The organism is Prauserella endophytica, from assembly GCF_005146945.1.
Taxonomy (GTDB): Bacteria; Actinomycetota; Actinomycetes; order Mycobacteriales; family Pseudonocardiaceae; genus Prauserella_A; species Prauserella_A endophytica.
Genome location: NZ_SWMS01000011.1, coordinates 57,469 through 112,505, shown reverse-complemented (window position 1 = coordinate 112,505; position 55,037 = coordinate 57,469). Strand labels below are relative to the sequence as shown.

The 55,037-nt window shown below is 71.3% G+C and carries 60 protein-coding genes (2 of these 60 only partly in view); 30 read left to right on the top strand and 30 right to left on the bottom strand.

Translation table 11 applies throughout. The features are described 5' to 3' along the window. The 3 genes in view from FCN18_RS20495 to FCN18_RS20485 are tightly spaced (at most 46 nt apart) and all read right to left on the bottom strand, a layout consistent with a single transcriptional unit that may run on beyond the window. Positions 1-212: the 5' end (the start) of a VOC family protein gene (locus FCN18_RS20495; RefSeq protein WP_137095867.1), read on the bottom strand. Its footprint begins 493 nt before the window's first position; the window shows 212 of its 705 coding nt (coding positions 1-212); it begins with the start codon at positions 210-212; its stop codon lies off the left edge, out of view. Then, a complete protein-coding gene (locus FCN18_RS20490; RefSeq protein ID WP_137095866.1) occupies positions 209-1,399 on the bottom strand; it encodes a C40 family peptidase in 1,191 nt (396 codons plus the stop codon). The genes FCN18_RS20495 and FCN18_RS20490 overlap by 4 nt, the downstream gene beginning before the upstream one ends. A gap of 46 nt (positions 1,400-1,445) precedes the next feature. Next, complete coding sequence (locus FCN18_RS20485) at positions 1,446-2,414, bottom strand: nucleoside hydrolase (RefSeq protein WP_137095865.1); 969 nt, start codon at positions 2,412-2,414, stop codon at positions 1,446-1,448. Positions 2,415-2,461: 47 nt separating this feature from the next. On the opposite strand from FCN18_RS20485, the gene FCN18_RS20480 reads away from it, so the two are divergent. Together FCN18_RS20480 and FCN18_RS20475 are read left to right on the top strand one after the other, a co-directional pair. After that, positions 2,462-3,217, top strand: coding sequence for an acyltransferase (locus FCN18_RS20480; protein ID WP_113641201.1), 756 nt, complete (start codon positions 2,462-2,464; stop codon positions 3,215-3,217). 217 nt (positions 3,218-3,434) lie between these two features. Next, entirely contained in the window at positions 3,435-4,625 is a 1,191-nt protein-coding gene (locus tag FCN18_RS20475) for a M14 family zinc carboxypeptidase (protein ID WP_137095930.1), read from the top strand. A gap of 77 nt (positions 4,626-4,702) precedes the next feature. Here FCN18_RS20475 and FCN18_RS20470 read toward each other — a convergent pair whose 3' ends face one another. Then, positions 4,703-6,133, bottom strand: a complete 1,431-nt coding sequence (locus FCN18_RS20470; protein WP_137095929.1) for a short-chain fatty acyl-CoA regulator family protein — start codon at positions 6,131-6,133, stop codon at positions 4,703-4,705. A gap of 225 nt (positions 6,134-6,358) precedes the next feature. On the opposite strand from FCN18_RS20470, the gene aceA reads away from it, so the two are divergent. Both aceA and aceB read left to right on the top strand, forming a co-directional pair. Further along, positions 6,359-7,636 carry an isocitrate lyase gene (gene aceA / locus FCN18_RS20465; protein ID WP_113641202.1) on the top strand — a complete coding sequence of 426 codons (1,278 nt, stop codon included), beginning with the start codon at positions 6,359-6,361 and terminating at the stop codon, positions 7,634-7,636. Between the two features lie 30 nt (positions 7,637-7,666). Beyond that, complete coding sequence (aceB, locus tag FCN18_RS20460; RefSeq protein WP_112272788.1) at positions 7,667-9,277, top strand: malate synthase A; 1,611 nt, start codon at positions 7,667-7,669, stop codon at positions 9,275-9,277. Between the two features lie 63 nt (positions 9,278-9,340). Here the strand turns inward: aceB and FCN18_RS20455 are convergent, their stop codons facing one another. Then, positions 9,341-9,790, bottom strand: a complete 450-nt coding sequence (locus FCN18_RS20455; RefSeq protein ID WP_369973553.1) for a MarR family winged helix-turn-helix transcriptional regulator — start codon at positions 9,788-9,790, stop codon at positions 9,341-9,343. A 46-nt stretch (positions 9,791-9,836) separates the two neighbouring features. Here FCN18_RS20455 and FCN18_RS20450 point away from each other — a divergent pair, with 46 nt between their 5' ends. Beyond that, complete coding sequence (locus tag FCN18_RS20450; protein WP_112272784.1) at positions 9,837-10,223, top strand: DUF5313 family protein; 387 nt, start codon at positions 9,837-9,839, stop codon at positions 10,221-10,223. 112 nt (positions 10,224-10,335) lie between these two features. On the opposite strand, the gene FCN18_RS20445 is transcribed toward FCN18_RS20450, so the two are convergent. Beyond that, complete coding sequence (locus FCN18_RS20445; protein WP_112273220.1) at positions 10,336-10,902, bottom strand: TetR/AcrR family transcriptional regulator; 567 nt, start codon at positions 10,900-10,902, stop codon at positions 10,336-10,338. A 92-nt stretch (positions 10,903-10,994) separates the two neighbouring features. Here FCN18_RS20445 and FCN18_RS20440 point away from each other — a divergent pair, with 92 nt between their 5' ends. Continuing rightward, entirely contained in the window at positions 10,995-11,450 is a 456-nt protein-coding gene (locus FCN18_RS20440) for a nuclear transport factor 2 family protein (RefSeq protein ID WP_112272782.1), read from the top strand. On the opposite strand, the gene FCN18_RS20435 is transcribed toward FCN18_RS20440, so the two are convergent. Next, on the bottom strand, positions 11,447-12,700 hold the full coding sequence (locus FCN18_RS20435; RefSeq protein WP_112272780.1) for a glycosyltransferase family 4 protein: 1,254 nt from the start codon (positions 12,698-12,700) through the stop codon (positions 11,447-11,449). The two genes, FCN18_RS20440 and FCN18_RS20435, sit on opposite strands and share 4 nt — an antisense overlap. 70 nt (positions 12,701-12,770) lie before the next feature. Here FCN18_RS20435 and FCN18_RS20430 point away from each other — a divergent pair, with 70 nt between their 5' ends. Then, entirely contained in the window at positions 12,771-14,537 is a 1,767-nt protein-coding gene (locus FCN18_RS20430; protein WP_137095864.1) for a glycoside hydrolase family 2 protein, read from the top strand. Here FCN18_RS20430 and FCN18_RS20425 read toward each other — a convergent pair. From FCN18_RS20425 to FCN18_RS20405, 5 genes are all read right to left on the bottom strand, one after another. Continuing rightward, positions 14,530-14,955 (bottom strand): hypothetical protein, encoded by a 426-nt coding sequence (locus tag FCN18_RS20425; protein ID WP_228714056.1) that lies wholly within the window; start codon positions 14,953-14,955, stop codon positions 14,530-14,532. The two genes, FCN18_RS20430 and FCN18_RS20425, sit on opposite strands and share 8 nt — an antisense overlap. Before the next feature lie 60 nt (positions 14,956-15,015). Continuing rightward, complete coding sequence (locus tag FCN18_RS20420; RefSeq protein WP_137095863.1) at positions 15,016-16,536, bottom strand: 1,4-alpha-glucan branching protein domain-containing protein; 1,521 nt, start codon at positions 16,534-16,536, stop codon at positions 15,016-15,018. Further along, positions 16,533-17,300, bottom strand: coding sequence for a class I SAM-dependent methyltransferase (locus tag FCN18_RS20415; protein WP_112272775.1), 768 nt, complete (start codon positions 17,298-17,300; stop codon positions 16,533-16,535). The genes FCN18_RS20420 and FCN18_RS20415 overlap by 4 nt, the downstream gene beginning before the upstream one ends. Before the next feature lie 22 nt (positions 17,301-17,322). Continuing rightward, positions 17,323-17,505 carry a hypothetical protein gene (locus FCN18_RS20410; RefSeq protein ID WP_112272773.1) on the bottom strand — a complete coding sequence of 61 codons (183 nt, stop codon included), beginning with the start codon at positions 17,503-17,505 and terminating at the stop codon, positions 17,323-17,325. A gap of 76 nt (positions 17,506-17,581) precedes the next feature. Then, positions 17,582-18,421 (bottom strand): DegV family protein, encoded by an 840-nt coding sequence (locus FCN18_RS20405; RefSeq protein ID WP_112272771.1) that lies wholly within the window; start codon positions 18,419-18,421, stop codon positions 17,582-17,584. 225 nt (positions 18,422-18,646) lie between these two features. Between FCN18_RS20405 and FCN18_RS20400 the strand changes: the two genes are divergently transcribed. From FCN18_RS20400 to FCN18_RS20385, 4 genes are all read left to right on the top strand, one after another. Continuing rightward, a complete protein-coding gene (locus tag FCN18_RS20400) occupies positions 18,647-19,429 on the top strand; it encodes an electron transfer flavoprotein subunit beta/FixA family protein (RefSeq protein WP_112272769.1) in 783 nt (260 codons plus the stop codon). Positions 19,430-19,449: 20 nt separating this feature from the next. Then, a complete protein-coding gene (locus tag FCN18_RS20395) occupies positions 19,450-20,409 on the top strand; it encodes an electron transfer flavoprotein subunit alpha/FixB family protein (protein ID WP_112272767.1) in 960 nt (319 codons plus the stop codon). Between the two features lie 188 nt (positions 20,410-20,597). Continuing rightward, positions 20,598-21,368: a GNAT family N-acetyltransferase gene (locus tag FCN18_RS20390; RefSeq protein WP_112272765.1), complete on the top strand. Its 771-nt coding sequence runs from the start codon at positions 20,598-20,600 to the stop codon at positions 21,366-21,368. Next, positions 21,365-22,255: a lysophospholipid acyltransferase family protein gene (locus FCN18_RS20385; protein WP_137095862.1), complete on the top strand. Its 891-nt coding sequence runs from the start codon at positions 21,365-21,367 to the stop codon at positions 22,253-22,255. The genes FCN18_RS20390 and FCN18_RS20385 overlap by 4 nt, the downstream gene beginning before the upstream one ends. Here FCN18_RS20385 and FCN18_RS20380 read toward each other — a convergent pair. Together FCN18_RS20380 and FCN18_RS20375 are read right to left on the bottom strand one after the other, a co-directional pair. Next, positions 22,207-22,644, bottom strand: coding sequence for a VOC family protein (locus tag FCN18_RS20380; protein ID WP_112272761.1), 438 nt, complete (start codon positions 22,642-22,644; stop codon positions 22,207-22,209). The genes FCN18_RS20385 and FCN18_RS20380 overlap by 49 nt on opposite strands. A 1-nt stretch (position 22,645) precedes the next feature. After that, entirely contained in the window at positions 22,646-23,221 is a 576-nt protein-coding gene (locus tag FCN18_RS20375; protein ID WP_112272758.1) for a DinB family protein, read from the bottom strand. A gap of 61 nt (positions 23,222-23,282) precedes the next feature. Between FCN18_RS20375 and FCN18_RS20370 the strand changes: the two genes are divergently transcribed. Beyond that, the gene (locus FCN18_RS20370) at positions 23,283-24,242 is read left to right on the top strand and encodes a helix-turn-helix transcriptional regulator (protein ID WP_137095861.1); all 960 of its coding nucleotides are present in this window, start codon (positions 23,283-23,285) and stop codon (positions 24,240-24,242) included. 19 nt (positions 24,243-24,261) lie between these two features. Here FCN18_RS20370 and FCN18_RS20365 read toward each other — a convergent pair whose 3' ends face one another. Beyond that, positions 24,262-25,422, bottom strand: a complete 1,161-nt coding sequence (locus FCN18_RS20365) for an erythromycin esterase family protein (protein ID WP_113641231.1) — start codon at positions 25,420-25,422, stop codon at positions 24,262-24,264. 81 nt (positions 25,423-25,503) lie between these two features. Here FCN18_RS20365 and FCN18_RS20360 point away from each other — a divergent pair, with 81 nt between their 5' ends. Continuing rightward, on the top strand, positions 25,504-26,217 hold the full coding sequence (locus FCN18_RS20360; RefSeq protein ID WP_112272754.1) for a TioE family transcriptional regulator: 714 nt from the start codon (positions 25,504-25,506) through the stop codon (positions 26,215-26,217). A 228-nt stretch (positions 26,218-26,445) separates the two neighbouring features. On the opposite strand, the gene FCN18_RS20355 is transcribed toward FCN18_RS20360, so the two are convergent. Then, complete coding sequence (locus FCN18_RS20355; RefSeq protein WP_112272752.1) at positions 26,446-27,051, bottom strand: creatininase family protein; 606 nt, start codon at positions 27,049-27,051, stop codon at positions 26,446-26,448. Positions 27,052-27,069: 18 nt separating this feature from the next. Here FCN18_RS20355 and FCN18_RS20350 point away from each other — a divergent pair, with 18 nt between their 5' ends. Then, positions 27,070-27,858 (top strand): tryptophan 2,3-dioxygenase, encoded by a 789-nt coding sequence (locus FCN18_RS20350; protein WP_112272750.1) that lies wholly within the window; start codon positions 27,070-27,072, stop codon positions 27,856-27,858. Here FCN18_RS20350 and FCN18_RS20345 read toward each other — a convergent pair. Further along, the gene (locus tag FCN18_RS20345) at positions 27,855-28,589 is read right to left on the bottom strand and encodes an alpha/beta fold hydrolase (RefSeq protein WP_137095860.1); all 735 of its coding nucleotides are present in this window, start codon (positions 28,587-28,589) and stop codon (positions 27,855-27,857) included. The two genes, FCN18_RS20350 and FCN18_RS20345, sit on opposite strands and share 4 nt — an antisense overlap. Positions 28,590-28,758: 169 nt before the next feature. Between FCN18_RS20345 and FCN18_RS20340 the strand changes: the two genes are divergently transcribed. Further along, a complete protein-coding gene (locus FCN18_RS20340) occupies positions 28,759-29,832 on the top strand; it encodes a Glu/Leu/Phe/Val dehydrogenase dimerization domain-containing protein (RefSeq protein WP_137095859.1) in 1,074 nt (357 codons plus the stop codon). Between the two features lie 134 nt (positions 29,833-29,966). Here FCN18_RS20340 and FCN18_RS20335 read toward each other — a convergent pair whose 3' ends face one another. Then, complete coding sequence (locus tag FCN18_RS20335) at positions 29,967-30,158, bottom strand: DUF5302 domain-containing protein (protein ID WP_112272737.1); 192 nt, start codon at positions 30,156-30,158, stop codon at positions 29,967-29,969. Between the two features lie 88 nt (positions 30,159-30,246). Next, positions 30,247-32,229, bottom strand: a complete 1,983-nt coding sequence (locus tag FCN18_RS20330) for a VanW family protein (RefSeq protein WP_137095858.1) — start codon at positions 32,227-32,229, stop codon at positions 30,247-30,249. 235 nt (positions 32,230-32,464) lie between these two features. Between FCN18_RS20330 and FCN18_RS20325 the strand changes: the two genes are divergently transcribed. The 6 genes from FCN18_RS20325 (at position 32,465) to priA (ending at position 36,926) form a co-directional block, all read left to right on the top strand. Then, positions 32,465-32,716 (top strand): hypothetical protein, encoded by a 252-nt coding sequence (locus FCN18_RS20325; protein WP_112272733.1) that lies wholly within the window; start codon positions 32,465-32,467, stop codon positions 32,714-32,716. 21 nt (positions 32,717-32,737) lie between these two features. Beyond that, positions 32,738-33,238 (top strand): metallophosphoesterase family protein, encoded by a 501-nt coding sequence (locus FCN18_RS20320; protein ID WP_112272731.1) that lies wholly within the window; start codon positions 32,738-32,740, stop codon positions 33,236-33,238. Positions 33,239-33,240: 2 nt separating this feature from the next. Further along, positions 33,241-34,248, top strand: a complete 1,008-nt coding sequence (locus FCN18_RS20315; protein ID WP_137095857.1) for a PHP domain-containing protein — start codon at positions 33,241-33,243, stop codon at positions 34,246-34,248. Positions 34,249-34,402: 154 nt separating this feature from the next. Beyond that, positions 34,403-35,515 carry an MFS transporter gene (locus FCN18_RS20310; RefSeq protein WP_112273214.1) on the top strand — a complete coding sequence of 371 codons (1,113 nt, stop codon included), beginning with the start codon at positions 34,403-34,405 and terminating at the stop codon, positions 35,513-35,515. Between the two features lie 9 nt (positions 35,516-35,524). After that, positions 35,525-36,154, top strand: a complete 630-nt coding sequence (hisH, locus tag FCN18_RS20305) for an imidazole glycerol phosphate synthase subunit HisH (protein ID WP_112272727.1) — start codon at positions 35,525-35,527, stop codon at positions 36,152-36,154. A 34-nt stretch (positions 36,155-36,188) separates the two neighbouring features. Then, the gene (gene priA / locus FCN18_RS20300; RefSeq protein WP_112272725.1) at positions 36,189-36,926 is read left to right on the top strand and encodes a bifunctional 1-(5-phosphoribosyl)-5-((5-phosphoribosylamino)methylideneamino)imidazole-4-carboxamide isomerase/phosphoribosylanthranilate isomerase PriA; all 738 of its coding nucleotides are present in this window, start codon (positions 36,189-36,191) and stop codon (positions 36,924-36,926) included. Between the two features lie 24 nt (positions 36,927-36,950). Here priA and FCN18_RS20295 read toward each other — a convergent pair whose 3' ends face one another. The 5 genes from FCN18_RS20295 to FCN18_RS20275 form a co-directional block, all read right to left on the bottom strand. Further along, positions 36,951-37,337: a PPOX class F420-dependent oxidoreductase gene (locus tag FCN18_RS20295; RefSeq protein WP_112272723.1), complete on the bottom strand. Its 387-nt coding sequence runs from the start codon at positions 37,335-37,337 to the stop codon at positions 36,951-36,953. 34 nt (positions 37,338-37,371) lie between these two features. Further along, complete coding sequence (locus FCN18_RS20290; protein WP_137095856.1) at positions 37,372-38,106, bottom strand: ABC transporter permease; 735 nt, start codon at positions 38,104-38,106, stop codon at positions 37,372-37,374. Beyond that, positions 38,103-38,822: an ABC transporter ATP-binding protein gene (locus FCN18_RS20285; protein WP_112272719.1), complete on the bottom strand. Its 720-nt coding sequence runs from the start codon at positions 38,820-38,822 to the stop codon at positions 38,103-38,105. Before FCN18_RS20285 ends, FCN18_RS20290 begins: the two co-directional genes overlap by 4 nt. Positions 38,823-38,937: 115 nt before the next feature. Continuing rightward, positions 38,938-40,677: a hypothetical protein gene (locus FCN18_RS20280; RefSeq protein WP_137095855.1), complete on the bottom strand. Its 1,740-nt coding sequence runs from the start codon at positions 40,675-40,677 to the stop codon at positions 38,938-38,940. A gap of 70 nt (positions 40,678-40,747) precedes the next feature. Beyond that, positions 40,748-41,347, bottom strand: a complete 600-nt coding sequence (locus tag FCN18_RS20275) for a TetR/AcrR family transcriptional regulator (RefSeq protein ID WP_112272715.1) — start codon at positions 41,345-41,347, stop codon at positions 40,748-40,750. Positions 41,348-41,466: 119 nt separating this feature from the next. Between FCN18_RS20275 and hisF the strand changes: the two genes are divergently transcribed. Continuing rightward, positions 41,467-42,240: an imidazole glycerol phosphate synthase subunit HisF gene (gene hisF / locus FCN18_RS20270; RefSeq protein ID WP_112272713.1), complete on the top strand. Its 774-nt coding sequence runs from the start codon at positions 41,467-41,469 to the stop codon at positions 42,238-42,240. After that, entirely contained in the window at positions 42,237-42,626 is a 390-nt protein-coding gene (hisI, locus tag FCN18_RS20265) for a phosphoribosyl-AMP cyclohydrolase (protein WP_137095854.1), read from the top strand. Before hisF ends, hisI begins: the two co-directional genes overlap by 4 nt. On the opposite strand, the gene FCN18_RS20260 is transcribed toward hisI, so the two are convergent. After that, positions 42,593-43,213 (bottom strand): TetR/AcrR family transcriptional regulator, encoded by a 621-nt coding sequence (locus FCN18_RS20260; RefSeq protein WP_228714055.1) that lies wholly within the window; start codon positions 43,211-43,213, stop codon positions 42,593-42,595. The two genes, hisI and FCN18_RS20260, sit on opposite strands and share 34 nt — an antisense overlap. A gap of 95 nt (positions 43,214-43,308) precedes the next feature. Between FCN18_RS20260 and FCN18_RS20255 the strand changes: the two genes are divergently transcribed. From FCN18_RS20255 to lgt, 6 genes are all read left to right on the top strand, one after another. Next, positions 43,309-44,865 carry an anthranilate synthase component I gene (locus FCN18_RS20255; RefSeq protein ID WP_112272707.1) on the top strand — a complete coding sequence of 519 codons (1,557 nt, stop codon included), beginning with the start codon at positions 43,309-43,311 and terminating at the stop codon, positions 44,863-44,865. Continuing rightward, entirely contained in the window at positions 44,858-45,433 is a 576-nt protein-coding gene (locus tag FCN18_RS20250; RefSeq protein WP_112272705.1) for a Trp biosynthesis-associated membrane protein, read from the top strand. The genes FCN18_RS20255 and FCN18_RS20250 overlap by 8 nt, the downstream gene beginning before the upstream one ends. A gap of 145 nt (positions 45,434-45,578) precedes the next feature. Then, positions 45,579-46,388 carry an indole-3-glycerol phosphate synthase TrpC gene (gene trpC / locus FCN18_RS20245; RefSeq protein WP_112272703.1) on the top strand — a complete coding sequence of 270 codons (810 nt, stop codon included), beginning with the start codon at positions 45,579-45,581 and terminating at the stop codon, positions 46,386-46,388. Next, positions 46,367-47,614 carry a tryptophan synthase subunit beta gene (gene trpB / locus FCN18_RS20240; protein ID WP_112272701.1) on the top strand — a complete coding sequence of 416 codons (1,248 nt, stop codon included), beginning with the start codon at positions 46,367-46,369 and terminating at the stop codon, positions 47,612-47,614. Before trpC ends, trpB begins: the two co-directional genes overlap by 22 nt. After that, positions 47,611-48,405 carry a tryptophan synthase subunit alpha gene (gene trpA, locus FCN18_RS20235; protein ID WP_112272699.1) on the top strand — a complete coding sequence of 265 codons (795 nt, stop codon included), beginning with the start codon at positions 47,611-47,613 and terminating at the stop codon, positions 48,403-48,405. The genes trpB and trpA overlap by 4 nt, the downstream gene beginning before the upstream one ends. Before the next feature lie 212 nt (positions 48,406-48,617). Then, entirely contained in the window at positions 48,618-49,658 is a 1,041-nt protein-coding gene (lgt, locus tag FCN18_RS20230; RefSeq protein ID WP_112272697.1) for a prolipoprotein diacylglyceryl transferase, read from the top strand. On the opposite strand, the gene FCN18_RS20225 is transcribed toward lgt, so the two are convergent. The 5 genes from FCN18_RS20225 to FCN18_RS20205 all read right to left on the bottom strand — a co-directional run bounded on the left by FCN18_RS20225 (position 49,602) and on the right by FCN18_RS20205 (position 54,481). Next, entirely contained in the window at positions 49,602-50,672 is a 1,071-nt protein-coding gene (locus FCN18_RS20225; protein ID WP_112272695.1) for an NAD(P)H-dependent amine dehydrogenase family protein, read from the bottom strand. The two genes, lgt and FCN18_RS20225, sit on opposite strands and share 57 nt — an antisense overlap. Next, positions 50,669-51,460 carry an SDR family oxidoreductase gene (locus FCN18_RS20220; protein ID WP_112272693.1) on the bottom strand — a complete coding sequence of 264 codons (792 nt, stop codon included), beginning with the start codon at positions 51,458-51,460 and terminating at the stop codon, positions 50,669-50,671. The genes FCN18_RS20225 and FCN18_RS20220 overlap by 4 nt, the downstream gene beginning before the upstream one ends. A gap of 283 nt (positions 51,461-51,743) precedes the next feature. After that, entirely contained in the window at positions 51,744-52,514 is a 771-nt protein-coding gene (locus tag FCN18_RS20215) for an ABC transporter ATP-binding protein (RefSeq protein ID WP_137095852.1), read from the bottom strand. Further along, positions 52,511-53,557 carry a FecCD family ABC transporter permease gene (locus FCN18_RS20210; RefSeq protein ID WP_112272689.1) on the bottom strand — a complete coding sequence of 349 codons (1,047 nt, stop codon included), beginning with the start codon at positions 53,555-53,557 and terminating at the stop codon, positions 52,511-52,513. The genes FCN18_RS20215 and FCN18_RS20210 overlap by 4 nt, the downstream gene beginning before the upstream one ends. A gap of 6 nt (positions 53,558-53,563) precedes the next feature. Next, positions 53,564-54,481 (bottom strand): ABC transporter substrate-binding protein, encoded by a 918-nt coding sequence (locus FCN18_RS20205; RefSeq protein ID WP_137095928.1) that lies wholly within the window; start codon positions 54,479-54,481, stop codon positions 53,564-53,566. Positions 54,482-54,995: 514 nt separating this feature from the next. On the opposite strand from FCN18_RS20205, the gene gltB reads away from it, so the two are divergent. Continuing rightward, positions 54,996-55,037, top strand: partial view of a glutamate synthase large subunit gene (gltB, locus tag FCN18_RS20200; protein ID WP_137095851.1) — the 5' end (the start) only. 4,530 nt of this gene lie beyond the right edge of the window; the window shows 42 of its 4,572 coding nt (coding positions 1-42); its start codon is at positions 54,996-54,998; its stop codon lies beyond the right edge, outside the window.

Genomic DNA, 55,037 nt, shown 5'->3' with positions numbered 1-55,037 from the left:
ATGCCGGGCGGGTAGACCGGGTTCGCGAGATCGCTGACGCCGCCGATCCGGTGTCCGCCCGTGGAGATCAGGGTCATGGGCCGCTCACCGAGCCGGCCTGCGGTGAACTCCCAGCCGAGGGTCCGGGACAGAAACGCCGACGTGGCCTCGACGTCGCGGGTCTTCAGGTCCAGCCAGCAGAACTCGCCGACGGACCCGAGCCGTCCGCTCACGCGGTGGGCCTGCCCGCGCCCGCGAAGCTGTCGCCGGGCTCGCGGTAGTTGTGCACCTGCACGGCCTGGCCGAAGGTCGGGGCGTCGATCATCTGCTGGTTGCCGATGTAGATGCCGACGTGGTGGATCTTCGTCGCCGGGTCGCCGTAGAAGATCAGGTCGCCGAGCCGCGGCTCCTCATCGGCGGGCACGAGCGGGACACTGTTGTACTGCCAGTGCGCCGTGCGCTGCAGCGTCACCCCTGCCGAGGCGTAGGCCGCCGTGGTGAGGCCGGAGCAGTCGAAGCCGATGTCGCCCTTCTCCTGGCCGTTGCCGCCCCACTCGTACGGCAGGCCGATCTTGTCGATCGCGAAGGTCACCGCCGTGAGCGCGGCCCGGTTGGGCGGGGTGCCCGCCATGCCCACGGTGCCGTAGACGTTCGCGGTCGCGAGCACGCGGTGCAGGAACAGCGGGGCGTCGTGGATGGCCGACACGCCCTCGAGCCACTGCTGGCCGTTGCCGAGGTTGCGCCCGCCGTCGCACAGCGCGCGGGCCGCCGCCAGCGCGGCGTCGTCGAAGTCCTGGACGTCGGGTTCCTCGTCCGAGGCGCTGACCCGGTAGCGGTCCCACAGCGCGGGGGAGAGCTGCAGCGGGCCCGCGGCGCCGTCGACGGAGATGACCTCGCCGGAGAAGTCCCGCAGCTCGATCGTGCCGATCGGCCGGGCCATGGTGCCGTCGGGGCCGATCTCGCCGCCTCCGGCCCTGCCGTGGTCCGTGGTGGTGCTGCCGATGCCCGCGAGCGTCACCCACGACAGGTCGCACCCGGGCTGCTCCTCACCGAGCCGCACGGTCGCCGACGCGTAAGCGTACATCGCGCGCCTCGGGATGCCGAGCCAGTCGGCCACGTCGTCGACCCACGCCTCGAAGCGCGGGCCCGTCTCCTCGGGCACCGCGGTCTGGCTCGGCGTCGGCGGTGCCGTGGTGGTCGAGAGCGGGGCGGTGGTGCTCGTGGTGCCCGCCGTTCCCGCCCGGCCCGCCGAGGCCGCCGCCGTCACGTCGCCGTCGCCCGGCGACAGCCGCAACGTGACCACCAGCGTGCCCGCCGCCACCACGGCCGCGACGAGCGCCACGATGAGCGTTCGCCGCCGGGGACGTGACTTCGGTGCCTCGTCCTCGGGGTGCGTGGTGGGTTCGTCCCCCAACGTCATGAGCCCAGAATAGGGAGCCGAGGTTGCGTCCCGGTGAGCACGGCCCTCACGCCCGGCGTCCGGCGAGCCGGTCGAGCAGGAACTCGCGCAGCCCTTCGAGGTCGGTGTCCACCGCGACCTCGGTGAACGGTCCTCCGGTGAGCCCGTCGGTGTCGGCCTTCTGCCCCTGCGGGCGCCGGTCGACGATGGTGGCGCCCCGGGCGGGACCCACCGAACACTCCACCCGTACCGGGGCCGGCGCCGTGCGCAGGATGCCCGGGCGGATCGCCTCGGCGACGGCCACCGCGTCGTGCACGACGATGCCCTCGAAGCCGAGCGCCTTGCGGTAGTGGGCGAGGTAGTCGGGGGTGAGTGCGTCGAGCGCGGCGCCGATCGGGCCGGAGGCCGCCAGCCTGCCGAGCCAGGCGGCGTCGACCGCGCAGCGGTGGGTCAGGTCCAGCGGCACGAGCGTGCACGGCACCTCGCCGCCCGCGAGCACGCGGTGCGCCGCCTCGGGGTCGCTCCAGATGTTGAACTCCGCCGCCGCCGTGGTGTTGCCCCCGGCGAGCCCGCCGCCCATGATCACGAGCCTGCCGATCCTGCTCGCCAGGCCGGGGTGTGCCGCGAGCAGCGCGGCGATGTTCGTCAGCGGGCCGATCGGGGCGATGGTCACGGGCTCGTCGGCGGCCTCGAGCAGCGAGGCGAGCAGAGTGACCGCGTCGGTCGACTCCAGCTCACGGGAGGGCTCGGGCAGTGCGGCGGAGCGGCCGGAGAGCCCGTCGCTGCCGTGCACCGGGCGAGCCTCCCTCGGCTGCCGATGCACCAGGGGACGCTCCGCGCCCGCGGCGACCGGCACGTCGTCCCGCTTGCACAGCGCGAGCACCCGCTGCGCGTTCCGGGTGGTGGCCGTGAGCGGGACGTTGCCGAACACGGTGGTGACGCCGAGGAGGTCCACGTCGTCGGACAGCGCCGCGAGCGCGATCGCGAACGCGTCGTCGACGCCCGGGTCGGTGTCGATGATCAGCTTCGTCCTCAAGGTCACTCCTCGAACTCGGCCTACCCCCGACAGGTTACGGTCACCGCATGACGTCCATGTGGGGATCGCCGGTGCTCTCGCGAGTTCAGGCCTGGCGGCGGGGGCGCAGGGACCCCGAGCAGGCGAAGTTCCTGACCGCCGACTCGCTGCGCTGGATCGTGCGCAACCGCGCCTTCACGCCCTGGTACCTCGTGCGCTACTGGCGCCTGCTGAAGTTCCGGATCGCCAACCCGCACATCGTGTTGCGCGGCATGGTCTTCCTCGGCAAGAACGTCGAGATCCACTGCCGTCCCGGCTACGGGCGGATGGAGATCGGCCGCTGGGTGCACATCGGCGACGGCAACGCCATCCGTTGCCACGAGGGCTCCCTGCGCATCGGCGACAAGACCGTGTTCGGCAGGCAGAACGTCGTCAACGGCTACCTCGACATCGAGCTCGGCGCCGCGACCCTCGTGGCCGACTGGGTCTACATCTGCGACTTCGACCACGTCACGGCGGACATCAACCTGCCGATCAAGGACCAGGGGATCGTCAAGTCGCCGGTGCGGATCGGCCCGGACACGTGGATCGGCACGAAGGTCTCCGTGCTCAAGGGCACGCGCGTCGGCCGGGGCTGCGTGCTCGGCGCGCACGCGGTGGTGCGCGGCGACATCCCCGACTACGCCATCGCGGTGGGCTCGCCGGCGCGGGTGGTGCGCGACCGCAAGGCCGACTACGAGGCCGACGCCGAACGGCGCGAGGCGGTCAAGGACATGGCCCGCAAGGCGAACAAGGCGCTGCAGAAGACCCTCGGCGAGGGGTGAGGATCGCACGGGGTCCGGCATCGGGGGCTTTCCACTGAAGTAGTTAGCCGCTATAACTAACTGTCACGGTGGCGTCACCGCAACACCACAGCCGACAACCCGCGCTCCGGCGCGGGTTCCTTGCAGAGCCTGAGGAGTTGCCGTGCCCAGACGTTCCCTGGTGGCCGCCGTCACCGGCGCCACCGTGCTCGCGCTCGTCACCGCGACGACGCCGGCCATGGCGCAGCCCGCCGCCTCTCCGGGCGCCCCGGCGGCGGCGCAGTGCAGCGACGAGCCGCGCGATCTGCCCGTTCACGAGTTCACCGACCACAGCGAGCTGGGCATCGAGCTCGCCCGCATCGAGCGGGTCAGCGGTGGCGCGGTCGACGTGACCGAGGTCGGCCGGAGCAACCGGGGCAGGGAGGTCTGGGCCGCGCGGGTCGGCACCGGGCCCAAGGCCGTGCTGATCACCAGCGAGATCCACGGCAACGAGAAGACCGGCACCGACGCGATCCTGCGACTGCTCGACTACCTCGGCACCAGCGACTCGCCCAAGGCCAAGCGCTGGCGCTCCGAACTGACGGTCGTGGCGATCCCGAAGATGAACCCCGACGGCGCCGAGCTCGACCGCCGCGGCAACGACATGACGTGGGACGAGGTCACCGCCCGGTTCCCGCAGCTGCGCGGCAGCGAGCCCGCGTGGAACTACTACACCACCCCGCGTCAGGGCGACGACTACTCGCAGCGGCCCGGCTTCGACGTCAACCGCGACTACAACCCCGACCTGTCCTACGAGCCGAAGCCGGAGGACTTCCCCGGCACGTCGGCAGACACCGGCTGGTACATCACGCCGGAGTCGCGCATCGTCCGTGACGTCTACAAGGGCCTCGTCGCGGAGTTCGGCGAGGTGGACACCTACGTCGACCTGCACCACCAGGGCGCCTGCTACGTGATGCCGGACGACCCGAGCCGCTTCGTCACCATGTCGATCTCCGGCAGGTTCGTGGACGATCCGGCCACCACGCCGGGCTTCGAGCAGTACGCCGACACCTACGACCTGGAGTACTCGAAGCAGCTCAACGTCGCCGTCTACAACGCGCTGCAGGGCCGGGCCAACAACAACCCGCTCTTCGGCAACATCACGCTGTACCCGCAGGACACGAACCTGCCCGGCACGGGGCTCGGCTCGTTCGCCCTCAACGGCAGCGGCGCGGTGCTGTTCGAGGTGCGCGGGCAGACGCAGACGCTGGGCCAGAAGTACCGGACGCAGCTGACCCAGACCGTCTACGTCGGACTCGACGGCATGCTGTCGTCGATCGCGAGCGGCCAGGTGGAGAACCTCGACCCGGCCGTCTACGACACCATCCCGCCGCGCGGCCCCAGCGTCGCCGATGCCGAGCGCCGGAGCCTCCAGGTCCTGGAGCCCTAGCCCCTTCTGCAGTGAAGGCCACCTTCACTGCGTTCAACGCAGGCAAGGTGGCCTTCACTGCGGTCAGGTGAGCCCTCCTAGTCGGCTGCCTTCGGGACAGCGGGGTAGGGCACGAACGTGCTCGTGTTCTCGTCCACGGTGAGCTGCTTGCCGATGGTCGGGAACGCCCGCTGCGGGCAGGCCGGGCGGTCGCACACCTTGCAACCCATGCCGATGGGTGTGGCGGCCGCCCGGTCGTCGAGGTCGAGACCGGTGGAGTAGATGAGCCGCCGCGCGTGCCGGAGCTCGCAGCCGAGGCCGACGCTGAACATCTTGCCGGGGCTGCCGTAGCCGCCGATGTTGCGCGCGATCGTGCGCGCGATCCAGAAGTAGCTCTTGCCGTCGGGCAGCGTCGCGATCTGCGTGATGATCTTGCCGGGTGAGGTGAACGCCTCGTAGATGCACCACAGCGGGCACGCGCCGCCGACGCGGGAGAAGTGGAAGCCCGCCGCCGACTGCCGCTTCGACATGTTGCCTGCGCGGTCGACGCGCACGAACGAGAACGGCACGCCGCGCGCCTTCGGCCGCTGCAGCGTGGAGAGCCGGTGGCACACGGTCTCGAAGCCCACGCCGAAGTGGTCGCACAGCCGCTCGATGTCGTAGCGGTACTTCTCCGCCGTCGACAGGAACGGGCCGTAGGGCAGGATCAGCGCGCCCGCGAAGTAGTTCGCCAGCCCGACCCTCGCCAGTGAGCGGGCCGCTGGGCCGGAGAACGCCCACGAGTCGGCGAGCTCGGTGATCAGGTCGTCGTACTCCAGCAGCGCGATCTGCGAGGCCATGCGGAACGCCCGCTGCCCGATGCGCAGGCTCGGCGCGAGCCGCAGGATCCGCGCGTCCGGCTCGTACCGGTGCTGCTGGCCCGCCGCCTCGTCGATGCCCTCGCTGGTCACGGTCACGCCGTAGTGGTCGGTCAGCCGGTCGAGCAGCGCGCGGTGCACGTCGCCGCGCCGCAGTCCCATCTCGGTGGACATGGCCTCCGCCCGCTCGTCGAGCTCGGCGACGTAGTTCTCCCGCTCGTAGAAGAAGTCACGGACCTCCTCGTGCGGCAGCGCCGCGGCGGCGCTGCCGTGCAGGCCGGTGCCGTTCTCGGTGACCAGCGCGGCCGTGGTCTCCACGGCGTTGCGGTAGGAGCGGTGCAGCTTCACGAGCGCCTGCGCGATGGCGGGCAGGTTGGTGGCGAGCTCGTTGAGCTCGCTCGTGCTCGCCTCCAGCCCGATCGCCTCGTCGAGCAGGGCCTCGCGCGCGTCGGCGACGAGCCGCGCGGTGTCGTTGTTGGCGAAGAACTCGGTGTCGACGCCGAACGCCTCGGTGATCCGCAGCAGCACTGGAACGGTCAAGGGGCGGGTGTTGTGCTCGATCTGGTTGAGGTAGCTGGGGCTGATTTCCAGCAGCCTCGCCAGGTCCGCCTGGCTCATCGAGCGGCTCTCGCGCAGATGCCGCAGCTTCGCGCCGGCGAAAGTCTTGTCCACCATCGGCCTTCTCCTCGGAGATCTTCCGGCCCGTACCGATCAAGGAACCGGTTCAGTCCCCAACTTTTCTGTGACGTGTGAAGCGGCGCTTCGCAACCTTCGCAACATGCTACGGAGATTTCGCAGAAATTGGCAAATTGGAGCTGTGGCGTCGTTTCCGCAGCACATGTCATGGTCAGACGGACAGCGAGGCAATCGCAAAGTTTGCAAAGGTGGAGACGTCCAATGGTTCAGAACCTCGAGCAGGCAGCCGCGGAGCTGGCGAAGAAGTGGGAGACCGACCCGCGCTGGAAGGGCGTGAAGCGGTCCTACACCGCCCAGGACGTGGTGAAGCTGCGCGGCAGCGTCGTCGAGGAGCACACGCTGGCCCGGCGCGGCGCCGAGAAGCTGTGGAAGCTCCTGCACACCGAGGACTACGTGCACTCGCTGGGTGCGCTCACCGGTAACCAGGCGGTGCAGCAGGTCCGCGCAGGCCTCAAGGCGATCTACCTCTCCGGCTGGCAGGTGGCGGCCGACGCCAACCTGGCCGGCCAGACCTACCCCGACCAGAGCCTGTACCCGGCCAACTCGGTGCCCGCCGTCGTTCGCCGCATCAACAACGCGCTGGGCCGCGCCGACCAGATCACCTGGGCCGAGGGCAACACCGACATCGACTGGTTCGCCCCGATTGTCGCCGACGCCGAGGCGGGCTTCGGTGGTCCGCTCAACGCGTTCGAGCTGATGAAGGGCATGATCGCCGCGGGAGCCGCCGGCGTGCACTGGGAGGACCAGCTCGCGTCGGAGAAGAAGTGCGGCCACCTCGGCGGCAAGGTGCTCATCCCGACCAAGCAGCACGAGCGCACCCTCAACGCCGCACGCCTCGCGGCCGACGTGCTCGACGTGCCGAGCCTCGTCATCGCCCGCACCGACGCGCAGGCCGCGACGCTGATCACCAGCGACGTGGACGAGCGCGACCAGAAGTACATCACCGGCGAGCGCACGTCGGAGGGCTTCTACAAGGTCCGCAACGGCATCGAGCCGTGCATCGACCGCGGCCTCGCCTACGCCGAGTACGCGGACCTGCTGTGGATGGAGACCTCCGAGCCCGACCTCGAGGTCGCCCGCCAGTACGCCGAGGCCATCAAGGCGAAGTACCCGGACCAGATGCTGGCCTACAACTGCTCGCCGTCGTTCAACTGGAAGAAGCACCTGGACGACGCGACCATCGCGAAGTTCCAGCGCGAGCTCGGCCACATGGGCTACAAGTTCCAGTTCATCACGCTGGCCGGCTTCCACGCCCTGAACTACTCGATGTTCGACCTGGCCAAGGGCTACGCCGCCGACGGCATGACCGCCTACGTGGACCTGCAGGAGCGCGAGTTCGCCGCCGAGGAGCGCGGCTACACCGCCACCAAGCACCAGCGCGAGGTCGGCACCGGCTGGTTCGACCAGGTCAGCACGGCGCTCAACCCGGAGAGCTCGACCACCGCGCTCACCGGTTCGACCGAAGAGGCCCAGTTCTAGGAGAGCAGCCCTTTCAGAAGGGACGACGAGATGGCTGACACGCTCAACTACCGGCTCGAGGTCACCGGCCCCACCGGTGACCGGTTCGACGAGATCCTCACCCCGGCGGCGCTGGAGTTCGTGGCGAAGCTGGACAACGCGTTCGCCGGCCGTCGGCGGGAACTGCTCGACGCCAGGCGGCGCAGGCGGGACCGGATCGCCTCGGGCGAGGAGAAGCTCGGCTTCCTCCCCGAGACGCGCTGGATCCGCGGCGACGACTCCTGGCAGGTCGCGCCGCCCGCCCCGGGGCTGGAGGACCGGCGCGTCGAGATCACCGGGCCCACCGACCGCAAGATGACGGTCAACGCGCTGAACTCCGGCGCGAAGGTGTGGCTCGCCGATTTCGAGGACGCCACCTCGCCGACGTGGAGCAACGTGGTGGGCGGCCAGCTCAACCTGTTCGACGCGATCCGGCGGAACATCGACTTCACCGACAACGGCAAGCGCTACGCGGTCGGGGACGACCCGGCGACGATCGTCGCCCGGCCGCGTGGCTGGCACCTGGTGGAGAAGCACATCCGGATCGACGGCCGCCCCGTGTCGGCAAGCCTCGTCGACTTCGGTCTCTTCTTCTTCCACAACGCGAGGCGGCTCGTGGCCAAGGGCAGCGGACCGTACTTCTACCTGCCGAAGCTGGAGAGCCATCTCGAGGCGCGGCTGTGGAACGACGTCTTCCGCCTCGCGCAGCGGGAGCTGGGTCTGCCGAGGGGCACCATCAGGGCGACCGTGCTGATCGAGACGATCACCGCGGCGTTCGAGATGGATGAGATCCTCTACGAGCTGCGCGAGCACGCGGCGGGGCTCAACGCGGGCCGGTGGGACTACATCTTCAGCCTCATCAAGACCTTCGGCGCGGCGGGGCAGGACTTCGTGCTGCCCGACCGCGCCCAGGTGACGATGACCGTGCCGTTCATGCGGGCCTACACCGAGCTGCTGGTGCGGACGTGCCACAGGCGCGGCGCGCACGCGATCGGCGGCATGGCGGCGTTCATCCCGAGCAGGGACCCCGAGGTGAACGCGACCGCGCTGGAGAAGGTCCGGCAGGACAAGGAGCGCGAGGCCGGTGACGGCTTCGACGGCTCGTGGGTCGCGCACCCCGGCCTGGTGCCGGTGTGCCGCGAGGTGTTCGACGACGTGCTCGGCGGCTGGCCGAACCAGCTCGGCAGGCTGCGCGAGGACGTGGAGATCACCGAGGACGACCTGCTCAACGTGGCCAGCGCCGGTGGCGAGGTGACCGAGCAGGGCCTGCGGGCGAACATCAACGTCGCGCTGCGCTACGTCGACGCGTGGCTGCGGGGCACCGGCGCGGCGGCGATCTCCAATCTCATGGAGGACGCCGCCACCGCGGAGATCGCGCGCTGCCAGGTGTGGCAGTGGATCCGCAACGGCACCAAGCTCGACGACGGCACGCTGGTCACCCGCGAGCTGGTGACCGAATGGCTCGACGAGGAGATGGCCTCGGTCCGCGCCGATCTCGGCGACGGCAACCGGCTGGCCGACGCTCGGGAGATCTTCGTCGAGACGGCCCTTGGCGAGAAGCTGCCGAGCTTCCTCACCACTGGCGCCTACGCGCGCTACCTGACCAACGCCACGGCCGGGTAGCCGCGACCGCAGTGAAGGCCACCTTGCCTGCGTTCAACGCAGGCAAGGTGGCCTTCACTGCGGTCAGTGGGTCTTGGTGGCCTCGAGTACGCGTGCCAGTGCGGTGTGGAGGGCCTCCAGTTCGGACAGTTCCATGCCGAGGCGTTCCACGACCTGGTAGGGGATCTTCTCGGCCTCCTGGCGAAGTTCCCGGCCCTTCTCCGTGAGCGCGACGGCGAGCGAACGCTCGTCGCTCGCGTTGCGCTGCCGCGTGACGTATCCGAGGGCCTCGAGCCGCTTGAGCAGCGGCGAGAGCGTCGCGGGCTCGGAGCGCAGCGTCTGGCTGAGGTCCCTGACCGACCTCGGCGAGCGCTCCCACAGCGCGAGCAGCACGAGGTACTGCGGGTGGGTGAGGCCGTACGGCTCCAGCAGCGGCCGGTAGATCGCGATGACGCTGCGCGAGGCGACGGACAGCGCGAAGCAGACCTGCCGGTCGAGGGCCAGCGGGTCGTCTCCCAGGTCGATCGATGTCACGAGCCTCACCTTATCAGTTAGTACGCTAACCATTAGCCTGTTAAGCATGGCGAGCGCGCGACCGAACCCCTTCCAATGGCTGTGGTACGCGGCGGGGGGCAGGCTGCCCGCGCGGCTGCGCGAATGGGTGCTGCACGACGTCACCGGCCGAACCTGGTTCCTGCGCGGTGCCGCGCGGAGCTCGGTGCTGGTACTGCCGCTGGCCTCGGTGTGGCTGCTGCTGCCGGGGCCGCTCGGTCTGCGGCTCTCGCTGTGCCTGATGGCGCTCCTGGTGGGCTACTTCTACTCGCTGGCCTATCTGGAGGAGAGCTGCGAGCACAAGCTCGTCAAGCACGGCTACCGGTACGGCTCGGGGCGCGCGACGCGCAACGCCGCCAAGGAGGCAGCCGAGGCCGAGGCCCACGCGCGCTACGTGGAGCGCTACCGCTCCTGAGGGCTCCGCCGACTGCGGTGAAGGCCACCATGCCTGAGCCCACCCGTCTCCCCCACCACCCAAGAGGGGACGCTGCGCGCCACCGTGTTGATCCACGCAGTGATGGTGGCCTTCACTGCAGCGCTGCGGCCAGCAGGGTCTTCGCGGCGGCCTTCGCGGTGTGGGCGGCGGACGGGTCGCCGGACATCGCGGCGATCACCGTGGCCCCTTCGACGAGGGTGAGCAGCTGGTCGGCGAGCGCGTCCGGGTCGGCGACGTCGAGTGCCGCCGTGAGGCCGCGCAGGTAGGCCCGCAGGGCGTCCTTGTGCGCCCTGTCGACCCCGGCGACGCGCGGTGACGTCGCGCCCAGCTCGCCGAAGGAGTTGATGAACGCGCAGCCGCGGAAACCCTCCTCGGCGAACCACGCGTGCAGCCAGTCGAACACGGCCAGCGGTGCGTCCTCCGCCGACAGGGCACGCGTGCTCACGTGCTCGGCCAGCGAGCGCCGCCAGCGCTCGTCCCGCCGCCGCAGGTACGCCTCCACGAGCGTCTCCTTCGAGGGGAAGCACTGGTAGAGGCGCTTGAGCGACACGCCGGAGCGCGCCCGGATCACGTCCATGCCGACCGACTGGATGCCGCGCTCGTAGAACTCCCGCTCGGCGGCGTCGAGCAGTCTGGTCGTGGCCTCGTCGCGATCCATCGGCTCACCCCTGGTGTGGAGAACGATCATTCTCTATCGTAGACGGCCAGTCGAGAACGTCCGTTCTCCCTTGCTCGTGGAGGAGTGAGCCCATGGCGCGTCCCCCGTTCCCGCCGTTCGACGAGACCACCGCCGCGCAGAAGGTCCAGGCCGCCGAGGACGCCTGGAACACGCGCGACCCCGAGCGCGTCGCGCTCGCCTACACGGAGGACTCCGTGTGGCGTAACCGTGACCGCCACATCGTCGGCCGCGCGCAGATCGTCGAGTTCCTGCGCGAGAAGTGGGAGCGCGAGCTGGACTACGCGCTGCGCAAGGAGCTGTGGGGCTTCCGTGGCAACCGGATCGCCGTGCGCTTCCAGTACGAGTGCCGTGACAGCTCGGGGCAGTGGTGGCGCAGCTACGGCAACGAACTGTGGGAGTTCACCGACGACGGCCTGATGCGCCGGCGCGAGGCGAGCATCAACGACCACCGCATCGCCGAGTCGGAGCGTCGCATCCACGGTCCGCGCCCGGAGAACGAGCGCGGCGTACCGCTGCCGGTTTTCTAGGGCTCGAAGGCGTTGCCGGTGGCGATCTTGGGGCGGCCCAGCACCTGCGGCTCGCCGACCCTGGCGCGCCGGTACACGCGGGCGGTGGCGGCGGCGATCCTGGCCCAGTCGAAGTCGGCGGCCAGGCGCGACTGGGCCGCGAGCGCGCGCACGCCGGCCGCCTCGGCGTCGGCGAGCACGGCGTCCACGGCGCCGGCGATGGCGGTGACGTCGCCGGGCTCGAACGCCAGCCCCGTCTCGCCGTCCACCACCACCTCGCCGAGTCCGCCCGCCGTGGACGCCACGAGCGGGCGCTTCGCGGCGGCGGCCTCCAGCGCGACGATCCCGAACGGCTCGTACCTGCTGGGCAGCACCACGGCGTCGGAGGCCGCCAGCACGGCCCGCAGTTCACGGTCGGAGAGGTGGCCGACGAAGTCCACCGCCCGCACCAGGCGCAGCTTGCGTGCCTGCCCGACGAGTTCCTCCAGGTGCCTTCCCTTGCCCGCCACCACGAGCCGGGTGCCCGGATGGCGCTTGCGGATCGCGGGCAGCGCGGCCAGCAGGTCCTGCACGCCCTTCTCCCATTCGAGCCTGCCGAAGTAGAGCAGCAGCGGCGCGCCGTCCGGGCTGTGCCGGTCGCGGGCCTCGGCGATCTCGTCCTGCGGAACCCGCCAGGTGCGCTCCTCGATGCCGTTGTGGATCACGGTGATGCCCTCGGGGGAGACCTCGAACAGGTGCGCCACCTCGCGGCGCATCGCCTGCGAGCACGTGATCAGCTCGTCCGAGCGGTTGGCCAGCCACCATTCCACCGAGTGCACCTGCTGGTTGAGCGGGTGGGAGAGCCAGCCGGAGTGCCTGCCCGCCTCGGTCGCGTGGATCGTGCCGACGAGCGGAACGCGCGCGGCGTCGGCGAGCGCGATGGCGGGGTGGGTGACCAGCCAGTCGTGGGCGTGCACGACGTCTGGCCGCCACGTGCGCAGCAGCTCGGTGCCCGCCCGCACCATGGCGTGGCCCATGGCCAGCGTCCACGCCACCAGATCCCGCTCGAACGTCACGTGCATCGGGTCCTCGGCGACGCGGATGATCCGCACGCCCTCGACCACGCGGTCCGTCGCCGGGTGTGTCTCGGCGTCGGTGCCTGCCGCGTGCCTGCACAGCACGGTCACGTCGTGTCCGCCCTGGACGAGATGACGGGCCAGTGCGTGGACATGCCGGGCGAGCCCGCCGACCACCACGGGCGGGTACTCCCACGAGAGCATCAGCACGCGCATAGGTGGAGGTTACTCACGAGTCGCATCACGTGTGCGACACCTCCGCGTTGCTCTGCCAGTATCGAGGACGATGACAGGCATGACACCGCCACCAGTGCTGACCACGCCGTGGACCGGCCAGGTGGACCCCGCGGACCCGTTGCCCGAGCATCCCCGCCCCCAGCTGGTGCGCGAGCGCTGGCGCAGCCTCAACGGCCGGTGGGAGTTCTCCAGCCGCGCCGCCGGGGGCGAGCCGCGCGGTGGCGAGCACATCGTCGTGCCCTTCCCACCCGAGTCGGCCCTGTCCGGGATCGGACGGCGGGCCGAGGAGATGTGGTACCGCAGGACCTTCGAGGTCCCGGCCGACTGGCGAGGCGGGCGCGTCCTGCTGCACTTCGGGGCCGTCGACCAGGTGGCGACGGTATGGGTGAACCACCAGCTCGTCACGCGGCACGAGGGCGGCTACACCGCGTTCAGCGCCGACGTCACCGACGTGCTGCGGCCGGATGGCGAGCAGGAGGTCGTGGTGCGTGCCGACGACCACGGCAACAGCGGCACGTTCCCCGTCGGCAAGCAGGCCAACCAGCCCGGCGGGATCCTCTACACCGGCGCCTCCGGCATCTGGCAGACCGTGTGGCTGGAGGCCGTGCCGCACGTGTACGTCGAGCGGCTCGACCTCGGCTCAGACGTGCGCGGCCTCGACGTCACGGCACACGTGGCGCACGCGGGCGGCGAGCGGGTGGAGGCCGTGGCCGCCGAGCCGGGCGGAGCCGAGGTCGCGCGGGCGAGTGGCGTGCCCGGCGAGGCGATCCGGCTCGACGTGGCCGACCCGCGCACGTGGAGCCCCGGCGACCCGTACCTCTACGACCTCACCGTGCGCGTGCTGGGCGCCGACGGCGCGGTGATCGACGAGGTGACGAGCTGTGCGGGCCTGCGCACGGTGAGCCTGATGCCCGACGCCGAGGGCAGGCCGAGGATCGCCCTCAACGGGCACATCATGTTCCAGCACGGACCGCTCGACCAGGGCTACTGGCCCGACGGGATCTACACGGCGCCGACGGACGAGGCGCTGCGGTTCGACCTGGAGCAGACCAAGGCCCTGGGCTTCAACACCGTGCGCAAGCACGTGAAGGTGGAGCCCGCACGCTGGTACCACTGGGCCGACCGGTTGGGCCTGCTGGTGTGGCAGGACATCCCGTCGCTGCCGGTGGTGCTGGACAACCCGCCGGGGCCGCAGGCGCCGCCGGTGGAGCGTTCCCGGCAGCGGTTCGAGGCGGAGCTGGCCGAGATCGTCGCGCAGCTGCGCGGGGTGACGTCGATCGTCGCGTGGGTTCCGTTCAACGAGGGCTGGGGCGAGTACGACACCGCCCGCGTCGCCAAGGAGCTGAAGGAGTCGGACCCCGCGCGGCTCGTGGTCGCCGACAGCGGCGTGAACTGCTGCCACTCGCACCCGGACTCGGGCGCAGGCGACGTCTACGACGACCACACCTACGTCGGCCCCGGCCGCCCGCTCGTGCACGACCACCGGGCGACGGTCGACGGCGAGTACGGCGGGCTGGGCCTCGTGGTGGCGGGTCACGTCTGGCCCGGCGAGCCGATCGCCTACGAGATGACGGCGAGCCGGGACGAGCTGACCCGGCGGTACGTCGAGGTGAGCGAGGACCTGGAGTCGGTCGTGCGCGGGTTAGGGCTCTCCGGTGCGATCTACACGCAGACCACCGACGTGGAGAACGAGGTGAACGGGCTGCTCACCTACGACCGCAGGGTCGTGAAGGTGGCCCTGCCGCTCGCCGCGGAGCGCAACCGCGCGGTGATCACGGCCGGCACCGCGACGACGACGGCCTCGGCGATCAGGTGACGACGAGCGAGAACACCCCGGAGTAGGCCGACGCGTAGAGGTCGGTCTCCGGATGGAACACCCGCAGCGACAGCGACGCCGCGAGATCGAAACTGACGCTGAGGCTGAAGCCGCCGTTCGGCCTGCACCAGCCCGTGCTCACGTTCACCCACACCCCGGCCTGCAGCGACTGCAACAGCACGGGCTCACGGCCGCTCGTTGCGTCGTGCCCGCTCCCGCCGGAGAGGACGTCGAGCCCTCCCTTGATCTTGACCTTCTCGTTGACCTTGACGACGCTCTTGTCCGCCTTGGCGTGGACCTTGAGCTGTCCCTTGGGACCTGCCGACGCCGCCGCGGTGGCGGGCGCCGCGAACACGACCAGACAGGCGAGCAGCGCCGTGAGGAGCCGGAGCCTGCGTGCTGACGATGTGCTGACCATGGTCGAAAGTGGACCACCGCGCCGCCCCGCGGGAACGGTTAATCCCGCTAATGGTCGGCGTCAGCCGCCCGCATGGGTGACCCCGTGGCCCAGTGCCCGCGCGTCGACGTGGCCGAACGGGTGCGCCAGCGCGCGGAACGCGGCCGCGCGCTCCCTTGCCGACGGGTCGCCGGAGCGCAGCAGCCCGGCCAGCTCGTCGAAGCGCTCGGTGTGCTCGCGGGCGCGCCTGCGCGCGTAGTCGGCGGCCGAGTCCTTGGTGACCATGAACGCCCAGTCGCTGGAGAGGGCCAGCAGCGCCTCGGTCACCAGCTGGTCGGCAACCGGGTCGCGGCCCGCTCCCGAGAGGTCGAGGGCGAGCAGCCGCTCCTGCAGCTCCGCGTTGGCGCGCACCATGTCGGCGACCTGCTCGCCGTCCCAGACCCGCCAGTCCTTGCCGGAGCCCCACGACGACGCGGGTAGCTCCACCGGCCCAGCGACGTGCCCGGCCTCCACGGCGCCGCGCAGCGTCGTGACCCGCACCCCCGCCTCCGGCAGGGCGCGCAGCACGCCCTCCAGCCACGCCGGTCCCTCGTGCCACCAGTGGCCGAACAGCTCGGTGTCGTAGGCCGCCACCACGAGCGCCTCGCGCCCCTGCTTCGCGCGCAGCTCCCGCAGCCGGGACACCACCGTGTCCACGAAGTCCTTGACGTGCACGCGAAGTGTGTCCGCCGCGAGCGCCGGGTCGTAGGGCGCCTTGTCGGAGGGCTCGATGTGCTTGCCGGTGACCCGCGAGGGCTTGAGCCCCACCTCGTGCGCCCACGTGTGGAAGTCGCGGTACGCCGCGTGTCCGGGGTAGCCCGCCTTCGGCGACCACACCCGGTAGGTGACCTCCAGGTCGCGCCCGAAGCACACCACGTCCGACTCGCCGACCGTGCGCGCGGCGGAGGTGTCGCCGCGCAGCGAAGGGCCGTCCACGAGGAAACGTTCCACCCCCGCATTGGCGTAGCCGCTTTCCATGCCCGGTGCGTACCCGCATTCGGGCGCCCAGATGCCCGCGGGACGGTGCCCGGTGCGCAACGCGGTGTCGGCGAGCCCGCCGCGCAGGGCGAAGGAGCGCACCCGCTCGTCCAGCAGCGGCTGGAACGGGTGCGTCAGCGGGCCCCCGAGCAGCTCCACCACGTCACTGTCCACAAGCGACCGGAGAATGGGGGAGAACCCGTGGCGCCACCGCTTTTCGAACTCGCCGAGCGCGCCCGTGGCGGCCCGGTGCTCCCGTGCGGCGAGGTCGGCCAGCAGCGGCTGTCCCCGCCACAGCGTCGCCGCGTGCTCCGTGCGCAGCTGCCAGTGGCCGAGCCAGTCGTGGAAGGCGCGCAGCGAGTACGGATCGTCGAGCTGTGCGGCGAGCACCGGGGTGACGCCGAGCGTCAGCACGTCGCGCTTGCCCTCGTGCGCGAAGCGGCGCAGCAGGTCGGCGATCGGCAGGTACGAATGCGCCCACGCCTGGTACAGCCATTCCTCTCCGACCGGCCAGTTCCCGTGGTGGGCCAGCCACGGCAGGTGGCTGTGCAGGACCAGGCAGAACGTTCCCTCGCGCTCGCTCACGGCCGCACCGCCACCGCGACGAGGTCGAGGCTCGCGTCCAGGCCCTCGCCGTGGATCGCGAAGTCCGTGGCCCTGATCGCGGCGACGTCGGCGAGCAGCGCCTCGGGCCACGTCGCCTGCCCTGGCAGGTTGCCCATGACGACGTCGAGCTGCGCGTCGATGATCGATCCGCCGTAGCGCTCGTCGAGCGCGCGCACGGCCTCGCCGTGGTGCAGACCGTGCAGCAGTTCCACCTCGAAGCCGTTCGCCCGCAGCAGTTCGTCCAATTCGGACGGTGCGAGTTCCCTGGTGTGGTAGGGGTTCAGCGGGGTGTCGCTGTCGGGGGTGAACGTGAGCCGGTTGGGAGTGGTGACGAGCAACCTGCCGCCGGGTCGCAGTACCCGGTGGCACTCGGCGAGGAAGCCGTCCTGGTCCCAGAGGTGCTCGATCACCTGGAAGTTGGCGACCACGTCGACGGCGGCCGTGCCGACCGGCAGGAACGCCAGGTTTCCCCGCACCGGGCCGACGCCGGGGTAGCGGCGCCCGACGTGCGCGATGGCCTGCTCGTCGTAGTCCAGCGCCAGCACGCGCCGCGCGTGCCGGGCGATGAGCGCGGCGCCGTAGCCCTCGCCGCAGCCGGCCTCCAGCACCGTCGCGTCCGTGCAGTACGGCAGCAGTGCGAGATAGGCGGCCTCGTGCCGGGCATACCAGTAGTTCTCCTCCGGCACCCCCGGCACGGTGCGCTCACCGGTGAGATGCAGTGCCTCGGCGCGTGTGGTCGTCACGCGCCGAGGGTAGCCGCGAGGCTCAGTGAGGCCGGTACGGCGGTGTGCCGCCGCCCTTGTGGCCCTTGCCGCGGAGCTTGTTGAGCGCGTTCATTGCCTGCTTGCGCTTGTGCGGATCCTTGGCCATCCGCTGCGCCTCGGCGATCATGCGACGGCCCTGCGGGCTCCTCGCGAAGCGGGCCACCTTGTTGAACAGCGATCCCATCGTGGTCCTTCCGGCGGGGCGGGTCTGTCCTGTTGCGGGCGATTATCCAACGCGGGCGCCCGGCGGCGAGTTCCGCTCAGGTGGTTGGCGAGACCGTGACGCCCAGCGCACCGGGGCCCACGTGCGCGGCGATCACCGTGCTCGCCTGCACGAGCATGATCTCGTTGAGCCCGGGCACGCGGCTGCGCAGCTGCTGCACCAGCGTCAGCTCGCGGTCCGACGGCGTCGCGCACGCCACCGCGATGTCCACCTTGTGTTCCCCGGCCCGCTCCACGGCGAGGTCGGCGAGCTTGTTCAGCGCCCGCTTGGTCCCCGGCACCCGCGAGAGGGGTGCGACCTGGCCGTTGTCCACGGTCAGCAGCGGTTTGATCGCCAGTGCCGTGCCGAGCATCGCCGACGCAGCTCCGATCCGTCCGCCTCGGCGCAGGTACTCCAGCGTGTCCACGTAGATCAGCTCGCTGCTCGCCCTGACCCTGCGGTCGGCGGCCTCCATGACGCGCTGTACCTGCCCGCCCGCGGCCGCCGTGCGGGCGGCCGAGAGCGCGGCGAAGCCGAGACTCATGCTCGTGGTCGCGCTGTCCAGGACGTACACGGGCACCTTGACCTGCTGCGCAGCCTCGCGGGCCGCCTCCAGCGTCGCCGACATCTTGCTGGAGATGTGCAGGCTGATGATCGCGTCGGCGCCGGCGCTCACGGCGTCCTGGTAGGTCCAGAAGAAGGCGCCCGGATCGGGCGGCCTCGTGCTGACGTGCTGCCCTGAGCGCAGCAGCTCGATCAACTCGGCCCGGTCGAACCGGGACTCGTCGTCGATCCGGTCGCCGGCCACGATCTGGACCTGGACGACGGCGATGCCCCATTGGGCCGCGAGCTGGTCCGGGATACAGGCGGTGGAATCGGTGATCACTGCAACGGGCACGTCCCGGAGGCTAGACCCTGCATCCACCCATTAGAAGCAGCCGGTTGCGACTTTCGGCGCTGGAACGGGTACCCGATGTAGTCTTCGTGGCGCATCCCCGACTAGTGGGACTATGGTCCTAATAAATCGCGAATCCAGGTGAAGGCCGTCACCTCGGCGCGCCAGCCACGGAAAATCCGAATAATCTACCGCCCAGTAACGCCCTGCGTGCGCCTAAGGAGATCCATGACCAACATCGTTGTCCTGGTCAAGCAGGTGCCGGACACGTACTCGGAGCGCAAGCTCTCCGAGGGTGACCACACCCTGGACCGTGAGTCGGCCGACGCCGTGATCGACGAGATCAACGAGCGCTCCGTCGAGGAGGCGCTCAAGATCAAGGAGGCAGGCGAGGGCGAGGTGACCGTCCTGTGCGTCGGCCCCGACCGCGCCACCGACGCCATCCGCAAGGCCCTCTCGATGGGCGCGGACAAGGCCATCCACGTCTCCGACGAGTCGCTGCACGGCTCCGACATGGTGGCGACCGCCAAGGTCATCGCCGCCGCGCTCGGCAAGGTCGAGTACGACCTGGTGATCGCCGGTAACGAGGCCTCGGACGGTCGCGGCGGAGCCATCCCCGCGATGCTCGCCGAGCTGCTCGGCCTCCCGCAGCTGACCCACGCGCGGCAGCTGACCGTCGACGGCGGCGGCATCAAGGTCGACCGCGAGACCGAGGAGGGCATCACCCACCTCGAGGCGAGCCTGCCCGCCGTCGTGAGCGTGACCGAGAAGATCAACGAGCCGAGGTACCCGTCGTTCAAGGGCATCATGGCCGCGAAGAAGAAGCCGGTGGAGACCCTCACCGTCGCCGACCTCGGGGTCGACGCGGGCGAGGTCGGCCTCGGCAACGCCTGGTCGACCGTGCTGGAGGCTTCGCCGAAGCCGCCGCGCACCGCCGGCCAGCGGGTCGAGGACGAGGGTGACGGTGGCTCGAAGGTCGCCGAGTACCTGGTCGGCCAGAAGCTCATCTGAGACGACAAGGAGACGAACTCATGGCTGAAGTACTGGTGCTCGTCGACCACGTCGACGGTGAGGTCAAGAAGGTCACCTACGAGCTGCTGACCGCGGCCCGTGCCCTCGGCGAGCCGTCCGCGGTCGTCGTCGGCGCGCCCGGCACGGCCGGCAAGGTGAAGGAGTCGCTGGCGTCCTACGGCGCCGCGAAGGTGTACGTCGCGGAGTCCGACGACGCGAACGGCTACCTCGTGACCCCGAAGGTCGACGCGCTGTCCACGGTCGCGGAGCAGGCTTCGCCCGCCGCCGTGCTCGTGGCCGCGACCTCCGAGGGCAAGGAGATCGCGGGCAGGCTCGCGATCCGCCTCGGCGGCGGTCTGCTGGTCGACGCGGTCGGTGTCAACTCCGACGGTTCGGTGGACCAGTCCATCTTCGGTGGCGCCTTCTCCGTGAAGGCCAAGGCCGCCAAGGGCACCCCGGTCATCTCGGTGCGTCCCGGTGGTGTCGAGGCCGAGGCGGCCGAGGGCGCCGCGGCGGAGGAGACCGTGTCGCTGCCCGCCGTGGACGCGGCGAAGTCCGCGAAGATCACCGGTGTGGAGCCGGTCGTCGGCGGTGACCGCCCCGAGCTGACGGAGGCGTCGATCGTCGTCTCCGGCGGCCGCGGCGTCGGCTCCGCGGAGAAGTTCGAGGTCGTCGAGAAGCTGGCCGACGCGCTCGGCGCGGCCGTCGGCGCCTCGCGTGCCGCCGTGGACTCCGGCTACTACCCGGCACAGTTCCAGGTCGGGCAGACCGGTAAGACCGTGTCGCCGCAGCTGTACGTCGCGCTCGGCATCTCCGGCGCGATCCAGCACCGCGCCGGCATGCAGACCTCGAAGACGATCGTCGCGGTGAACAAGGACCCCGAGGCACCGATCTTCGAGATCGCCGACTTCGGCGTGGTGGGCGACCTGTTCAACGTCGCCCCCCAGCTGACCGAAGAGGTCGCCAAGCGCAAGGGCTGACCCCTTTCGCTCAACCGCAGTGAAGGCCACCATGCCTGCGTTCAACGCAGTGATGGTGGCCTTCACTGCGTTCGGGGTGCGCCGAGCGCGGCTGAGAAAAGGCTGAGAACTCGCCGTTAACGCACTGTGCAGCCCTCGGTCACGGCCGGAACCCTTCGCGGTTTCCCTCGCGGGGCGACCATTCGGGCATGACGCGGTCGCAGCTACTGGCCAGCACTGACCGGACGGGTGAGGGGACAGCGAAGTACTCGCTGCTCGTCGCCAACGACAACGCCGAGGTACTCGCCGCGCAGCGGCTCCGCTACCGGGTGTTCGCCGAGGAGATGGGGGCCACCCTCGACTCCCTCGAACCCGGCCTCGACGTCGACCACTTCGACGAGTTCTGCGACCACCTCGTGGTCAGGGACGACACCACCGGCGACATCGTCGGCACCTACCGGATGCTGCCGCCGGACCGCGCCACGAGCGCGGGCAAGCTCTACGCCGACACCGAGTTCGACCTCACCAGCCTCGCCGCGCTGCGGCCCTCGCTCGTGGAGACGGGCCGCTCGTGCGTCGACCCCGCCCACCGCAGCGGCGCCGTCGTGAGCCTGGTGTGGGCGGGCATCGCGCGGTACATGCTGCTGTCGGGGCACCGCTACCTCGCCGGGTGCGCCTCGGTGCCGCTCGACGACGGCGGCTCGACGGCCGCCGGCGTGTGGGACCTGGTCCGGAACAGGTACTACGCACCCGAGTCGCACCGGGTCACCCCGCTGCACCCGTGGGAGTGCGACGACGTCGCGCGCCCCGCGCGGCCGGTGCTCCCCCCGCTGCTCAAGGGCTACGTCCGGTTGAGCGCGCAGGTGTGCGGCCCACCCGCCCTCGACCCCGCGTTCGGGGTCGCCGACTTCTTCGTGCTGCTGGACCTGCACCGGGTGGACGCGCGGTACCTGAAGTTCTTCCTCGGGGTGGAACTGTGAGCCATGCCTGGATGCCCGCCTCCCCGTGCGGAGACGGCTGCCTGACCTCCGGCGCACCCTCCGTCGGGGTGGTGCGCAGGGCGGGGCGACTGTGCGCCGCGGTGGGCGTGGTGTTCGTGGCGCTGCTCGTCGCGCCGCTGCTCGTGGTGCTGCCCGGCAGGCAGCGCGTGGTGCGGCTCGTCTTCCGCGGCGTCCTCGCCGCGTTCGGCGTGCGGCTCGTGGTGCACGGCGGCCTCGACGGCAGCGGGCGTGGCGCGCTGGTGGTCAACAACCACATCTCGTGGCTCGACATCGTGGGTATCAACGCGGTCCGTCCGATGCGGGCGCTCGCCAAGAAGGAGATCGCTGGCTGGCCGGTGCTCGGTGGCCTGGTCTCCCGCGCGGGCAACATCTTCCTCGACCGCGAGCGACTGTCCACTTTGCCCGCGACGATGGCAGAGCTGGCCGAGGCACTGCGCGGGGGCTCGCTCGTGAGCGTGACTCCGGAGGGCACCACGTGGTGCGGCCGCGCGTCGGGCCGGTTCCGGCCCGCGACGTTCCAGGCCGCCATCGACGGCGGTGTGCCCGTGCGGCCGGTGGCGCTGCGCTACCGGCTCGCCGACGGCAGGGAGACGACGGAGCCCGCGTTCATCGGCTCGGAGTCGCTCATCGCCTCCCTGCGCCGCGTCGCCCGGTTGCGCGGGCTCGTGCTGGAGGTGTTCGTGTGCCCCGAGATCGCGCCCGGGCGCGCCGCCGACCGGCGCGAGCTGGCCGCGCTCGCCGAGGCCGCCGTCCACTCCGCGCTCGGCACCGCCGGCGTGCTGCCGAGGATCCCCGCCCCGCGGCCTGCCACCGCGGGTCAGTCCAAACAGAACTCGTTGCCCTCGGGGTCGGCCATCACGATGTGACCGAAGGCGAGCGGCGGAGCGGGCTCGTGCCGTTCGAGCCGCTTGGCGCCGTGGGTGACGAGCCGCTCGGCCTCCGCCTCCAGCGCGGCCATCCGCTCCTCGCCCTCGAGTCCCGGCGCGGCGCGCACGTCGAGGTGCACGCGGTTCTTGGCCTGCTTGCCCTCCGGCACCCGTTGGAAGAACAGCCTCGGCCGCCCGCCCTCGGGGTCGACGGCCGCCGAGGCGTCGTTGCGGCGCTCGGGCGGCACGCCCCACGCCTCGAGCGCCTGGTCCCACGAGTCGAAGCCGGGCGGCGGAGCCTGCACCTGGTAGCCGAGCGCCTCGGCCCAGAACGCGGAGAGCGCGGCCGGGTCGGCGCAGTCGAACGTGAACTGGACATCGCGGGCCATGTCAGCTCGCCTCCTGCCGGATCGCCTGGTGGGTGTGCGCGTAGAGGTCGCGGAGCAGGCACACCTCGGCCAGATGGTGGATGAGCTCTCGGTTGATGTGCAACACCAGTGTCGCGAGGGGATGGTCGGCGTACGGACCCTCCGCGGCGCCGCACGGCCGGTCGAGGCCGGCCTCACCGAGGGACTCGACGCCGGCCAGCCAGGTGGCGTACTCCGTGTCCAGCTGCGCCAGTGCGTCCGCGGCGGTCGGTGCGTAGTCGAACGAGTCGTAGTCCGTCGGCGCGCGACCGAAATGCGAGGCGTTGCGCATCGCAAGCACGCCGACGATCACGTGCCCGAGCCGCCAGGCGATCGTCGTCAGCGGTGGCGGATCGGGCTCCGGGATCGCGAAGTCGATCGTCATCGCGCCGGACCCAGCCTGCACCGGCGCGCTGCCGGTGCCGCGCGGGCGGACATTCCAGCAGCCGGGCCCCGGTTCCCAGAAGTACTCGGCGTCGGTGAGCCCGTCGAGGCGGCCGCGCAGCTGGTGGGTCCAGTGCCAGTCGATCTGTTCTCGCAGCAGGGCGTTCCATGTCATGTCCACAGCCTCTCGCGAATAGCGGACAGTTTCGTTCCGTGATCTGTGGAACGATCGGAGAATGACCGTCGAGGCGACCACCGAACGGGTACTGCGGCTGCTGGCGCTGCTCCAGCGGCGGCCGTCCTGGACGGCCGCCGAGCTCGCCGCCGAACTGCGGGTGACCGACCGCTCGGTGCGCCGCGACGTGGAACGGCTGCGCGCGCTCGGCTACCCCGTGCACGCGACGGCGGGCGTCGGCGGTGGTTACCAGCTCGGCGCGGGCACCCGCCTGCCTCCGCTGCTGCTCGACGACGACGAGGCGATCGCGACGGCGGTGTCACTGCGGCTCGCGTCGGGTGGCACGGTCGCCGGTGCTGGCGAGGCGGCGCTGCGGGCGCTCGCCAAGCTCGACCAGGTGATGCCGCCCCGGCTGCGCGCCGAGGTGCGCGCGGTCCACGGCGCCACCGAGACCCTCGTCGGCCCCGGCGTCGAGATCGACGCGGAAGTGCTGGTGACCCTCGCCAGGGCCTGCCGCGACGCCGTGCGGGTGCGGTTCGGCTACGCGGGCCGCGACGGCGGGCAGACCGAACGCACGGTGGAGCCGGTGCGGATGGTCGCCACCGGCCGCCGCTGGTACCTGATGGCCTGGGATGTCGGCCGCGCCGACTGGCGCACCTTCCGCCTCGACCGGATGCGCGAGCTGGTGGCGACGACCTGGCGGTTCCGGCCGAGGGACCATCCGGACCCGGTCGCCTATGTGCAGCGGTCCGTCACCGCGGCGCCGTACCGCTACCTCGCGCGAGTGCGGCTGCGCGCCGATGTCGACGAGGTGCGCCAGCTGGTGCCGCCGCAGGTGGGCCGCGTCGAGGAGGACGGCGACGGCTGGTGCGTGCTCGCCGCGGGCGGGGACGACCTCGACTGGCTCGCGATGCACGTGGCGCGCCTGGGTTTCGAGGCGCAGGTCCTGGACCCGCCGGAGCTGCGCGAGGCCGCCGCGCGGCTGGCCCGCCGCGTCGCGGCGATGGCCGGGCCCGCCTGAGCGGCCCCGGCCCGCCGCGTCAGCTCCTCCCGCCCGGCACCGGCACCTTCGCGGTCCCGCTGACGTGCAGCACGGCGTCCGCCGTGTCGAGCACAGGCTGTTCGAGCGGGAAGTAGCCCTGCTCCGGGGTCTGGTCTGTCCGCGGGCGGGTGCCGGTGACCGCCGTCGCCGGGACCAGCGCCCAGGAGGAGGTGAGGCGCTGCAGGAACGCCTCGTAGGTGTCCGGTCCGGGCTCGGACAGCGCGAGGGCATCGCTGCGGCCGAGGCTGCCCGCGACGAACGTGTATTGCTCGCCCAGCAGCGACGCCACGATGGCGCCCGCGCTGAACCACTGGAGCGGCATCGGGCCCAGCATCAGGTGGCTCGGGTTGCGCTGCAGGTGCAGGTTGTGGGCGAAGACCAGCGTCCGGCCCCTCGGCGCCTCGATCTCGCGGATGTCGAGAAGGTTCCTGGCCATCTGCGCGTCGCGGATCACGGCCAGGCGGGTCCACCGCGTGGTGTCGTCCACCCGCTCCGCCGCCTGCCGGTGGTAGCACAGCAGCCCGAGTGCGGAACCGAGGTGGATCCTGGCCCGGTGCCACTCCGCGGGCGACGTCGCCGCGATCAGCTCCGGGGCGCGGGCGTGGAGCGTGGTGAGCAGGTCGTCGGCGAGCACCCGCAGCCGGTCCGCCTCGGCCGTGGCGCCGACCGACACGGCCGGATCCAGCACCGCCTCCGTGCGGCTCCACCGCTCGTCGTCACCGGTGAGGCTCGCCAGGTCGAGGTCGAGCGCGAGGTAGTCGCGGACGTGTTCCAGATAGGTCCGAGGGCTGGGCGCGCTCATCATCTCCGTGGACATGTCGAAGCCGTGGAAGGCCAGGCGCTCGTGCTCGGGGCGGTTCTCGTTGTACTCCCGCATCCAGGCGACCAGCCGCCGGTTGGTCTCCAGTTCCCCGAACCTGTGCGAGAAGCCGTCCCGCATCGCCTGTTCGAGGGTGCCCACTCCATTGTGGACGAAGTCGTGCACGGCGAGCGCGGCCACGCGGTCGGTTTCCAGTGCGATGGAGGAGAAGCCGTGGTCGGTGAGCCGGGCGAACAGTTCGTTGCGGATCCGCCCGAAGGCGGGCTCCAGGTGGGTCGGCTCCCCGAAGGCGAGCAGGCCGGTCGACGCGGTCACGAAGTCGCGAATGTCCTGAGTCATGTCCACGAATCGTATCGTTGAAAACTCGGTTGAGACTCTCCTCGGATTGACCAGCGAGTAGGGCGTTAAAGTCTCAAACCGATGGGCAGATCGCGGCCGGCCGACCTCGCGCGCGAGCACGGCCTCTCGACGCAGGCGGTGCGCAACTACGAGCGCTCCGGGTTCCTCCCGCCCGCCGAGCGCACGCCCAGCGGGTACCGGATCTACACCGAGGTGCACGCGGCGGCGTTGCGCGCCTTCCTCGCGCTCGTGCCCGCCTACGGGCACGCGGCCGCGGGCCGGATCATGAACGCCTTCGTGGAGGGAAACGCCGAGGCCGCGCTGGTACTGATCGACCAGGGGCACGACCAGCTGCTGCGCGACCGGGACACCCTCCGCGCGGTGCGTGCGGCCGTCGCTCACCTGACGGCGGAGTCCGGCCCCACTCCGGGCCGATCGGGTCACCCCGGCACGCTGACGATCGGCGAGCTGGCCCGCAGGCTCCGGGTCACCCCGGCGACGCTGCGCAACTGGGAGGAGGCCGGAATCCTCTGCCCCGCAAGGGATCCGCTCACCCGCTACCGCGTCTTCACCGCCGCCGACGTCCGCGACGCCGAGCTCGCCCACCTGCTCCGGCGCGGCGGTTACCCGCTGGAGCACATCGCGGAGGTGGTCCGCCAGATCCGATCGGCGGGCGGCACCGAAGCGCTCTCCGCTGCGCTGGTGAGCTGGCAGCGAAGGCTGACCGCACAGGGCCTCGCCATGCTCGACGCCGCCGCCCGGCTCAGCGACTACCGGCGCCTCACGATGCAGTGAAGGCCACCATGCCTGCGTGGAATCAAGCACAGCGGCGCGGAGTGCCTCCGTTTGGGTGGTGGTGGGAGACGGGTGGGCGCAGTGATGGTGGCCTTCGCTGCGTTGTGGCCGGTCTTCGCGGAGGGCGAGCCGATGCAGTGAAGGCCACCTTGCCTGCGTTCAACGCAGTGATGGTGGCCTTCACTGCATCGGGCTCCCGCGCAGCCCACCGCGGAAGGGCCGTGCGTCTCAGGGCGAGCAGGCCAGCTTGCGGATCACGTCCACGAGCATCGTGGTGAGCGTCTCGAAGGCGGCCACGCCGTCGGTGCCGCGCGCCTTGACCTGCTCGGTGTCCACGAGCTCCGGCCGCTCCGCGAGCACGAGCGAGGCCGCGGAACAGCCGGTCCCCGGCCTGCCGTCGAGGTCGACGTGGGCGATCCGCCGCCCGTACCGGCTCTCCACCGTGTGCACGGCGCGGCGCAGTGCCGCGCGGTGAGCGGAGCCGGGGTGGCTGTTGACCACCACGACACGGGGCAGATCCTGCCGGGCGAGGGCCGTGCAGACGTCGACGACGAGACCATGCAGCGTCTCCGCGCCGATCGGCACGGTGCCCGGCTCCGGGAACCCGGTGACGCCGTAGGACAGCATCGGCAGGATCAGCGCACGGACCCGCTCGTCACCGGCGAGGCGGGCCGCCGCCCGCTCGCACACGCCTTTCGCGATCAGCGAGCCGGTGCCAAGCGGAGCATACGGGCCCGGCGGCTCGACCGCCCCGACCGGCAGCAGCAGCACCGGTACCCGTCCGCTCTCTCGTAACGCTTCCACCTGCGGAGACGAGAGCTCGGCGAAGTACACGGCCTTAAGCTACTCAGCATGAGCGAGGGCGACCAGCACGCGGCGCTGACCTACACGTCCTACCTCGCGCTCGACGAGGTGCTCGGCGCGCAGCGCCCGCGTTCGGCGGAACACGACGAGCTGCTGTTCATCGTGATCCACCAGGTTTACGAGCTGTGGTTCAAACAACTGCTGCACGAGCTGGCGTTTCTGCAGCGGCGGCTGGAGGACGGCGACACCCCGCACGCGGTGCGCACGTTGCGGCGGATCCTCACGATCCTCAAGGTGGTGGTGGCTCAGATCGACGTGCTGGAGACCATGACCCCGAGCCAGTTCGCGAGCTTCCGCGCGCGGCTCGACGCGGCGAGCGGCTTCCAGTCCGGCCAGTTCCGCGAGCTGGAGGCGGTGCTCGGCAGGCGCGAGGCCGCCGTGGCCGAGCACTATCCGGAGGGCAGCGAGGCCCGCGAGCGCATCGCGGCCGCGATGGCGCGGCCCTCGCTGTTCGACTCCTTCCTCACCTACCTGCGCGCGCACGGCTACGACGCGCCCGCGCGCCCCGACGTCACGGTGTCCGTCGAGCCCTCGCGGGAGGTCCAGGCCACCCTGCTGCGCGTGTACCGCGACGACTCGGGCCCCGCGTCGGTGTGCGAGCACCTGGTGGACCTCGACGAGGGCGTGCAGGAATGGCGGTACCGCCACGTGAAGATGGTGGAGCGGACCATCGGCGACAAGCCGGGGACGGGCGGCTCCTCGGGCGCGGCGTACCTGCGGACCACGTTGTCCGCCCCGGTGTTCCCGGACCTGTGGGCCGTGCGGAGCGAGCTCTAGGCGGCTGCGGCGAGCCGGTCGAGCAGCGGCCACAGCGCGGCCGGGTCCTCGACGTGGGCGTTGTGCCCGAGCCCCCGCAGTACGACCGGATCCGCCGTGACGTCCCGGAGGTGCTCGGCGGGACACATCGGGTCGTGCTCGCCGGCGGCAAGCACGACCTCCGCCCGGCTCGCGGCGAGCAGCCCGGCCGGGTCTGGTCCGCCGACCGCGAACGCCCGCTGGTCGACCATGAGCCGCCAGCCGTCCTCGGCCTCGGTGACGCCCGCACCGACGGCGGGGGAGTCCTCACCGACGAGCCCGTCGAGACCCGCGCCGCGCAGCCAGCGCTGTGCCGCCTCGGCGCGCGTGCCGAACACGCGGGCAGGGCGCGCGGCGACCTCGGCGGCCTTGGCCAGCTCACCCGGCGACCAACGCAGCTTGATGCCCAGCCCGCAGGCCGCCGCGACGGGCACGCGGAACCACCCGGACGCGAGCGTCAACGCGATGACCCCGCCGAGCGAGTGACCGAGCACCACCACGCGCCGCCCGCCCGTCACGGCCTCGGCGACCTCTGCCGCCAGCGAGCCGAACGAGTACGTGCGCAGCGGCGGTGCCTCGCCGTGGCCGGGCAGATCGGGTGCGAGCCAGTCCCCGGGCCAGCGCCCGGGGAGTTGCTCCTCGAGGCCCCGCCAGACGTGGCGGTTGGCGCCGAGACCGTGCAACAGCAGGAGAAGCGGGCCTTCGTCGGTCATCCTGCCGATCCTGCCGCAACCGGTGGCTTTTCGGCGGCGGCGAGCATAGGTTGAGCCACAGCGGTGATCAGCGGGAGACGACCTCTCCGGCCGTGAGCCGCCAGCAACCGACAACACCGCCGGCCGCGTCCACAAGCCGTGAGCCGGGGCTGACAAGGGAGTCACCACCGTGACCGAAGGTGTATTCGGCCGCGAAAGCGGCCATGAGCAGGTCGTCTTCTGCCACGACGCCCGCACCGGGCTCAAGGCCGTCATCGCGGTTCACTCCACCGCGCTCGGGCCCGCGCTCGGCGGGACCCGGTTCCACGCCTACGCCTCCGAGAGCGACGCACTCGACGACGTGCTCGCCCTGTCGAGGGGCATGACCTACAAGAACGCGCTCGCCGGGCTCGACCTCGGCGGCGGCAAGGCCGTGATCATCGGCGACCCCGAGGCCGTCAAGTCCGAGGCGCTCCTGCGCGCGTACGGCCGCTTCGTGCAGTCGCTCGGCGGGCGGTACATCACCGCGTGCGACGTGGGCACCTACACACGCGACATGGACGTCATCGCGCGCGAGACGCGCTTCGTCACCGGACGCTCCCGCGACGACGGTGGAGCGGGTGACTCCTCGGTGCTCACCGCCTATGGCGTCTACCAGGGCATGCGGGCCTCGGCCGAGCACGTGTGGGGCAGCCCCGACCTGCGCGGGAAACGGGTCGGGGTCGAGGGCGTCGGCAAGGTCGGGCACCTGCTCGTCGGCCACCTGGTCGAGGCGGGCTGCGACGTCGTGGTCACCGACGTCGACGACCGCGCGATCGAGCGCGTCGTGGCGGCACACCCGAGCGTGGAGATCGTCCCCGACGCAGGCGCGCTGCTGGGCGCCGACCTCGACGTCTTCGCGCCCTGCGCGCTGGGCGGGGTGCTCGACGACGACACGGTCGCCGTGCTGCGGGCGAAGGTGGTGTGCGGAGCGGCCAACAACCAGCTCGCGCATCCCGGCGTCGAGAAGCTGCTGGACGAGCGCGGGATCCTGTTCGCGCCCGACTACCTCGTCAACGCGGGCGGCGTGATCCAGGTCAGCGACGAGCTGCACGGGTTCGACTTCGAGCGGGCCAGGCGCAAGGCGACCGCGCTCTACGACACGGCGAAGTCCGTGTTCGCGCTCGCGGCGGCCGAAGGGGTGCCGCCGGTGACCGCCGCCGACCGCCTCGCCGAGCGCCGCATCGCCGAGATCTCCCGCCTGAAGAGCATCCTCACGCTCTGACGCAACCGGCCCCCAAGGCCACCTTTGTCGCGTTCAACGCGCCCGCCCGTCTCCCGCCACCACCCAGACGGAGACGCTGCGCGTCGCTGTGACGACAAAGTGGCCTTGGGGGCCGAGGGTCTGCTGCGAAAGGGTCAGCCGCTCTTGCGACGGAAGGTGCGCTTGTGCGCGGCGGGGCCGTGGGTGTGGTTGACCTTGGAGTTCAGGTCCTCGTGGGCGGCTCCCGCCTTCGCCTTGGCCTGCTTGCGTTCCAGCGCCTCGCGGAACCGGCGCTTGACGTCGTCCTCCGGGGCGCTGTTGTCCTTCGACGGTGCTGATTCGGTCATGGAACCTCCCGGGTACGACGTTGCCGTGCACCCTCAGCCTGGCAGGCCGCCGCGTGCACGGCCACCGGATTTTCCGCGCCGTGGTGGCTCAGTGACCGTTCTTGCGCCCGCAGACGATCGTGTTCTGCGGGTTGTACTTGACCGTCCTGGACTCCTCGCTCACCACCGCGCCCGTCGAGACGTCGCGCAGGATCCGCGTGTCGGTGACCGTGAAGCCCGGCGACCCGCTGCTCGGGTGGCAGTTCTCGGCCGGGCCCTCCTTCACCTGCGGCTGCACGAAGTTGGTCCGTTCGCCGGTCACCGACTCGACGTCGTAACGCTTCGTGCCCCACAGCCGCACCGTGATGCTCGACTCGGTCCAGATCGTCTGTATGGCGACGCCGGTCGGCGCGTCGTTGGTGAACGCAAGGTCGATGACGCTGGAGCCGTCCGGGTTCTGGAACACCGTGGCCTCGCGGCCCTCGGGGTAGCGGCTGATGTAGTAGCTGTGCTCCTGGTGCCCCGCGTCCTTCATGCCGGCGAAGTAGTAGGCGTTGTACAGCGTGGTCGCGAACTGCGAGATGCCGCCGCCGACGGCCTCACCGGGCGCCCCGTCCTCGATGATGCCAGCGGGAACGTAACCCTCCGCGGCTGTGCGCGGCCCGGTGTGGGTGTTGAGGCTGAAGGTCTCACCCGGCTTGACGATCGCGCCGTTGACCTCCTCGGCCACCCTGCGGATGTTCATGCCCGAGTCGGGCTTGAAGCCACCGGTGGTGAACTCGCCGATGACCTCCTTGATGCCGAGCTGGTTTGCGGCCTCGGTGGTGACCTTGGCCGGCTGCTTCTCGTAGTTCGCGGTCAGCTCACGGCCGTCGCGCTTCTTGAGGGTCTCCAGCAGCGGCTGCAGCGTGGTGTCCCACTTGATCTTGTTGCCGTCCTCGGAGGGCACCACCGTCGGCGCGCCGCCGTCGAAGACGATCTCGGCGTCCTTGCTCTCCTTCTCGGTGTGGGCGAGCTCGGGCCCGACGCCCTCGATGATCTTCTTCTGGTCGATCTTCGGCACGAGCCTGCCGTTCTCGGCGGCGAAGGAGAGCCCTGCGGCGATCTCCTCGGGCTCGAGCGTGCCGTCGGCTCCCTCACCGTGCACGATCACCGGGCCGGACACGGCGGGCTCGGCGATGTCCTTCAGCGCCGCCTGCACGGCCTCGGCGGTGATCGTCACCGGGGTGCTGTGCACCGGGAGGTTGAGCGGCTTGCCGGACGCCCACTGCGCGAGGATCCTCGCCTGCGCGGCCTCGACCTCGAGCTCCTGGCCGTTCTTCGGCTCGACGGCCTTGGCCACGGCTCCCTCGAAGACGACGTTGCCCTCCACCGGCGCCTGGTTGACCCGCTGCTTGAGCCCGGCCATGGCGTTCTCGAGCTGGTTGGGCTCGGCCTCGGTGACCACGCCGACCTCGCGGTCGCTGAAGAACGACGCGATGCGCGTGAAGGGGTTCAGCGGCTGGTCGCCGGCCTGGTCGAGCGTCGAGGGCCAGTTGAGGCGCAGACCGGCGTCCTTCGGCTGGAAGGAGTCCTGCACCTCGCCCGCCGTGTACTTCACCGGCTGGGTCAGCCGCGGTTCGAGCTCGGCGCGCAGCTTCTCCTCGGCCTGCGAGTGGCTGAGCCCGCCGACCTCGACCCCGGCGACGACCACGCCACGCGGGACGTCACCGCTGGTCACCAGCAGGTCGGCGAAGTAGGCGACCGCGAGCACACCGAACACGGCGCCCGCGATGAGCGCGGGCTTGCGGAACCGCCTGGCCTTGCCGTTCTCCCCGCCGTCGCCGTCCGCGGCCGGCGGCTCGCCACCGTGCGGAGGGGGTGGCACCGACACCTGCTGGGTGGGAAGGTCGCCGTTGTCGTGCGCGGCGATTTGCTGCGTGACCTCGTTGCTGGTCGCGATGTGCTGTGCGACCTCGTTGGTCGTCGCGATGTGCTGCGTGACCTCGCCGGCGCCGTGCCCGCCACGGGCAGGTCCGGGATGTGCGGGCACGACCGGCAGCACATCGGTCTGCTCGGCGTGCGACTCGGGCCACTGGCGATCCTGTGGCAAGACAACCCCTCCACGTCCGGCGATGACGGGCCAGGACTCGCGTCAAGATAGTTGGCGCTCACGGCGGGCCCGCACTCGGCCCCCCGCCGGTTCGTGACCGCGAATCCGCAGGTGATCAACAACTTTTGGGCCGTTCGGGTGACGGTTGACGCCTGGCTCTGCCGAGGTACCGATTCGATCTCGATCGCTTCGCGCCATCCGGGGTACCCCGGGTGGACGAGCGAGAGGAGCATCGATGCGGATCACCGCCGAACACGTCCGTTCCCTGCTGGACTCGGGGCTGCCCGAAGCGGCGCTCGCGCTGCAGGAGGGCGAGGTCCTGCTGCTGTCGGGCGCCGACCTGGATTCCCCGCGCTACGCTGGGGCGCTGGTCGTGGCCTCCGCCGCCGGCCTGCGGGGGCAGCTGGGGGACCGGACGCCGTCGGAGCGGGAGCTCGAGGAGCTGGCGGCCGGGCTGGAGGCCGGGGTGACCAACCTGGGCGGCTGAGGCGAGAGGAGGGCTCGCGGCATGCGCTTGCTGATCATCGCCGACACGCACGTCCCGAAGCGAGCGAAGGCCCTGCCCGGCGAGGTCTGGGCCGAGGTCGGCAAGGCCGACGTGGTGGTGCACGCCGGTGACTGGGTGACCGTCGACCTGCTCGACGAGCTGGAGTCCCGGTCCCGCCGCCTCATTGGCGTGTACGGCAACAACGACGGCGCCGCGCTGCGAGCGCGGCTGCCCGAGGTCGCTCGGGCCGAGCTGGAGGGCCTGCGCCTGGCCGTGGTGCACGAGACGGGCGCGGCGAAGGGCCGCGAGCAGCGGTGCGCGCGTGACTTCCCCGGCACGGACGTGCTCGTGTTCGGGCACAGCCACATCCCGTGGGACACCGTCGCGGACACCGGCCTGCGCCTGCTCAACCCCGGCTCGCCCACCGACCGCCGCAGGCAGCCGCACTGCACGTACCTGACGGCGACGGTCGCGGACGGCGAGCTGTCCGACGTCGAACTGCACGCGCTGCCACCGAGGTGAGGATGGATCCGGTCAAGGTTCTCCGGCAGATCGCGCTCCACCTGGAACGAGCGGGCGAGCCCAGCTACCGCGTGCGGGCGTTCCGCAAGGCCGCCGTCGTGGTGGACGAGCTGCCCGAGGGGGAGCTGGCCGAGCGGATCCGAGGCGGCACGCTGACGGCACTGCCCGGCATCGGCAAGACCACGGCCAAGGTGATCGTGGATGCCGTGGAGGGCCGCGAGCCGGCCTATCTGACCGACCTCGAGTCCCGGGGCGCGCCCGGCATCCCCGACGGCGGGGCGCTGCACGCGGCGCTGCGCGGGGACTGCCACACCCATTCCGACTGGTCCGACGGCGGCAGCCCCATCGCGGAGATGGCCGAGGCGGCACGTGCGCTCGGCCACGAGTACCTCGTGCTCACGGACCATTCGCCGCGGCTGACCGTCGCCAACGGGCTCAGCGCGGAGCGGCTGCGCAGGCAGCTGGACGCGGTGCGGGAGGTCAACGCCGAGCTGGCGCCCTTTCGCGTCCTCACCGGTATCGAGGTCGACATCCACGCCGACGGCACGCTCGACCAGGACCCGGAGCTGCTGGAGGAGCTCGACGTGGTGGTGGCGAGCGTCCACTCGCTGCTGCGCCAGCCCGCCGCGGAGATGACCCCGCGCATGCTCAAGGCCATCGAGAACCCGCGCGTGAACGTGCTGGGGCACTGCACTGGGAGGCTGGTCACCGGCCGGGGCAGGCCGGAGTCGCAGTTCGACGCCGAGGCCGTGTTCACCGCGTGCCGGGAGCACGACGTCGCCGTGGAGATCAACTCGCGGCCCGAGCGGCTCGACCCGCCGAGGCGGCTGCTGCGGCTGGCCAAGGAGATCGGCTGCCGGTTCTCGATCGACAGCGACGCGCACGCGCCGGGACAGCTCAGCTGGCTGCCGTTCGGCTGCGTGCGGGCCACCGAATGCGGCGTCACCGAGGACGATGTGATCAACACGATGACCGCCGACGACCTCGTCGCCTGGGCCGCCCGCCGGTGACCACCATCCGCCGAGCCGCAGTGAAGGCCACCTTCACTGCGTTGAACGCAGGCATGGTGGCCTTCACTGCAGTGGTGGACAAAACAGGTACGCGCGTACTAGAACGAAGGGTGTGACGCGGTCGGCGGTGGTCCCGGAGAGGCCGGTGTCCCCGATGCGGCACCGGAACTTCCGGCTCACGTTGCTCGCCTCCACCGCCGCGTTCTCCGGCTACGCGCTGCTGCTGCCCGTCGTGCCGCTGTGGGCGGTGCGGCAGGAGGCGGGAACGTTCGCGGCGGGTGCCTCCACCGGCGTGTTCATGGCCAGCACGGTGCTCACCCAGTTCGCCACGTCGGCGTTCGTCCGCCGCCACGGCTACCGCGTGGCGATGCTGCTGGGCGCGCTGTTCCTCGGCGCTCCCACACCGCTGCTGATCGCCTCGGCCGGCGCGTGGGAGATCCTCGGCATCTCGCTGCTGCGCGGCATCGGGTTCGGCCTGCTCACCGTGTGCGGCAGCGCGCTCATCGCCGAACTGCTGCCCTCGGGCTCGGTCGCGCGCGGCTCGGGGCTCTACGGCCTGGCCGCGGGTGTGCCTCAGCTGGCCGGGTTGCCTGTGGGCACGTGGATCGCAGGGCACTGGGGCTTCCCGCACGTGTTCGTGCTCGCCACGGCGTTGCCGCTGTGCGCGCTCGTGCCGATTCTCCTGCTGCCGAGGCTCCTTCCGCGGCACGAGCCAGGCCTCGGTTCCGGGCCGGGGGCGCTCGTGCGCGCGACGTGGAAGCCATGGCTGCCGATGCTCGCTGTCTCCACCGGCTTCGGCGCGCTCGCGACGTTCCTGCCGATCGTGGTGACGTCCCCGGCCTCGGCGGTCGCGTTGTTCGTAACGCCGTTCGTGGCGATGCTCTCACGCTGGGCGGCCGGGCACCTCGGCCACCGGCTGGCGGGACCAGGGCGGATGCTGGCGGGCGGGCTCGCGGTCTCCGCCGCAGGTCTCGCCGGGTTCGCCCTGCTCGCCGAGCACCCGGTGCTCGTGGTGGTCGCCGTGGCCGTGTTCGGGCTCGGCTTCGGCGTGGTGCAGAACGACTCGCTGGTGGCGATGTTCGCGCGGGCGCGGGCGGGCTCGGCGAGCGTCGCCTGGAACGTCGCGTTCGACGCGGGCCAGGGTCTTGGCGCGGTCGCCGTGGGAGCGATCGTGTCGTGGACGAGCTTCGGCTCTGCGTTCGGGCTGCTCGCCGTCGCGGCCGCGGCGCTGCTGCCGGTCGCGTTGCTGGCGCGGCGCAGCGGTTAACCTGGAGCCGTGCCTCGAGTAGTGATCCTGGACTACGGGTCCGGCAACCTCCGGTCCGCCGAACGCGCCGTGCAGCGAGCGGGCGCCGACGTGGAGGTCACCGCCGACCCGCATGCGGCGCTGGAGGCCGACGGGCTGGTCGTGCCCGGGGTCGGCGCGTTCGCCGCGTGTATCGAGGGGCTGCTCTCGGTGGGCGGCGACAAGATCATCGGCACCCGGCTCGCCGGTGGCAGGCCGGTGCTGGGCATCTGCGTCGGCATGCAGATCCTCTTCGAGCGTGGCGTCGAACACGGGGTGGAGGCCAAGGGCACCGGCGAATGGCCGGGCACCGTCGACCGCCTGAACGCCGACGTGCTGCCCCACATGGGCTGGAACACCGTGCGTGTGCCGGAGGGCTCGGAGCTGTTCGCCGGGCTGGACGCCGAAACGCGGTTCTACTTCGTGCACTCCTACGCGGCCCGCTCGTGGGAGCTGGACTCCGAGCTCACCGGCCGCCAGCCGAAGGTCACGTGGGCGCACCACGGTGAGGACTTCGTCGCGGCAGTCGAGAACGGTCCGCTGTGGGCCACCCAGTTCCACCCGGAGAAGTCCGGCGACGCCGGAGCACACCTGCTGCGGAACTGGCTGCGCACCCTCTGAGCCCGGGCCCGCCGCCGGTTTTTATAGTGGCCCGGTGACCTTCACCCTCCTTCCCGCCGTCGACGTGGCCGATGGCCAGGCGGTCCGCCTCGTCCAGGGCGAGGCCGGCACCGAGACCTCCTACGGTTCGCCGCTGGAGGCGGCACTGCAGTGGCAGCGTGACGGCGCGGAGTGGATCCATCTCGTCGACCTCGACGCCGCGTTCGGCAAGGGCTCCAACCGGGAGCTGCTCGCCGAGGTGGTGGGCAAGCTCGATGTGCAGGTGGAGCTCTCCGGTGGCATCCGGGACGACGAGTCGCTCGCAGCGGCGCTCGCCACCGGTGCGCGCAGGGTGAACCTCGGCACGGCCGCACTGGAGGATCCGGCGTGGGCCGCCAAGGTGGTGGCCACCCACGGCGACCGCGTCGCGATCGGCCTCGACGTGCGGATCACCGAGGCCGGGCACCGGCTCGCCGCGCGCGGCTGGACACAGGACGGCGGCGACCTGTGGGAGGTGCTCGACCGGCTCGACCGCGACGGCGCCCAGCGGTACGTGGTCACCGACGTCAGCAAGGACGGCACGCTGCGCGGTCCGAACCTCGACCTGCTGCGTGAGGTCACCGCCCGCACCGACGCACCGGTGATCGCCTCCGGTGGAGTGTCCAGTGTGGACGACCTCAGGGCGCTCGCGCGGCTGGAGCGTGACGGCGTCGAGGGTTCGATCGTCGGCAAGGCGCTGTACGCGGGCGCGTTCACCCTCCCCGAGGCGCTCGCCGCCGTCGCGCGGGTCTGACGACGCCGACGGCGCCGCCCTCGGTCACTCGTCGAGCTTGACCGCTATGCCCACGGTGCGCTGAGGGCCGCCGCGAAGGCGGCTGAAGAACATCGTGACCCGGCCCGTGATGCCGTACTTGCGGGCGATGACCCTGCGGATGCGCTCGGTCGCGTCGTCGTCGAGGATGCGCGCCATGCCGGTGACCGTGCGGCCGTGCGTGGCCTTGCCGCGGAAGTCGCACGCCGCCACCTCGACGTGTGGCTCGCGCCGGATCCGCTTGACCTTGCCGGCCGTGCGGACGCTGAACAGCACCAGCTCGCCGTCGTCTCCCGCGATCCACACCGGGGTGGGCACCGCGTCGCCCGACCTGCGGAACGTCGTCAGCAGTACGTACTTCTCCGCGGCCAGCCGCTCCAGCTCTGCTCCCATCCGATCAACGTATCCGGTGAACGCTGAGAGATCGCTACGGTGTACGGCGGCGCAGCGTCGCGGCGCCGAGCAGCAGCGCGAGCAGCGCGCTGCCGGCCACGACGGCCATGTTGCGCACGAGCGTGCCGTCGAGCTCGGCCGAATGCGTCACGTGGTTGAGGGCGTCCACCGCGTACGACAGCGGCAGCACATCGGAGATCCAGCTGAGCAGCCAGCCCATCTCGTCCCTCGGCTGGAGCAGTCCGCACAGCAGGAACTGCGGCAGCACGATCACGGGCATGAACTGGATCGCCTGGAACTCGGTGCGGGCGAAGGCGCTCACGAACAGGCCCAGCGCCGTGCCGAGCAGCGCGTCGAGCACCGCCACGAGCAGGAGCAGCCAGACCGAGCTCGCGACGTCCAGCCCGAGCCAGGTCACGGACACCAGTGCGGCGATGGCGACCTGCGCCACGGCGATGAGCCCGAAGGCGAGCGCGTAGCCGAAGACCAGGTCCGGCTTGGCGATCGGCAGCGTCATCAGGCGTTCCAGGGTCGCCGAGGTCCGCTCGCGCAGGGTGGTGACCGAGGTGATGAGGAACATGATCGTGAACGGGAAGATGCCGAGCAGGGCCGGGGCGATGGCGCTGAACTGCGCCGCCGAGTTGAAGACGTAGCGCAGCAGCACCATCAGCAGCGTCGGCATCACGAGCATGAGCACGACCGTGCGCGGGTCGTGCCGGAGCTGGGTGAGGATGCGCCGGTTGGTGGCCAGCGTGACGGGGACGCTCACAGCAGCGCTCCTTCCCTGATCAACCGCAGGAAGGCCTGTTCCAGATCGGGGGTGCCGGTGCGGCGCAGCAGTCCGCCCGGCTCGTCGTGGGCGAGCAGCCTGCCTTCCCGCATGAGCAGCAACTGCCCGCAGCGGGCGGCCTCATCCATCACGTGGCTGGAGACCAGCAGTGTCGTCCCGTGCGCGGCGAGCCTGCCGAATAGGCCCCACAGCTCGTCGCGCAGCACGGGATCGAGACCGACGGTCGGCTCGTCGAGCACGAGCAGTTCGGGCTCGCCGAGCAGCGCGACGGCGAGGTTGGCCCTGCCGCGCTGTCCTCCGGAGAGCCTGCCGATGAGCGCGTCGGCGTGGTCGGTGAGGTCCACCTCGGCGATCACTCTGTCCACATCAGACTTCGGGGCGCGGAGCACGGCCGCGAAGTAGCGGAGGGCCTCCGCGACCGTGAGATCCGGGTAGATCGCCGGGTTCTGCGTGGCGTAACCGAGCTTGCGGCGCAGCTCCCGGCTGCCCGCCGGCCTGCCGAGCACGGTGACGGTACCCGCCTCGACGAGCTGCACGCCGACGATCGAGCGCAGGAGCGTTGTCTTGCCGCAGCCGCTGGGGCCGAGCAGGCCGGTGACGGTGCCGGGCGCGATCTCGCAGCTGACGTCGCGCAGCACCACCCGGTCGCCCCGGCGCACACGCAGGCCCTGGATCGAGACGGCTGAATTGGCCATGCGTTTAATTCTGCGAGCGTTGAGCAGCTGCCGTCAATGCCGCGCCCCGAACGCAGTGAAGGCCACCTTCACTGCGTTGAACGCAGGCAAGGTGGCCTTCACTGCGGTTGGGTGGCTACGCCTCGCCGGTGTCGGTTTGGCCCGCGCGAAGGGTGTCGCCGCAGTGCCGGCGTGGCCAGTTCGGGATGTCCCGCTCGACCTGGACCGTGTGCACGCGGGCGTAGGCGCGCAGGTCCTCGAGCATCTGCTGGTCGCGCACCGCGTCCTTGCGGACCCAGTCGCCGTGGGGCGCGCCCTGGTAGATGTCGTAGTGGATCGGGTAGTAGTCGCGGGCGAGGCGCGGGTCGTAACCCAGCCCGTTGCCCGTGCTCCACGGTTCCCGCGTGTGGATGAAGGTGGGCTTGACCTCGTCGTACACGTAGTTCTGCTGGCCCCGCAGGTCCTGGTCGCGCACCAGCTCGGCGAACCGGTGGTTGGTCAGGCCGGCCATGTCGACCAGGTGCAACCTGCTGGTCAGGGCAGAACCGCCCAGGTCGGGGATGAGCAGCGAAGCGTTCTGCGCGCCCATCACGTCGGCGTAGCCGTTGAAGATGCGGCCGAAGCGGTCGGCGACGTAGCACGCCGAGATGTCCGGCTCCGTCCGGAAGTCCTTGGCCACCGCGCCGAACGCGGCACCGGTCGGCAGCAGCACGGCTACGAGCCCGACGACGATCCAGACCCGGCCGCGCAGCTTGGCGTGGCGCAGCACGTCGGCCGCGGCGAGCGTGGCGACCAGCGAGCCCAGCACCCACACCGGGGTGGCGAAGCGCAGCTGCGACATCCAGTCCGCCTCGAGCACCGAGAACGCGACCACGGCGAGTCCCAGCGGCACCAGCAGCGCCAGCAGGCCCCTGCGCCACCACGCCGGCCTCGCCAGCACCATGCCCACGAAGAGGACGGCCACGAGCACGGCCGGAGCGCCGGCGTAGCCCACCAGCTCACCGGGCCGGGTCAGCTCCTGCAGGGTCGGCAGATCCTGTCGCTTCGCGATCGAAGGGCTCGACAACCACAGTCCGAACGTCGCGTACCGCCACAGGAAGTACGCCCCGACGGGCACGGCGAACGCGGCGACGGACAGCAGGATGTGCTTGACGCTCGCCGCGATCCTCGGCTTGCGCAGCGCGCCGAGCACCACGAGCGGGTACACGCCCGCGTAGATGAGCCCTTCCGGACGGGTGAGCGCGGCCGCCGCCGCCAGCAGGCCCATGCCCACCGCGAGCTTGCCCCGCAGCAGCCGGTCGTCGAGCACGGCCAGGAAGACCAGCACCGCCATCCACGTGATGATCAGCGCGTAGAGCGGGTTCTCCAGGCCGGCCAAGGTCCAGATGACGAACGACGGTGTGACGGCGAGCAGACCGCCCACCGCGAGTGTCGCCAGCCACGGCCGCTTGGTGACCCTGGCCGCCGCCACGTGGCAGCCCCAGAGGATGCTCGCGACGAGCAGCAGCGAGAGCGCTTTGGGGAAGAGGACGTAGTCCGGAATGCCGAAGATCGTTCCGCGGTCGAACAGCCCGACGAGCCTGCCGAGCACCAGCAGCGCCGTCCATGTCGGGTTCGAGTAGCCCTCGACGGGTTCCGCGCCGGGCTGGACCACCGGGCCGAGGCCCTCCGCGAAGCTGCGCGCGTACGCGAACGTGATCGCGGCGTCGTCGATGATCCAGTTGCCGTACAGGGATCCGTGTGCGCCGATGAGGGCCGTGCCGCCCGCCACGGAGGCGACCGGAAGCAGCCGCGCGGCGCGCTTGCGCTTCGCGGCGGCCGGTTCGACGTCCGGCGTCTCGGAGGCGGTCTGTTCCCCCATCGCGACCGTTGTCATGCGGGCACCCTAAGGAGTCTTCGTGCCGAACAGTCTCGCACCATGAAAGGTTTCCCCAACCCGTGTGAAGCTAACGCTGCGAAGCCGCAGGCGGTTGCCCGCCATCGAGGTAATACTGAATCGCCGGGCCGACCAGTGCGACGATCTCGTCCTCGGTCGCCGTCGACATCGGCGGTACCTCGAGAACGTAGCGCAACAGGGCGACCCCCATCATCTGGGCCGCCGCCGCCGACGCGTGCAGGCGCGAGATGCCCCTCGCCCTCGCGACGGTCGCGAGTACCGCGCTGGCGAGGAACTGGCGCATCATCGTGACCGCCTGCTCGTTGGTCACGGCCGACCGGAGCAGGGCGAGGAACGGCGCCCTGGTGTCCGGTTCTGCCCATAATCGCAAAATCATACGCACGAGACGGGCTCCCTCCTCTCCGGGTGGTCCATTCAGGACCTGCGGGATTTCGTCCGCCGGATTGAACGGAAGATTCATCGCCGCGACGAAGAGTTGACGCTTCGTGCCGTAGAAATGGTGCAGCAGCGCGGGGTTCACGCCGGCCTCGGCCGCGATCGCCCTCATGGTCGCGCCGTCGTAACCCTGAGCGGCGAACAGCCTGCGTGCGGCCTCGGCGATCTGTTCCCTGGTCTCGTTCGGTCCGGGCCTCCTGCCCGCTCGCGCCATGCGATCGAGCTTAGGCGGCCGGTGAACGCGGGCACCACGAAACCGTTACCGAGTAGATATGTCCGGGGGTCCGCACGGCTGCCCGGCCCGCCTGCGGCGACGAACCCTAAGCTGGTGACATGTCCGTTGCGGTGAGGGTGATCCCGTGTCTCGACGTGGACGCGGGACGGGTCGTCAAAGGTGTGAACTTCGCGGATCTGCGGGACGCCGGCGACCCGGTGGAGCTGGCGCGCGTGTACGACGCGGAGGGCGCCGACGAGCTGACCTTCCTCGACGTCACCGCGTCCTCGGGCAACCGCGAGACCACCTTCGACGTCGTGCGCCGCACCGCCGAGCAGGTGTTCATCCCACTGACCGTCGGCGGCGGCGTGCGGACCACGGACGACGTGAACCGGCTGCTCCGCGCGGGCGCCGACAAGGTCAGCGTCAACACCGCCGCGATCGCCAGGCCCGAGCTGCTGCGCGAGGCCTCGCGCCGCTTCGGCGCGCAGTGCGTCGTGTTGTCGGTGGACGCGCGCCGGGTTCCGGAGGGGCGCGAGCCCACGGCGTCCGGCTTCGAGGTGACCACGCACGGTGGCCGTAACGGCACCGGGATCGACGCGGTCGAATGGGCCGCGCGGGGCGAGGAACTGGGCGTCGGCGAGATCCTGCTCAACTCGATGGACGCCGACGGCACGAAGGCGGGCTTCGACCTGGAGCTGATCCGCCTGACGCGCGCGGCCGTGCGCGTGCCGGTGATCGCGAGCGGCGGCGCAGGGGCGGTCGAGCACTTCCCGCCCGCCGTCGAGGCCGGGGCCGACGCGGTGCTCGCCGCGAGCGTCTTCCACTTCGGCCAGCTCAAGATCGGCGAGGTCAAGGACGCCCTGCGTGGTGCGGGGGTCGTGGTCCGGTGACGCTCGATGCCGAACTCGCGGAGCGCCTGAAGCGCACGCCCGACGGCCTCGTGTGCGCCGTCGTGCAGGAGCACAGCACGTCCCAGGTGCTCATGGTGGCGTGGATGAACGACGAGGCGCTGGAGCGGACGCTCACCACGCGGCGCGCGACGTACTACTCGCGCAGCAGGCGGCGGCTGTGGGTGAAGGGCGAGACGTCGGGGCACATCCAGCACGTGCGCGAGGTGCGCCTCGACTGCGACGCCGACACGCTGCTGGTGCGCGTGGACCAGACGGGCCCCGCCTGCCACACGGGCACCCACACGTGCTTCGACACCGACGAGCGGCTGCTGCTCGCGGACGATGCCGACGATCAGGCGGGAACGTCCAGCGCCCCGGTGAGGTAGCGCTGGAGGTTCGGGGCGATCGTGGCCACGAGCGTCTCGATGTCGGCGGAGGCCACGGGCTCGATCTGCGCGACGTAGCGGGCCATGCCCAGGCCGATCATCTGGGTCGCGCCAAGGCCTGCCCGCAGCTCGGGGCGGTCGCTGTCCGCCGTCCTGACGACGTTGGTGAAGATCCTGTTGACCAGGATGGTCCGCAGCGTCTGCAGCGCCTCGGGCTTGGTGGTGACGCTGCGGATGAGGGCGACGAAGGACTCGCCGCCCGCGCCGTCCCAGCGGGTGAGGAACGTGCGCACGATGTTCTCGCCGAGCTTGTCGGGACCGCCTGCCGTCACCGTCTCGACCACCTCGTTGATGTCGAACGGCACGTGCAGCACGGCCTTGGCGAACAGGCCGTCCTTGCCGCCGAACCAGTGGTTGACCATCGCGGGGTCCACGCCGGCGCGGGAGGCGATGGCCCGCACGGTGGCGCCCTCGTAGCCGCTCTCGGCGAACACGGCTCTGGCGGCGTCGAGCAGCGCCGCCTTGGTGTCCTCGCCCGCGGGGCGGCGGCCCCTGCGGCGGGCGGGCTCTTCTTTCGCGGTGGTCACGTGGCCCATCATGAACCACCGAGGTCAGAAATTCAACAGTCAGTGAATTAATCCCCGGTGGGTGCCGCCGAAAGCCGCGGCGGCACAATAACCGCATGGTAACTGCCCGTTCTGTCGACACCGGTGGTTCCGGGCTCGGGGCGATCAGCCCGAGCCGGGAGGACTTCCGTGCCTTCGCGGAGGACCGGCGCGTCATCCCGGTGGTCCGGCGGCTGCTCGCCGACGCGGACACCCCGGTCGCGCTCTACCGCAAGCTGGCCGGGGACCGTCCCGGCACGTTCCTGCTGGAATCGGCTGAGAACGGGGAGTCCTGGTCGCGCTGGTCGTTCATCGGCGTGCGCAGCCCTGCCGCGCTCACCGTGCGCGACGGCAAGGCCGTGTGGACCGGCACACCCGTCGTCGGACTGCCCACCGAGGGCGATCCGCTGACCGTGCTGCGCGAGACCCTCTCGACCCTGCACACCGAGCCCCTGCCCGGCATGCCGCCGCTCACCGGCGGCATGGTCGGCTACATCGGCTACGACACCGTCCGCTGGCTGGAGCGGCTGCCCGAGCTGGCCGAGAAGGACATCGACATTCCCGAGCTGACGATGCTCCTGGCGACCGACCTCGCCGCGTTCGACCACCACGAGGGCACCGTCACGCTCATCGCCAACGCCGTGAACTGGGACGACTCGCCCGAGCGCGTGGACGCCGCCTACGACGACGCCGTCCGTCGCATCGAGGAGATGACCCGGCTGCTCGCCGCGCCCGCACCCGCGACCAACGCGGTGTTCGAGCGGCCCGCGCCGGAGTTCACGCGGCGGAGGGCGAAGGAGGACTTCCACGCGGCCGTCGAGGCGGCCCGCGAGGCGATCCACGCGGGCGAGGCGTTCCAGGTCGTGCCCTCGCAGCGCTTCGAGATGCGCACCGGCGCCGACGCGCTGGACGTCTACCGGGTGCTGCGCACCTCGAACCCGAGCCCGTACATGTACCTGCTGCGGCTGGAGGGCTTCGACATCGTCGGCTCCAGCCCGGAGTCGCTGGTCACCGTGCGCGACGGCAGGGCGACCACCCACCCGATCGCAGGCACCCGCTGGCGCGGCGTCGACCCCGAGGAGGACGCGCAGCTGGCCAAGGACCTGCTCGCCGACGAGAAGGAGCGCGCCGAGCACCTCATGCTCGTCGACCTCGGGCGCAACGACCTCGGGAAGGTGTGCCGACCCGGCTCGGTGCACGTCGTCGACTTCTTCGCGATCGAGCGCTACAGCCACGTGATGCACATCGTCTCCACCGTCACGGGCGAACTCGCGGAAGGCAGGACGGCGTTCGACGCGGTGCTGGCGTGCTTCCCGGCCGGCACGCTCTCCGGTGCGCCCAAGGTGCGCGCGATGGAGCTGATCGAGGAGCTGGAGCCGACGCGGCGGGGCCTCTACGGCGGTGTGGTCGGCTACCTCGACTTCGCGGGCGACGCGGACACCGCGATCGCGATCCGCACCGCGCTCATGAAGGACGGCGTGGCGTACGTGCAGGCCGGCGGCGGCGTGGTCGCCGACTCGGACGCCGACTACGAGGACAACGAGTCGCTCAACAAGGCCCGCACCGTGCTCTCCGCCGTCGCCGCCGCCAACACGCTGGCCCCCGCGACGTCCCTGGACGCGACCCGTGTCTGAGAGCCCGGCCAACAAGCGTCCACTGTGGATAGTGGTGGTCGCGCTGTTGCTCGGCGCCGCGGCGCTGTGGGGCACGTCGGGGCTGACGTGGATCGACGTGCCGCGCGGGCTGACCATCGACGGCAGGCTCGCCGACGACCTCTCCGGCGGCGACCTCATGACGTGGCCGGTGCCGCTGGCGCTGCTCACGCTCGCGGCCGTGGCCGCGGTGCTCGCCGTCCGGGGCGTTGCCCGGCGCGTACTGGGCGTGCTGCTCGTGGTCGTCGGCGCGCTGATCCTCTACCTGGCGCTGAACGGCGACGCCTACGACGTGACCTGGTCCGGCTGGGCGCCCGGCTACGAGGAATCGGCGGGGGCCCCACGGCGGACGTTCTGGGGTCCCGCGGCGGCCGTCGCGGGCGGAGTGCTCGTGCTGCTCGCCGGCGCCGTGCTCACGTGGCGTGGTCACCGCATGCCCCGCATGGGCGCCAAGTACTCCGCTCCCGGCGGCCAGCGGGCCGCGAAGGACACCGAGAAGGAGCTCTGGGACGCGCTCTCCGACGGCGAGGATCCGACCACACGGAGTTAACCCCGGCCCTTTCCCACTGGTGGACAAGGCAATTCCGACCCGGAGCCGGTGTGGCGAACCGCGAGGGTTAGCATCATTTCGGCGGGAAGGGGAAGGTTTTTGTGAGCCACCTTGCGAGTGAACACACAGCCGGTGAGGTTGCCCGGTGAGCATTCTCGAGGACATCGTCGCGGGCGTGCGGGCCGACCTCGCCGAGCGTGAGGCGGCACTGCCGTTCGACGAGCTGAAGCGGCGTGCGGCGGCAGCGATCCCGCCCCGGGACGTGATGTCGGCCCTGCGCGAGTCGGGCATCGGCGTGATCGCCGAGGTCAAGCGCCGGAGCCCGTCGAAGGGGGACCTGGCCGCGATCGCCGACCCGGCGTCGCTGGCGAAGGACTACGAGGACGCCGGTGCGCGGGTCATCAGCGTGCTCACCGAACAGCGCCGGTTCGGCGGCTCGCTCGCCGACCTGGACGCCGTGCGCGCCGCGGTGGACGTGCCGATCCTGCGCAAGGACTTCATCGTCAGCCCGTACCAGGTGCACGAGGCGCGGCTGCACGGCGCCGACATGGTGCTGCTGATCGTTGCCGCGCTGGAGCAGAACGCGCTCGTCGCGCTGCTCGACCGCGTCGAGTCGCTCGGGATGACCGCGCTCGTCGAGGTCCACAACGCGGAGGAGGCCGACCGCGCGCTGGAGGCGGGCGCGTCGGTGATCGGCATCAACGCACGGAACCTGCACACCCTCGAGGTCGATCGCGACGTGTTCGGCAGGCTCGCCCCCGGGCTGCCGATGGACACGTACAAGGTCGCCGAGTCGGGCGTGCGCGGTCCCGGCGACCTGATGGCCTACGCGGGCCACGGCGCGGACGCCGTGCTCGTCGGCGAGGGCCTGGTCGCCACGGACGACCCGAAGGGCGCGCTCGTCAAGCTGGTGACCGCGGGATCGCACCCGGCATGCCCGAGGCCGAGCCGGTGACCGACAAGGACCCCAAGCAGCAACGCACCAGCCACGACCCGGACGAGCGGGGTCACTTCGGCCCCTACGGCGGCCGGTTCCTGCCCGAGGCGCTCATGGGCGCGCTCGACGAGCTGTCGGCCGAGTACGACAAGGCCAGGCTCGACCCCGAGTTCACCGGCGAGTTCGCGCGCCTGCTCTCCGGCTACGCGGGCAGGCCGTCGCTGCTCACCGAGGCGCCGCGGTTCGCCGAGCACGCCGGGGGAGCGCGGATCTTCCTCAAGCGCGAGGACCTGAACCACACCGGCTCCCACAAGATCAACAACGTGTTGGGCCAGGCGCTGCTCACCAGGCGCATGGGCAAGAAGCGCGTGATCGCCGAGACCGGGGCCGGTCAGCACGGCGTGGCCACGGCCACCGCGTGCGCCCTGCTCGACCTCGAGTGCGTGGTCTACATGGGCGAGGTCGACACCGAGCGGCAGGCGCTCAACGTCGCCAGGATGCGGCTGCTCGGCGCCGAGGTGATCCCGGTGAAGACGGGCTCCCGCACGCTCAAGGACGCCATCAACGAGGCGCTGCGCGACTGGGTGACCAATGTGGACACCACGCACTACCTGCTGGGCACAGCCGCGGGCGCGCACCCCTTCCCGGTGATGGTGCGCAACTTCCACAAGGTCATCGGCGAGGAGGCGCGCAAGCAGATCCTCGAGCTGACCGGGCGGCTGCCCGACGCGGTCGCCGCGTGCGTGGGCGGCGGGTCCAACGCGATCGGCATCTTCCACGGCTTCATCGACGACCCCGGCGTGCGCCTGGTCGGCCTCGAGCCGGGCGGCAAGGGCATCGAGACCGGCGAGCACGGCGCGACCCTGACCGAGGGCACGCCCGGCACGCTGCACGGCGCGCTGTCGTACCTGCTGCAGGACGAGGACGGGCAGACCATCGAGGCGTACTCGATCTCCGCGGGTCTCGACTACCCCGGCGTCGGCCCCGAGCACTCGTGGCTCAAGGACACCGGGCGGGCGGAGTACCGCGCGGTCACCGACGCCGAGGCGATGGAGGCGTTCCAGCTGCTCTCGCGCACCGAGGGCATCATTCCCGCCATCGAGTCGGCCCACGCGCTGGCCGGCGCGCTCAAGCTGGGCAAGGAGCTCGGCGAGGACGGCCACATCCTCGTGAGCCTCTCCGGCAGGGGCGACAAGGACGTGGACACCGCGGCGCGCTACTTCAAGCTCGTGGAGGACGTGTGAGCCGGCTGGCCCAGCTGTTCGAGGGGACCCGCGCGGAGAAGCGGGCCGCGCTGGTCGGCTATCTGCCGGCCGGGTACCCGACCGTCGGCGAGTCGAAGGACCTGCTGGCCGCGACCATCGACGCGGGCGCCGACCTGGTCGAGGTGGGCGTGCCCTACTCCGATCCGGTCATGGACGGTCCGACGATCCAGGCCGCCGCCGACACCGCGCTGCGCAACGGCTTCCGCCTCAGGCACGTGTTCGAGGTCGTCGAGTCGGTCGCGTCGCGCGGCGGGCGCGCCGTGGTGATGACCTACTGGAACCCGGTGTTCCACTACGGCGTCGACCGGTTCGCCAGGGACCTCGCCGCGGCGGGCGGCCTCGGCCTCATCACGCCGGACCTGACGCCGGACGAGGCGGGCGACTGGCTCACCGCGTCCGACCAGCACGGGCTGGACCGGATCTTCCTGGTGGCGCCGTCGTCGTCGGAGGAGCGCATCGCGCTGACGGCCAAGGCGACCACCGGCTTCGTCTACGCCACCGCGGTGATGGGCGTGACCGGCGCCCGCGAGTCCGTCGGCGCGAGCGCGGCCGACCTGGTGGGACGCACCCGCAAGCACACCGACCTGCCGATCGGCGTCGGCCTCGGCGTGCGCTCCGGCGACCAGGCCGCCGAGGTGGCAGCGTTCGCCGACGCGGTGATCGTCGGCTCGGCGCTGGTGACCAGGGCGGCCGAGGGCACCGCAGCGCTGGGCGCGCTGGCCGCCGAGCTGGCCGAGGGCGTCCGCCGTCCCGCCGTTCCCGCCGCCTGAGAAACGTCGGTGGGTGGTGGCACCCTGATGGAAGCACCACGGTGAGTGGACGGTCGCCGACGTCCTGGCCCTAGGCGGCGCTGTCGAGCTCGTGGACGGCGCCTACACGCAGATCGCCAAGAGTAGGGCGGCACGCTGACGCTGCCCAGGCCGTTCCCGGCCGAGATGAGCCTCGGCGGCTGAGGCGACGGCGCTCACGCTACGGTTGGCCCGTGAACACCGCGTCGGCAGTCTTCCTCGCGAACATCCCCAGCCCGGACCGGGGGGTGTACGAACTCGGGCCGATTCCGCTGCGGATGTACGCGCTGTGCATCATCGTCGGGATCATCGTGGCCATCTGGTGGGGCGAGCGCAGGTGGGCGCAACGCGGTGGGTCCAAGGGCACGATCGTCGACATCGCGGTGTTCGCCGTGCCGTTCGGACTCATCGGTGGCCGGCTCTACCACGTCATCACCGACGCCCAGCTGTACTTCGGTGAGGGCAAGGACCCGATCAGGGCGCTCTACATCTGGGACGGCGGGCTCGGCATCTGGGGCGCGATCGCGCTCGGCGGCGTGGGCGCGTGGATCGCGTGCCGCCGCAGGGGCATCCCGCTCCCGGCCGTCGCCGACGCCATCGCGCCCGGGATCGTCGTCGCGCAGGCGATCGGCAGGCTCGGCAACTACTTCAACCAGGAACTCTACGGCGGTCCGACCGACCTGCCGTGGGGCCTGGAGATCTACCGGCGCGTCGACCCCGACAACCCGCTGGTCGAGGACCCGCTGAACGGTGTCGCCATCAGCGACGTGCCAGTGGAGGTCGTGCACCCGACGTTCCTGTACGAGCTGCTGTGGAACCTCGGGGTAGCGCTGCTGATCGTGTGGGCGGACCGGAGGTTCCGCCTCGGGCACGGCCGCGTCTTCGCGCTCTACGTCGCCGGTTACACCGCGGGCCGGTTCTGGATCGAGCTCATGCGCACCGACCAGGCCAACGAGATCCTCGGTCTGCGCGTCAACGTGTGGACCTCGATGGTTCTCTTCGCCGGCGCCGTCGCGTACTTCGTCTACGCCCGCAAGCTGGGCCCTCGCGAGGATCCGGCGACGCTCAACACCGACGAACCGGAGCCGGACGACGACACCGGCGCCGCGGCGGAACCGTCGTCGGACAAGGACGCCGAGGACAAGGGCGACCAGGACGAGGGCGAGAAGGAGGCGGACTCAGCGGCGGAGGAGTCCCCTGCCGGTGACGAGCGGAAGGTCGAGCCCGGTCAGTAGCCCGGGCGCGGCCGCCACGACGGCGGGCACGGCGTTCACCAGCCGCATGGCGGTCGCCTTGAGTCCCGCGGTGTTGTGGTCGCCGTCGGTGCCGAGCAGGCGCAGGTCCAGCGTGTAGTTCGGCTCGCCGGTCACCTGTACGCGGTAGCACCCCTGGCCGGAGGGCTGCGGCCAGTCCGGGCCGAGGTCGGGCCGCAGCCGGGTCACGTGTTCCAGCACGCAGGCGGGCTTCCCGCCGAGCATGCCCCTGATCTCGAACCGCAGTGCGGCGGCGGTGCCGCGTTCGATCGTGCCGGACGGGATGTCGAACGTCTCCGGTGCGGGCAGCCGCTCGTGGTGCTCCTCCACGGCGTCCAGCTCCACGCCGAGCCCTGCCGCGAGCTGGCGCACGACGCTGCCCCACGCGAGCGTCAGTACCCCCGGCTGCAACAGCAGCGGCTTGTCCTCCAGCGGCGAGCCGAAGCCCATGATGTCGAAGAGGACCTTGCGGTTGTCGTAGGTGGAGTAGTCGAGGATCTCCAGGCAGCGCACCTCGTCGATGCGCTCGCAGACGCCGGTGAGCACGAGCGGCAGCCAGTCGTTGGCGAAACCGGGGTCGATTCCGTTGACCCACAGGGAAACCCCGCCCTCGGCCGCCGCTTCGCGCACGGGGTCCGACAGCTCCTTCGGCACGACGCCGTCGGGGTACTGGAGAAAGACGGGACTGCTGGAGACCACGTTGACGCCCGCGCGCAGGATGCGGCACAGGTCGTCGAGCGCCTCGGTGATGCGGTCGTCGGCCATCGCCGTGTAGACGACGCAGTCGGGCCTCAGCGCGAGCAGCGCGTCGGCGTCGGTCGTCGCGGTGACCCCGAGGTCGCGGCCGAACCCGGCGAGCGCTCCGGCGTCCCTGCCCGACTTGGCGGGGTCGGAGACCCACACACCGGCCAGCTCGAGGTCGGGGCGGGCTTCGATGCCCGCGATGGTGTGGCGGCCGACGTTTCCGGTGCTCCACTGCACCACGCGAAGTGTCATGTCAGATCCGGGAGTCCGAGTTCGAGGTTGGGTGCCTGCTGTCCGCCGTCGACCTCCAGCACCTTGCCGGTGACGTAGGAGCCCGCGGGTGAGCTCAGGTAGAGGATCGCCGCGGCGATGTCCTCGGGATCGCCGATGCGGCGCAGCGGAGTTGCGGCCTCCATGCGCTCGCGCAGCTCGGGGTTGTCCACCACCACCTGGAGCGCCGACGTGGCGACCGAGCCCACCGCGACCGCGTTGACGCGGATCTTCGGCGCGAGGTCCGCCGCGGCCAGGCGCGTGTACTGCACGAGCGCTCCTTTCGCGGTGCCGTAGGCGAGGAAGCCCCGGCCGCTGACGCGGCCCATCACCGAGGAGACGTTGACGATCGCGCCGCCGCCGGCCCGGAGCAGCGCGGGCACGGCCGCGCGGGTGAGCGCGTGCGCCGTACCGACGTTGAACCGGAACGCCTCGTCGAGGAACTCTGTCGAGGTGTCGGAGAGTGGACGGGGGAGCGTGCCGCCGACGTTGTTCACCACGACGTCGAGCCTGCCGAACGTCTCGACGGCGGCGTCCGCGAGCATGCCCGCCGCGGCGGGGTCGGTGAGGTCGGCGGGCACCACGTGCGCCTTGCGTCCCGCGTCGGCGATCCGCGCGGCGACCTCGTCAAGCTGTTCCCTGGTACGGGCGGAGAGCACCACGTCGGCACCGGCCTCGGCGAGCGCCACTGCGGTGGCCGCGCCGATCCCGCGCCCCGAGCCGGTCACGACGGCGACCTTGCCGGTCAACCGGAAACGATCGAGGATCACGCCGGAACTGTAACACGTTCTACCTGTGTTCGGGGCGGGATTACGCCGTCGGCGCCGATCGGTATCTTCGCCAGCGGCCCGCTCGCGCCGCGGTAGGTATCGGGCGGTCGCGAGGTATCGGGGGTCGCGGCGGTTCCGGGTGAGGTGCCGCGAGCCGTGTGTCACCACCGTGTCGCTGTTGCGGACCTCGACCGTTGGCACGGTTGCGCAACTCGGTGTCGGGAACGCGCAACTCGGCGTCCCGACTGCGCAACTCGGCGTCGGGAGCGCGGGACTCGCGCGGTTACGTGGGGCGGCGGATCGGGGCCACCACCGGGTGGCCCTCCCTGGTGTGCAGGACCTCGGTCTCCGCGGCGTAGTGGTCGCGGAGCCGTTGGGGGGTCAGCACTTCCGCGGGCTTGCCCGACGCGGCGACCTCGCCGCCGTCGAGCAGCAGGAGCTCGTCGGCGTACTGTGCGGCGAAGGTGAGGTCGTGCAGTGTCGAGACCACCGTGGTGCCGTCCTCACGGCGCAGCAGGTCGAGCCGTTCGAGCAGCGCCTGCGCGTGCCCGACGTCGAGGCCCGTGGTCGGTTCGTCGAGCAGCAGCAACGACGTCCGCTGCGCGAGCACCCTGGCGAGGACCGTGCGCTGTTGCTCGCCGCCCGACAGCGTGCGCAGCTTCCGCCCCGCCAGCGCGCTCAGGTCGAGCCGTTCCAGCGTGTCCTCCACAATGGACACGTCGGTGGCGCTCTCCCGCGCGAGCAGGCCGAGGTGCGGCGTCCGTCCCAAGAGGACGTAGTCGGTGACGGTGAGCCCCTCCGGCAGCACCGGGTTCTGCGGCGCGTACCCGAGCACGCGTGCCTTCTCCTTGCGGGGCGGCGTCTTTCCGTCCAGCTCCACCGTGCCCTGGCAGGGCACCAGTCCGGCGATCGCCTTCAGCAGCGTCGACTTGCCCGCGCCGTTGGGGCCCACGATCGCGAACCACCCGCCGCTGGACACCTCCGCGGACACGTCGCGCACCACCGGTTTGGCGCCGTAGCCCGCGCTCACGTTCCGCAACCGCAGTTCCGTCACGGCGTCCGCCCCCTGCTCGTGCGCAGCACCATCGCGAAGAACGGCGCGCCCGCGAACGCCGTCACGACCCCGAGCGGCAGCTCACCCGGCAGCGCCGTGCGGGCCACGAAGTCGGCCAGCACCAGGAACACGGCGCCACCGATGAGCGACAGCGGCAGGACCACGCGGTAGCTCGCGCCCGCGAGCAGGCGCACGATGTGTGGCACGACGATGCCGACGAAGCCGATCAGCCCGCTCACCGCGACGGCCGCGGCCGTCGCGAGCGACGCCGCGGCGAGCAGCACCAGCCGGACCCGGCCCGGCCGGATGCCGAGCGAGGCCGCCTCGGCGTCCCCGAGCGTGAGCACGTCGAGCAGCCGCGCGCAGCCGCACAGCACGACCGCGGCCACCGCGACGTACGGCAGCGCGAGCCACAGGTCCCGCCAGCCCGTGACGTTCAGCCCGCCAAGCGTCCACGTGTAGACCTGCTTGATGGTGTCGGTGTTGAGCTGCTGCACGAACGTCTGGATCGCGGTGAGGAACGCCGTGACCGCCACGCCGGCCAGCAGCAGCGTCGCCGTGCCCGAGCCGCCCGCCGAGCGGCCGAGCAGCCAGCTCAGCCCCACGCCGCCCAGCGCGCCGGCGAACGCCGCGAGCGGCAGCGGGCCGATCAGCCAGCCCGTCACGGCCGGGACGAACACCACCACGATGGTGGCCGCCATGCCCGCGCCCGCGGCGGCGCCGAGCAGGTACGGGTCGGCGAGCGGGTTGCGGAACACGCCCTGGAACGCCGCTCCCGCGCCGGCGAGCGCGGCGCCGACGAGACCGGCGAGCAGCACGCGTGGCGCGCGCAGCTCCCACACGATCGCCGCCTCACGTTCCGACAGCGGCGACGTGCCACCCGTCACCTGAGCGGCGAGCTCGCCGAGCACCCGCTGCCAGCCGAGCTCCCCGGAACCGGCGACCACCGCGAACACCATGGCCGCCAGCAGCACGAGCAGCGCCACGACCACCGTGCGCGGGCGCAGGCGGGTCGTGGGCGGGCGGGAGCGGGTCCGCAGCATCGGGACCTACTTGCCGGCGACGGCGTCGGCCACGGTGCGCACCAGCTCCACCAGACGCGGGCTCCACCGGGACGCGATGTCGTCGTCGAGCGCGAAGACCCGGTCCTGTTTGACGGCCGAGAGCGTGTCCCAGCCGGGGCGGGCGGCGACGGTGTCCGCGTTCTGCCCGCAGCACCTGGTGTCGGCGAGGAAGATCAGGTCCGGGTCCTCCCGCAGGATGGTCTCCGCGGAGAGCTGCGGGTAGCCGCCGAGCGCGTTGGGGTCGCCCTGGTCGGCGATGTTGGTGAGCCCGAAGAGCCCGTAGACCTGCCTGATGAACGTCGCCGAGGTCACGCTGTAGAACGTCGGGTCGAGCTCGTGGTAGTAGCGCAGCGGCTCTGCCGGTTCTGGCGCGTCGGCCACGAGCTTGTCGATCTCCTCCTTGGTGCGTCGCGCGAGGTCCGCGCCCTCGGCTGCGTGGCCGGTGGCCTTGCCCACCAGCTCGAACTGGTCGTACGCGGCGTCGAGCGTGGCGGGAGCGGGCAGGACCAGGGTCTCGGTGCCGGTCTTGCCGAGCGTCTCGGCGAGCTTGCCGTCGAGGTCCGACTCGACGATGACGAGGTCGGGATTGTGGCCCGCGATCGCCACCGGGTCGATGTTGATGCCCGACAGCGACGTCTTCGGCGCCTCGGCCGGGTAGGTCGAGGCCGAGTCGACGGCCACCACCTGGTCGCCGGCCCCCACGGCGAAGAGGGTCTCCGTCGTCGACGGCGAGAGCGAGACGATCCGCTCCGGCCGCTGCTCGATCGTCACCGCCGGCGCGCCCTCCGGGCGCAGCTCCACGGGGAAGTCGGCGGCGGCCGGCGAAGGGGCCGGCTCCTCCGGCGCGCGGTCGGCGCAGCCGGCGAGAGCGAGCGCCGAGACCGCGGAGAGCACGCCGAGCATGGCGAACGGCCTGCGGCGGTGACGGGGTACACGGGACATGAGGACCTCGACTGTTCGGCCGGCCCTGGCCGCGCCCGGCCGGCGAGCGGTCCTGGACGCCGCGACCCCTGGACCGGAGGTGGATGGCGTCGGCGCGAGTGCAGGCGACCTGACTCGACCCCGCCGTCACGGTTCGTGCTCGGTCCGGTACGGCTGGGCATCACAGTTGCGGCACAGCGCCGGATTCGCACCGGACTTCGCTGCCGCTCGCGTCGAAGGAGGACGCTACCAGGCGAAACCGAGGTGAACTCCGGGAACCCGGGCGTCGGGTAGAATCAGTGGGCGAGCCAAGAGCTCAGTGCCCATCAAGAACGATGTCGTTCAGAGCTGCCAGATCGTTACAGTCGACAGCTGAAATGGCCACTCCGAACCGGTGCCCTGGCGTTTCCCAGATGTTAAGGTCGCGCTAATAAGCGGGCCATTGTCGTCCCGTGCCCAGCACTTATCGAGCACGAAGACGACGCAGGAGGTCCCCTTGATCTTCTCCGCGATTCCGTCTCCACAGGGCCTCTACGAC

Coding starts and splice junctions, on each gene's coding strand:
- FCN18_RS20490 (WP_137095866.1), bottom strand. CDS start 1,399: ATGACGTTGGGGGACGAACCCACCACGCACCCCGAGGACGAGGCACCG.
- FCN18_RS20480 (WP_113641201.1), top strand. CDS start 2,462: ATGACGTCCATGTGGGGATCGCCGGTGCTCTCGCGAGTTCAGGCCTGG.
- FCN18_RS20475 (WP_137095930.1), top strand. CDS start 3,435: ATGGCGCAGCCCGCCGCCTCTCCGGGCGCCCCGGCGGCGGCGCAGTGC.
- aceA (WP_113641202.1), top strand. CDS start 6,359: ATGGTTCAGAACCTCGAGCAGGCAGCCGCGGAGCTGGCGAAGAAGTGG.
- aceB (WP_112272788.1), top strand. CDS start 7,667: ATGGCTGACACGCTCAACTACCGGCTCGAGGTCACCGGCCCCACCGGT.
- FCN18_RS20450 (WP_112272784.1), top strand. CDS start 9,837: ATGGCGAGCGCGCGACCGAACCCCTTCCAATGGCTGTGGTACGCGGCG.
- FCN18_RS20445 (WP_112273220.1), bottom strand. CDS start 10,902: ATGGATCGCGACGAGGCCACGACCAGACTGCTCGACGCCGCCGAGCGG.
- FCN18_RS20440 (WP_112272782.1), top strand. CDS start 10,995: ATGGCGCGTCCCCCGTTCCCGCCGTTCGACGAGACCACCGCCGCGCAG.
- FCN18_RS20435 (WP_112272780.1), bottom strand. CDS start 12,700: ATGCGCGTGCTGATGCTCTCGTGGGAGTACCCGCCCGTGGTGGTCGGC.
- FCN18_RS20430 (WP_137095864.1), top strand. CDS start 12,771: ATGACAGGCATGACACCGCCACCAGTGCTGACCACGCCGTGGACCGGC.
- FCN18_RS20425 (WP_228714056.1), bottom strand. CDS start 14,955: ATGGTCAGCACATCGTCAGCACGCAGGCTCCGGCTCCTCACGGCGCTG.
- FCN18_RS20410 (WP_112272773.1), bottom strand. CDS start 17,505: ATGGGATCGCTGTTCAACAAGGTGGCCCGCTTCGCGAGGAGCCCGCAG.
- FCN18_RS20400 (WP_112272769.1), top strand. CDS start 18,647: ATGACCAACATCGTTGTCCTGGTCAAGCAGGTGCCGGACACGTACTCG.
- FCN18_RS20395 (WP_112272767.1), top strand. CDS start 19,450: ATGGCTGAAGTACTGGTGCTCGTCGACCACGTCGACGGTGAGGTCAAG.
- FCN18_RS20390 (WP_112272765.1), top strand. CDS start 20,598: ATGACGCGGTCGCAGCTACTGGCCAGCACTGACCGGACGGGTGAGGGG.
- FCN18_RS20380 (WP_112272761.1), bottom strand. CDS start 22,644: ATGGCCCGCGATGTCCAGTTCACGTTCGACTGCGCCGACCCGGCCGCG.
- FCN18_RS20375 (WP_112272758.1), bottom strand. CDS start 23,221: ATGACATGGAACGCCCTGCTGCGAGAACAGATCGACTGGCACTGGACC.
- FCN18_RS20370 (WP_137095861.1), top strand. CDS start 23,283: ATGACCGTCGAGGCGACCACCGAACGGGTACTGCGGCTGCTGGCGCTG.
- FCN18_RS20365 (WP_113641231.1), bottom strand. CDS start 25,422: ATGACTCAGGACATTCGCGACTTCGTGACCGCGTCGACCGGCCTGCTC.
- FCN18_RS20360 (WP_112272754.1), top strand. CDS start 25,504: ATGGGCAGATCGCGGCCGGCCGACCTCGCGCGCGAGCACGGCCTCTCG.
- FCN18_RS20350 (WP_112272750.1), top strand. CDS start 27,070: ATGAGCGAGGGCGACCAGCACGCGGCGCTGACCTACACGTCCTACCTC.
- FCN18_RS20345 (WP_137095860.1), bottom strand. CDS start 28,589: ATGACCGACGAAGGCCCGCTTCTCCTGCTGTTGCACGGTCTCGGCGCC.
- FCN18_RS20335 (WP_112272737.1), bottom strand. CDS start 30,158: ATGACCGAATCAGCACCGTCGAAGGACAACAGCGCCCCGGAGGACGAC.
- FCN18_RS20325 (WP_112272733.1), top strand. CDS start 32,465: ATGCGGATCACCGCCGAACACGTCCGTTCCCTGCTGGACTCGGGGCTG.
- FCN18_RS20320 (WP_112272731.1), top strand. CDS start 32,738: ATGCGCTTGCTGATCATCGCCGACACGCACGTCCCGAAGCGAGCGAAG.
- FCN18_RS20315 (WP_137095857.1), top strand. CDS start 33,241: ATGGATCCGGTCAAGGTTCTCCGGCAGATCGCGCTCCACCTGGAACGA.
- FCN18_RS20310 (WP_112273214.1), top strand. CDS start 34,403: ATGCGGCACCGGAACTTCCGGCTCACGTTGCTCGCCTCCACCGCCGCG.
- FCN18_RS20295 (WP_112272723.1), bottom strand. CDS start 37,337: ATGGGAGCAGAGCTGGAGCGGCTGGCCGCGGAGAAGTACGTACTGCTG.
- FCN18_RS20285 (WP_112272719.1), bottom strand. CDS start 38,822: ATGGCCAATTCAGCCGTCTCGATCCAGGGCCTGCGTGTGCGCCGGGGC.
- FCN18_RS20280 (WP_137095855.1), bottom strand. CDS start 40,677: ATGACAACGGTCGCGATGGGGGAACAGACCGCCTCCGAGACGCCGGAC.
- FCN18_RS20275 (WP_112272715.1), bottom strand. CDS start 41,347: ATGGCGCGAGCGGGCAGGAGGCCCGGACCGAACGAGACCAGGGAACAG.
- hisF (WP_112272713.1), top strand. CDS start 41,467: ATGTCCGTTGCGGTGAGGGTGATCCCGTGTCTCGACGTGGACGCGGGA.
- FCN18_RS20255 (WP_112272707.1), top strand. CDS start 43,309: ATGGTAACTGCCCGTTCTGTCGACACCGGTGGTTCCGGGCTCGGGGCG.
- trpB (WP_112272701.1), top strand. CDS start 46,367: ATGCCCGAGGCCGAGCCGGTGACCGACAAGGACCCCAAGCAGCAACGC.
- FCN18_RS20225 (WP_112272695.1), bottom strand. CDS start 50,672: ATGACACTTCGCGTGGTGCAGTGGAGCACCGGAAACGTCGGCCGCCAC.
- FCN18_RS20210 (WP_112272689.1), bottom strand. CDS start 53,557: ATGCTGCGGACCCGCTCCCGCCCGCCCACGACCCGCCTGCGCCCGCGC.
- FCN18_RS20205 (WP_137095928.1), bottom strand. CDS start 54,481: ATGCTCGGCGTGCTCTCCGCGGTCTCGGCGCTCGCTCTCGCCGGCTGC.